Here is a 57,671-nt window from a genome sequence, read left to right as displayed (position 1 = left end):
ACGATGCTTACGCAGTAGAACGAAATTTGAAAAAAGATAAGGACGGTGCTGTCAGACAGACGTCCGCCCGTTTTATGTGCAATTCTCTGGTAGAAGCGGAAAAGGCGAAAGACGTGAACGAGGCAGTTGGAGAGCTGCTTGGTCTCTCCTCAGAGGATTTCACTAGAGCTGTCGTGCTTCCTCAGGGGAAATTTGCAGAGTTTTTATCTTTAAAGGGGCAAGACCGCAGGAAAATGCTGCAGCGATTGTTTCAGCTTGAAAGATACGGAGACGAATTGAATCGTAAAGTTTCTGCTTCCAGAAAACAAATCGATGCATCATTAAAACAGCTGGAAAGTGAAAAGGACGGACTTGGGGCGGCCGATGAGCATGCAGTAGAAGAAGCAGCCGGCGCTCTGCGTGAAGCCGAAGATGAGAAAAATCTGCTGACGAGGCTCCATAAGAAAGCAGATGAGCTCGCAGGAAAACTGGCTGATCGATGGAACAAACAGCATAAACTTGATGAAGCAAAACATGAGCTGAATCTGCTGCAACAAAAAGAAGATGAGATGCAGGAGAAGAAAGACTGGTTGGAGCGTGCCCGGCTTGCATCACGTTTAAAGCCCTTTGCTGATGAGTGGACAGAAGCGAATCAAGCACAACAGAGCATCGAGGAATTTTACAAACAAGCTGAGATCGGTTTACAGGAAGCGGAAAGAAAACGGATCGAGCTGATTACGCACGCAGAGCAAAAGAAAAAAGAGCTTGAGCAGCTGAAAAGAGAAAAAGAGACAGTCATTTTAAAACTTGAAGCTCTGCAGAATACAGACCTCGAGAAATCACAGCACGAGAAACAGCTCCGAGAGATAAACGATGAGCTCGAAGCCGGTCTTAAGCTCGAGCAGAAAGAGGAAAAGGAACTTCAGGCTGCAGATGTAAAGTTTCGGCAGGCCAAACAGCTTCAGGAACAGCTCGAACGTGACGTACAAGTATACGATGAACAGCTTAAGCCTTTAGCTGAGTTGAGAGCTGCCTGTGAAGAGGCTGAGTCAGTCAGACAGCTGGAAAAAAAAGCAAATGAAAAAGCACAAACGCTGGAGGAATCAGAAAAGAGGCGCTCTCTGACAGCCGCAGCTGCAACAGATCAGGAATCAAACCAGCTCGCAGCTCAGAACCAGCTGAAATTAACCGGGAGTCAGCTGATGGCCGCCTACAATAAGGTTTCTGAGATCGTTCATCATATTCATACACACTTTGTGAGCAGTCAGGAAAAACAATGGATCACAACTCACCGGGAGCTCGTGGAACGAGGAAGTCCATGTCCTATATGCGGACATTCGTCTCTTGCAGCCTCAAACAAAACGTCTTCACGACAAACAGAAGATTTTCCGATGCAGAAGCTCTTGAAAATCCGCTCTGATATAGAAGTAAGAATCGAGAGTTCCCCCGTCTTACTCCCGGAAACGAAATACCAGGAAGAAGAACCGGATCTTTCCCACATTGAAGAAAAAATGCAGGCCTGGCAGAGATTAATTTCTGTCTGGCAGCAGCAAATGAAGGAGCATCAGAACGTTTCCCAGGCATATCGCGATTTGATCCAGCGTCTTCAAGCTGAAGATCAATCTGTAAAAGAGGCTCAAGCAGCTTATTCGTCAGCTCGCGATGAATTTCAAATGAAGCAGAAGAAGTGGCGGCAAAACTTCCGCGAATACAGCCTGGACACTGTCGCAGAGGAATACCAGACGCTTTCTGAATTAAAAGAGAAGCGGGATTATACGGCTGAGCGTATTCGAAAAAGCTATGATATTATCTCCAGTCTGCAAACAAAAAGATGGCAGATCTCCGAAAAGAAAACAGCGTCATCGACGAAAATCCATCAGCTTCGTGACAAAGAAAGAGATCTTCATGAGCGTATAGCTGTCTGCAAAGACCGGATAAAGGCTGTGGCAGGCGATGAACCACTTCAGGATAAATTGCTGCAGGAAAAACAGGCGTTAATTAAGTACAGAAGCAAACTGGAAAAGCTTGACGAAGAAATCACCTCAGCAGCTGAAGAAGCTGAAGAGAAAAGGCTTGCGTACCACAGCGCTTTAGAGCGTAAAACAGCTTCAGAAGAAAGAATCAGAAGAGCTGAACAAGCATGGAGGGATCATGCAGGGGAGAGGGCGCCTGAGGATGTATTGCTTGCTTATGCAGAGCCTTCTGCAGTAGAAGAACAAGCCGAGGCTGTGCAGCAGTTCGAAGAAAAGATGAAGCTGATGGCAGACCGGGTAAGCAGTCTCCAAAAAGAAATTGGCACCCCGGTTACAAAAGATGCTTGGATGCTTGCAGAGGAAAGAAAAACAGCGTTAAGGTCGGATCTGCGTTATGCAGAACATGCTGAAGGAAGAGCGTATCAGTTGTATGAAGACAGAGCAAAACGATTTGAGCGTTATGCAGAGGTGGTGAAAGAAGAAAAGCGTCTCCGGCACGAAGCAGAACTTCATCAGCAGCTGGAGCAGGTGCTCAGGGGCAAGCAGTTTGTTGAATTCCTGGCAGAAGAACATCTCTATCATGTCTGCCGTGAAGCGACGGATGTTCTGAAAAAGCTGACGCGGAGCAGATATGCAATTGAAGTGGATCAGAGCGGCGGCTTTTTGATCAGAGATGACAGCAGCGGAGGGATTCGCCGGCCGGTTTCCAGTTTATCAGGAGGGGAAACATTTCTGACTTCCCTGGCACTGGCACTTGCGCTCTCGAAATCCATTCAGCTGAAAGGGCGCTACCCGCTAGAATTCTTTTTTCTTGATGAAGGATTTGGCACACTGGACAGCGGCCTGTTAGAAACTGTTATGGAGGCATTGGAAAAGCTTGAGCTTGAAGCGGGCTCGGTAGGCGTTATTTCCCACGTACCGGAGCTGCAGGAACGGCTTCAGAAAAGGCTGCGAGTGATCCCGGCAGTACCGGGCGAAACCGGAACGAAGCTTGTATTGGACACATAACGGCAGACTAGGCTCTACGGGAAGCGTAAAAAGCTGCCAGACAGGTACAAATGATTCAGCAGAACATACAAAAGCCGGCTCCAATTTTGGAGCCGGCTAAACTGGTTAGACGGTCTTAGCTTTAAGTCGTTCTTCCACATATTCTTCATAGGTGATTTCTTTGTCATACACACCGTCATCTTTCAATTCAATGATGCGGTTAGCAAGGGACTGGTTAAATTGGAAGTCGTGGCTTGCAAAAATCATAGATCCTTTAAATTCAACAAGACCATTGTTTAATGCTGTAATGGACTCTAAATCCAAATGGTTTGTCGGCTCATCAAGCACCAGCACGTTTGCACCGGAGAGCATCATTTTGGAAAGCATACAGCGGACTTTTTCGCCACCGGAAAGAACAGCCGGGCTTTTCTTCGCTTCTTCTCCAGAGAACAGCATGCGCCCGAGAAAGCCCCTTACGAACTGCTCAGACTGATCTTCAGGCGAGTATTGGCGGAGCCAGTCGATCAAATCGGATTCTTTTCCTGTGAAGTAGCTGCTGTTGTCTTTTGGAAAATAAGACTGGCTTGTCGTAATGCCCCATTTATACGAGCCTTCATCCGGTTCTATTTCACCGGTTATGATTTGCATTAACACGGTTTTAGCCTGTTCATTAGGTCCGGCAAGCGCAACCTTATCTCCAGGATTAAGTGTGAATGAAACATTTTTCAGGTACGTTACACCGTCGATTGTCTTGGAGAGGTTTTCAACAGTCAATAGATCGTTTCCGATTTCACGCTCCGGTTTAAATGCAATATAAGGATACTTACGGGAAGACGGCCGGATGTCTTCCAATTCAATTTTATCAAGCAGTTTTTTACGTGAAGTCGCCTGCTTGGATTTTGAGGCATTTGCACTGAAGCGTGCCACAAAGTTTTTCAAATCGTTAATTTTTTCTTCTTTCTTTTTGTTGCGTTCCTGAGCCATTTTCAATGCGAGCTGGCTGGATTCATACCAGAAATCGTAGTTGCCTACATAGATTTGAATTTTACTGAAATCCAGATCGGCAATATGCGTGCAGACGTTATTTAAGAAATACCGGTCGTGTGAAACAACAATAACCGTGTTTTCAAAGTTAATCAGAAATTCTTCCAGCCACTGGACTGCTTCTACGTCGAGACCGTTTGTTGGCTCGTCAAGAAGGAGAACCTCCGGACTGCCGAACAAAGCCTGTGCCAGCAGAACTTTTACTTTGTCACCCTCGCTCAGGGAGTTCATCGTGACATAATGCTTTTCTTCAGATATGCCGAGGCCCTGAAGCAGAACGGCGGCATCGGATTCCGCCTCATATCCGTTCATTTCAGCAAACTCGCCTTCAAGTTCGGCAGCGCGCATGCCGTCTTCATCCGAGAAATCAGGCTTCATGTAGATTTCGTCTTTCTCTTTGCGTACGCTGTAGAGCTGTTCATAGCCCATCATAACGACTTCCAGAACCTGATCGTCTTCGTATGCATAGTGGTCCTGCTTTAATACAGCCAACCGGGCATCTTTAGGCATGGAAACGTGACCGGACTGGGAATCGATCTCACCGGACAGCACTTTTAGAAACGTGGATTTTCCAGCACCGTTAGCACCGATCAGACCGTAGCAGTTTCCTGCTGTGAACTTAATGTTGACATCTTCGAATAATTTTTTATCTCCAAATCGGAGACTGATATCTTGAGCTTGAAGCATATTTTTTTCATCCTCTTTCCTTAGACATACTGATGAGAATTATACCATCTACCAGTGTAAATTACGACAGGGAATTAAACATGGTTTTAAAATGACATTTTTCGGCTATAGTTTTATGGTGGGTACTTTAAGGAGAAATGAGTGAACAAGATGAAGAGCATGAGTTATATACAGAGAGATCAGCTGCTCTTTTTAACAGAACAAATGGTCCACGCGGACTTAAACAGTTCGTGGCATGAATTTGCAATGCTGTGTGATCCGGAGACGTTAGCATCAGCTTCCGGAGGATTCTTTCAAAAAGAGCGTGGCTTCCAAATTTATTACCGGCACAAGCTCACATACGAAGGGAGTTTGATTTGGAAGACTTCTGAAAGCCGTGAAAAACCTGAAGAAACGTATTTGCAGGTTCGATACAATAAAATTCGCAGAGGAAACATAGAGAATTCGCTTATGAATGATTATGTGTTCAGCATCCGACTGGCAGACTGGGTGTCGGAACGGGGAACAGCGCTTGCTTTCCAACGTCTGTATGACCCTGCTGTCATGAATGAGTATAATCAGAAGCGAATAGATGTTATTCTGCAAAAATGGGGATTTTCTAAAGAATTAATTATTCCCTTTGAATCACCTGACGCAGACTTAATCGACCAATTGATCCAGAGAGTAATTTCCACATCGATACTCGTGGAAGCATGTCGAAAACAAGGTGCTGCTCAGGCTTCTATTACAGGATAATCAGCTGACACTCAGCAAAACTGCCTGCATCAGGCCATGAGCCCCGGTGCAGGCAGTTGCTGTGATTGAAGGTGTGGAGCAGCTGTTGCCCGATTAGCTCGTTAACGGGTAAACTAAATTGAAGGCAGGTGAAGAAGATGCAAAGCTTAAACGAAAAAATGATGGAAGTACTTGAGAAGAGAAGAGTTTATGATAAATGGCTTAAACATACGCTGCTGCTTTATGAGAAAAATCATAAAGTCCAGCTTCGCCAGCAAACGGCGGAACTGCTTGAAGGTGAGTCGTTCAATCTTTACGAGGCTGGCTCAAGTGCTGATCAGAACTCGAACGGCGATCAGCTTTTCAGCCGCTACACTGAGGCGCATTTGAGAGAGCTTCAGAAAGAACTGATGGCTGAATATACGATGTATAAAGACCATTTGCAGCAGGTTGAAACGGTTGAATCAGAAGAAGAACAGCTTGCAGTCATGAAAGAATCACTTATAGAAGATCAGCAGTCGTTCTGGTCAAATGAGTTGTATGAGGCTGCCGCAAAAGAAATTAAAACGATGGGCGCTATTCAAAACCTTACAGAAGCTGTTGATGCAGGAGAGCAGGCGTACTATTCACTTGAAGAAGTCATGAAAGCATTCGATAAGCAGGCAGACTGGACGCCGGCTGCCGACTATCTGGAGGGAGCAGTTCCTTCCTTTTTGAAAGGCATTCACGTTGGTAATGTGCTGCGGGCAGTTCACCGGGCAGACCGGCACCTCAGACAGTTCAGGGATGAAATCGAAAATCTGGCGGACCATAGTGCGGATGTAGATCCAAGTGTTTTTCATGATCAGGATGAAGACGTATTTGAAATGATACTTAGAATGTGGCTTCTGGAGAAGGATCCGTCAAATGCATCACTGCTCCCGGCAGAACTTCAGGACTTAGTCTCTTCGACAGTCAATCGTCTTAAAACGGACCTCATGGAAAAAGAAAAGCAGAAGCTAAAACTTTCGGAAGAACGTATCCGGCTCTTAAAAGAGGCTTAACAAGTGAAGCTTTTTGTTTACGGTACGCTGATGACAGGAGAGGGCAATCATTTCTTTTTAACGAAAGCGAGGCGGTTAGCTGACCGGGCAAGAGTAAAAGGTGATTTGTACGACACTGGGTTTGGCTATCCGGCACTTGTCAGGGGTGATGGAGACGTTTGGGGTGAGCTTTACGAGGTCACTTCGGAGCTGCTGCCGGCGATCGATGAGCTGGAAGGTTTCCGGGCCGGCCGTAATTGGAATCTGTACTACCGAACGACCACAGACGTTATAACAAACTTCGGTCTTCAGAAAGCGCTCGTTTATTATTACAACAAGCCGGTGCAATCTGGAAATAAGATCTACAGCGGCGACTGGAAAGCGCGCAGCTAATGTCAGAAACAGATGCCTCTCTGCGCGGCGTGCCGGATCAGTTACTTTTAGGAGACAGACTGAAGTGTAATGTGTATATCTTATCTCATCTTACGAGCGGACAATTATGGCAATGGTTGTCCGCTCGCTGTTTCAGATTACGGACCTGCTGTTGAAAGCAGGTGCTGCAGCAATGGTACAAATCTATTTTCAGAACGAAGCGTGACGTTATTGCATTAAGCTGAAAGATGTTAAATCGATCTTCTCAAAGCTGAAACCGAGCGTTCCACTCCGATCTCGTTCCGATCATATCGTTTCTTCCCAGCTTGGGGTAACAGATCTGATTCGTAAGGATGAGTGCGTTATAAGCTGAATAAATTCTAGCTGTATACTTTGAATGAAACCGAAGATTTCTTATGCAGCCGGAGGTCAGCTTTCGAACTGCTGAACCGGTATGGATCAGAGCATCTCTTATACATTGGTATAAATAATAAAGAGGTGGCATGTTTGCAGTATACAACAAAGCTTCCTAATATAAAAAAAGCGCAGCCCTCTTATTAATGAGGGCTGCACCAGTGACTTCTTAATGACTATAGCAAGACGAGCCGGCTGTCCGGATTTACAACTAAACGCAGCGTGTTTAAGCAGGCACTAGCAGTTATCCGCAGACCATTTGATTTGTCCTTCACGACCGGATTCGTTAAGCGTTACTGAAAATGAATGCTTCGTATAGAAGTGAACGAGTCTGTCCTGATGATCATAATCCCGCTCTTTTAACTTTCCGCGAATTTCGGGGATATTTTTTTCTTCGGCTTTTTTCTTCAAATGTTTTATCATAACGGATCCGAATCCGTAATCTGTTTCACCACGAATATCATCTATATATAAAGCATTCTGCTCATAGGATCCGTGCAGGGAAAAATCCCAATGTCCCCTGTGCGGAAAACGGCAGTCATCTGCCATAATACGAAACGTTTTTCCATCATCAGTTTCATACACAATCGTCATGATGCTGTGCTTAGTCTGTTCAACACCGCGAATATCAAAACGCTGTGCAATTGTTTCCAGGTTTTGCTGTAAACGGAGAAACTGAGTATGAAGTTCATCATAGGCATGCGCCCACTCATCTGCACGCATTTCTGAAGATGGCTGCTTTTCAAATACGGATTGCATATGAGGTACCTCCTGCATTAATTACTTTTCGTGTTAATGTTCACTCAAATATTGCATTTTACTAAACGTTTAACTGATTATCAAGTCAAATTCTTTTTCTTTTTTTTACGTTGATTTTATAATGAACGTTGAAGAAAGCAGGTGAAGCAATGAAAATCAGCATAGAAGCGCTCGAAGGCCGGGGAGACGCCTATCAGTTTGGCTTAAAGCAGGCAGACCGTTTGAAACAAACCGTGCTTTATAACAAGCATGTTCGAAGAAGAAAAAAATCGATTCGCCGGTATACGACTGATTTTCGTGAAACAAAAGCCTGGATTGAAGAAATATCGCCTGATCTCTGGGCAGAGCTTGAAGGTTTATCTGAAGGGCTCGGCTGGAGATTTGAAGATATTGTTCATGAATATGCAGGTTATCAGCAGTCGTGGATAAAAAGCGGGTGCAGTGCTCTGATGGGAAGAGGCGTTTACGGGCGAAATTATGACTATCATCCGAAAACATATGACGGACGATTTATTATGTATCAGCCTACATCCGGCTATGCATCTGTAGGGTTCGCTCAGAGGATCGTTGGCAGGATGGACGGCATGAATGAAAAAGGGCTCGCAGTCGGCTATCACTTTGTGAACAGAATATCCCCTGAGGACGGCTTTATTTGCTGCTCGATAGCAAGGCTCATTCTGGATTCATGCGCCTCGGTTCCGGAAGCTGTCAGGCTGCTTAAAGAGCTGCCGCACAGGCACTCCTTTAATTACTCGCTGGCGGATTCTGCAGGGCGAACGGCAGTGGTTGAAGCTTCTGCCAAAGGTGCGGTTGAACTTCAAAGCGATGAAGGAGCCTGCACGAATCATTTTCGGGCGCCGTCCAAGCTGTCTGAAAATCGTCATATGACAAAAGAATCCGAGCAGCGTCTAGAAAGACTTGTTGAGTTAAAGAGAGGTTCGGATTCAGCTAATGATACGTTTAACCTGTTAAATAAAACAAAGTACGGTATAGCCAAAAAAGAGTATGGAAACTGGTCCGGTACAATCCATACTGCTGTTTATGATACGGTCAGTCTGAATGTAAATGTAGGGATCGGAACAGATGCTGTTCCGGTTGGGATTTCATTTGCAGACTGGCTTAAAGGCAGCCGGTTTATCGTAAGAAAATTAAGGGGTCAAATTGATTTTGAAGATGGAATGGAACATTTAGGTGTTCAACTTCCGGAAAGGAGTGATCCACATGGCACAGCGGAGCGCTGAAGACATATTGAATTATCTTGAAAAAGCTGAAGTAGCATCGGTCGGCACCTCGAATATGGGAAAACCGCGCCAGAGAATGATGCATTTTGCTTCCGACGAACGGTTTCATATTTACCTGTCAAGTATGAAAGGGGATCCGAAAGTCATTCAGTGGAGTAATATTCCTGAAACAGCTATGCTCATTCACCAGGGCAGTTCATTCATGGAGATGGAGGAATGCGAGATAATCGGCAGGGCAGAAGTTGTTCGTTCAAACGAGGAGCGGCAACGGGCAGTTGAATTGCTTCAGCACCGGTCGCCGATTGTTGGAAGCTTCGTTGAGCAGGATGCAGTTGACAGACTCGAATTTATTAAAATCGTTCCCTCCGTGGTGAAGTATCGCTTTGTTCCGGAGATTTTGCAGGGAGAGAAGCCGACGGTGCTGGATATGGCTGACGATTCAGCTGACGGGAGCGATAAGCAGGATTTAAGGTCCCGCGCTGCCGTTTGGAAGGAGGCGCTTCGTCCGCTCTCATTAACTGCATCACTCGTGCCGGTTCTTGTCGGAGCCGCCGCAGCTTTCGGGCTTGCAGAAATGTTCAGCTGGACGCTATTTATTCTTACGCTCTTTGCAGCACTTGCAGTACAGGCTGGTACAAACATGATTAACGACTATTTAGATGCTGAAAGAGATGCGGATAATACAGGCTCCCTTCGTCCGTTTACGGGTGGATCGCGTATGATTCAGCTCGGTTTGATTCAGAAACAGGATATGGGCTTCTTTGGCATTGTGCTTACTGCAGCCGCCGCGGTAGCAGGAATCGGTTTAGCAGTTGTGTCCGGCCCACTGCTATTGCTGCTGATCGCATACGGTCTTTTAGCCGGTTTCTTTTACACTGGAAGGCAAGGGCGGTTTTCATTTATCAATGCTTCGCCGGGTATTGCGGAATTCCTTATCGCGACAACGTACGGAGTGGCAATGACAGCCGGCACCTTTTATATACAAACCGGCTTTTTTACAGCCGAAATATGGCTTTTATCTATACCTGTCGCGGCACTTGTAACGAATGTGCTGCTGATTAACCAGTTTCCGGACGCTGAAAGCGACAGCCGTACGGATAAACGCACTCTTGTTGTTCGTATTGGGCGCCGTCAGGCGAAAAACGTCGTTTTTGGTCTGTTTACCGTGGCAGTGGGGGCTGTAGTAGCACTCCCGTTAGTAACTGATGTTCCGCTCACGTTTTATTTCGTTCTGCTGGCCGTGCCGTTTTTAATTCAGGCTGTCAGATATATCGGCAAATACTATGAGAGCAGTGCAACGGACCTGATACCCGGAAACGCGCATACAGCTATTTTTCACTTGATGACCGGGCTGCTCGCTGCAATTACGCTGATCATGCCCAGCATTGGAACGTTCATCACGCTCATTCTGTTCGCAGCCGCAGGAGGATTTGTCCTGTGGGTCTGGCGTTATATTGAACGACAGCGGAAAGTGATGGCAGGCTTTAAAAAGGCTTTTTCAACGTAATCTGCTGAAAAAGTTCAGAAACGTACGAGCTTGTAAGCAATGAATTATGGTTTTCTGCCGGAGCCGTTAAGACACGGACTCCGGCTTCTTTGTGTAAAAACGTTTGCAGCGTTTGCGCAGCAATGATTTCGTCCTCGCTGCCTATCAGCACGCTGATTCTTTTCCAGGGAAATTGTTTTATCGAAGCGGGTTTTTCAACAAAACGACCCATCATGTATTCGTAGCTGATGGACTTTTTCACAACATCGGAATATGGATCATATGGAACTAGTCTGGAGGGGATGTCAATGACAGGCAGACGTTTCAGCAGATTAAGTCCTGTCCGGTCCAGTATTCCTGCAGCTGCCGCCCGCTTCATATACAATCGGTACATCCCGTCGTCTGACTCTTCGTTTCCTTTCTGATAAACCGGAAGGGCCGGATGAATAAAAGGAGCCAACAGCACAATATGCATCACCTGGCCGGGCCACCCCCGCTGTTCAATCATTCTCAGAATGGTGCCGCATCCCATGCTGTGTCCGGCAATTATCAATCGTTTTCCTTGGGCATTGAGCAGAACTGCCTCTAAATCATCTATTAAGCGGTTTCGTTCCGGAGTGTGAATCAGTCCGGAGCTGCTCTCATAGCCCCTCATGACAGGAAAAAGATGTTCCGCTTTCAAACCGCTTCTGCCAAGTTCATATGCTCCGGCTTGCATCGTATCCATGTCTGACGTGATACCGTGAACCCATATCACCTGCAGATCCGGATTGCTTTCAATCGTATATATAGTCAGGCTGCTTCCGTCAATAGATCGGATAGAGTACCTTTTCACTGTTTTCGCTCCTCGTAATGGAAAGTTTATGTTTAATTTTCGATGAAAAGGTGAATATAAATGAATGTTTCTACTATACGACCTCAGGAGGGAATAACTATTATGGCAGATAAAGTTTTTTCTACAAAGGCAACCGCTCAAGGAGGAAGAGAAGGACATGTTACGTCCGACAACAAAGTAGTAGACGTTGATTTGAAAATGCCGGATAAAAACGGAATCCCGGAAGATGCTTCCAATCCGGAGCAGCTTTTTGCTGCCGGTTACAGTGCATGCTACGATGGCGCACTTAATCTCATGGCTTCAAAGGCACAGAAGGACATATCTTCTGAAACAACCGCAGAAGTAAGCCTGCTCAAAGATTCCGAGGATAACGGATTCAAGCTTGGGGTTACGCTCCACGTCCACGTAAGCGGTGTGTCTCAGGAAGAAGCAGAAGAACTAGCTCACAGAGCTCATGATTTTTGCCCGTATTCAAAAGCTACCAGAGGCAATATTGAAGTCGATTTACAAGTTACTTCCCGCTAACAGAAGGTTAAAACCTGTTTTGTCATTAGAAACCGCAGCCGTCCAGCATATTGGGCGGCTTTTTTTGCGGCATCGCGCAGATTCTGCTGAAAAGCATTTAGTCAGTTGCAGTGAATCTGATAACAGGCTGGCAGCATTAAGATAGAACTCAAAACGTTTCAGAAGCTCATTCATGCCAGAAAGCGCAGAATGCTTTATAATTAACTTAGAGGAAAAGAGGTGACATCATGAAAAAATGGCTTACTGGCGGATTTTTACTAATTGTTGCTGTTCTTGGCTTTATCTTTATTCCTATCATGTACGATTATTTCATGAATCGTTCCTATGGCAGCGAAGCTGTAGAAGCAGATGTTGAGGGTCCATGGGAAACAGCAGTGTTTGCCGGCGGCTGTTTCTGGTGCATGGAACCACCTTTCGAAAAAATTGAAGGAGTCGACAAAGCTGTATCCGGATATACCGGCGGCCCAGAGGAAAATCCTTCTTATGAAGATGTAGCTTCCGGAGCAACCGGACATGTGGAAGCGGTGCAAGTAACGTTTGATCCGGAGCTTGTCGGTTATGAGGAGCTGCTGGAGATATACTGGAGGCAAATCGATCCGACAGATGATGAAGGACAATTCGTAGACAGAGGCTATCAGTATTCACCGCACATTTTTGTTCAGGATGACGAGCAGCGTGAAGCAGCCGAAGCTTCAAAAAACGATTTGGAAACTAGCGGAAGATTCAGCGATCCCATTGTTATGGACATTCGTGAATTGGATACGTTTTATGTAGCGGAGGACTATCATCAGGACTTTTATAAAGAGAATCCGGTGCGGTACGAATTTTACAGATCGAATTCTGGCCGTGATGAATTCATTGACGAACACTGGGGGGAAGAGGCAGAATATGAAACAGCCGGATCTTCTAACCTTCCATTCTGGCGTCAATATGAGCCGGAAACAGAAGAGGAGCTGCGTGAGAGACTGACCAATCTTCAGTATGAGGTAACTCAGGAGGATGCGACTGAACCAGCCTACCAAAATGCTTACTGGGATAATACTGATGACGGGATTTACGTAGACATCGTTTCCGGAGAACCGCTTTTCCGATCGGCAGATCAGTATGATTCCGGAACCGGCTGGCCAAGTTTTACAAAGCCGATCGCAGAGGAGTTTATCGAGACCCGCGCAGACTGGTCGATGCTGATAAAGCGTACCGAGGTGAGAAGCACCTACGCTGATTCTCATTTGGGTCACGTGTTTGAGGATGGACCCGAACCGGACGGACTCCGCTACTGTATGAACTCTGCGGCGATGAAGTTTATTCCGCTTGAAGACATGGAAGCAGAAGGATATGGAGACTACATTGAAATTGTCGAGCAATAAAACGTAAGGTGGGGTTGGATGTCAAAAATAGAATTGGCTACATTTGCAGGAGGCTGCTTTTGGTGCATGGTAAGACCTTTCGATGAAGAACCAGGTATTGAGAGCGTGGTGTCAGGGTATACGGGAGGAGATACTGCCCATCCTTCCTATGAAGAAGTGAAACAGGGCACGAGCGGTCACCGGGAAGCCGTTCAGATCGAATTTGATCCTCACGTGTTTTCTTATGAGCGGCTGCTCACTATTTACTGGCAGCAGGTTGATCCTACGGACGATGGGGGACAGTTTTTTGATCGGGGCCCCCAATACAGGACTGCCATTTACTACCATTCAGATGAGCAAAAGGCGGCCGCCGAAGCATCACGCCGTCATTTGGAAAACGACGGACCTTTCCAAAAGCCGATCGTTACAGAAATTCTTCCTGTTGAAGTATTTTATCCCGCTGAAGAAGAGCATCAGAAATTTTACAAGAAAAATCCGGAAGCGTATCAGCAGGAGCGAATTGATTCGGGACGAGAGCGGTTCATCCAGGAAACATGGGAAAAATAGCATAACTCATCCAGTATAAAGCACAGGCTTGTCCTGTGCTTTTTATCATGTTGCAGGAAGGCATCGAACATTACCAATTCTTGCAACTTGAGAAAAAGAAAGATATACTATAAAAAAGTAAGTAGAAAGAAGGTGGCAGCTATGAAGCTGATCAAAGGAATACATCATGTGTCATCACTCACAGCAGATGCTCGCAGCAACTATGCATTTTATACAGATGTATTAGGCATGCGCCTGGTAAAGAAAACGGTTAATCAGGATGATCCTGGTATGTATCATTTATTTTATGCAGACCGCTACGGTTCTCCCGGAACAGATTTTACATTTTTTGAAATTCCAATGGCGGGAAGAACGTATCGGGGATCCCAGAGCATCAGCAGCACTGGTCTGAGGGTTAAATCAGATGAAGCCATTTATTTCTGGAAAGAGAGGCTGGAAAAACAACAGGTCTCTGTCGGGGAACCTGTCATCCGGGCAGGCAGACTGACACTGGCGCTGGAGGATCATGAAGGTCAGCGCATCCGCCTTTTCTCTGATCGCCATGGGGCGGCAACCCCAGCAGGCACTGCATGGGAACATCCTGACATTCCGGAAGACGTGGCGATCGTGGGACTTGGCCCTTCAGAGCTGACAGTCAGGTCGCTTGCTAAAACGGAAAATGTGCTGATCAATGTTCTCTCGTTTATAAAAACAGGCGGGGAACAGACAGAAGAAGGACCGATGACCGTTTATTCAACGGCCTCCGGAGGCAATGGTGCGGAAGTACACGTGATCCAATCATCGGAATCGAAGGAGCGTCCGGGAAGAGGAAGTGTGCATCATCTCGCTCTGCGAGTAGAAGATGAAGAAGAGCTGAAAGAATGGAAGCAAGCAATCGATGATGCCGGCTATGATAACTCCGGTATTGTAGAGCGATACTATTTTACTTCTTTATATTTTCGAGATTCGAACGGCATCCTGTTTGAGCTGGCAACTGATGGTCCCGGGTTCGATATGGATGAGCCGATCGAACAGCTTGGTCAGAAGCTTGCTCTGCCCCCTTTTTTAGAAGAGCGCCGGGAAGAAATTGAACAGAAGCTGAAGCCGATAAAGGCTGATTGACAGCTGCCGCAGACAAGCTCTGCGGCTTTTTTGGTGCATAAAAAGACTCATTCACTCAGGAGCCGGACTGTACATCTTTTGGAAATGTACGGTAAACTTACATCAGAGCGTACGTCACTTTGATACAAACTCTGGTAGTTGACAGGAAAGGAGGCAGCCCCTCATGGATGTCATGTCTGTACTGCTTGTACTTTTGTTTTTTGCAAATATATTGTTTGCAGGCATCATTATTTTTATCGAACGAAAAGATGCAACGGCCACTTGGGCCTGGGTGCTGATCCTCTTTTTCATTCCATTTCTCGGATTTATTATTTATATTTTTCTCGGTCAGAATCTAACCCGCAGACGGCTGTTCGATTGGGAGGGAATAAGCAGAATCGGTATCAGTGATGTAATCCGGCATCAGATAGACCAGATTCGCAACCCGTCGTTTTCGTATCATAACGACAATATAGATCCTTATCGGGATATGATCTACATGCATCTTATTAACAATGATGCTATTCTGACTAAAGACAACGATATTCATATTTTTTCTGACGGCTGCGATAAATTTGAACAGCTTAAGAAGGATATACGGGAAGCGCAAGATCATATCCATATGCAGTACTACATCTTTCGAAACGATGGGCTGGGCAAAGAACTGATTCAGCTGCTTGCGGAAAAAGCAGCTGAAGGAGTGAAGGTACGTATACTCTATGATGAACTCGGCTCACGAAAGCTCCGCAGAAGGCATTTTAATCAGCTTACGAAGGCCGGAGGAGAAGTAGGGGTCTTTTTCCCGTCAAAAATTGCGCTCATTAATATACGTCTTAACTACCGGAATCATCGGAAGCTGACGATTATTGACGGATCGGTCGGATATGTAGGCGGTTTTAATGTTGGAGATGAATATTTAGGAAAGAGCAAGCGTTTCGGATACTGGAGGGATACGCATCTCAGGATAACCGGCAATGCAGTCGATCCAATGCAGACCAGGTTCATCCTGGACTGGAATCAGGCAGCGAAATCTCATGCTGTAGCTTATGAGGCTCGTTACTTTCCGATGAAGCAGAGCGAGGGAAATGCGGCAGTACAAATCGTTTCGAGCGGACCGGATTCGGAATGGGAACAAATCAAAAATGGCTATATTAAAATGATCAACAATGCGAAAGAATCCGTCTATATTCAGACGCCGTATTTTATACCCGACCAAAGCCTGCTGGATACGATTAGAATTGCCTCTTTATCAGGTAAAGATATTCGAATTATGATTCCAAGTATGCCGGACCATCCATTCATCTACTGGGCCACGCTTTCGCATATAGGTCAGCTGATGAAAAGCGGAGTCAGTGTTTATATTTATCAACGGGGCTTTATTCATTCCAAAGTCGTCGTCGTGGACCGCGCTGCTGCCTCTGTCGGAACAGCCAACATAGATATGCGCAGCTTCCGGCTTAACTTTGAAGTCAATGCATTCATATACGATCAGCCGACTGCAGAAAAACTTGCAGCTGATTTCGAACAAGATATGATGCATGCTGATAAACTGACACAAGAAAAATATGATGCCCGCTCAAAAGTAGTGCGTTTTAAAGAGTCAATTTCCCGGCTGCTTTCGCCAGTGTTGTAGCGTTTCAACTGCATTAGTAACACTGCCGGAAAATCTTCCACTTGTCTTGATTACGTAAAAATATCTTTATCGAAACGGTCATAACCATGCCGTTCATGTTTCGATTAGGCAACGAACTTTCAGGAGTCGTATCATTCCGCCGGCGTCTCTTTACAGCGATTACCCACATATATAAAAGCAACATGATATAACTAAACCAACTTTAACGACACCCTGGAGCGTTCTCTCTGAGAGCGCTTTTTTTCGTCTTTCAATTTACTATGACAACGTACCAGGGACAAAATGTATAAAAAATCATAATAACTTATAATTATTATTGCATATTAATAAATCTATAAGTATAATAATGAATTAATTCATCATTGAAAAGGACGTGACATGATTGAAAAAAGCAGCGGTTGTAGGAGGAACAGGATACGCGGCCCTTGAACTGATCCGAATTTTAGAAAATCATCCCTTTCTGGAGCTCACTACGGTGATCTCTCAGTCAGAAGAAGGAAACGATATAGCGGAGCGCTATCCGCATCTCCATACAATTCGTACCGATTCATTCAAAAATATGGAAGCTGCTGCGGCGTGCGACGTCATTTTTCTTGCAGCCCCTGCCGGCGTAGCAAGCAAACTGATTCCAGCGCTTTCAGCAAGTAAAAGCCAGATTATCGATTTATCTGGCGACTTGAGGCTTGAAGACAGTGAGACATATGAAAAGTGGTACGGGCTGGAGCCGCCGGATAAAGCGATGCAGCAACAAGCCGTTTACGGTCTTCCTGAAGTAAACCGGGAGTCTATACGCGGGGCAAAGCTCCTCTCCAATCCGGGATGTTTTGCGACTGCTGCGATTCTCGGAATGTATCCAGCGGTAAAGCAGCAGCTGATTGAGCCAGGCACGATCATGATGGATGGGAAGACAGGCGTGTCGGGTGCCGGACGTAAAATGTCTATGATGACCCACTTTTCCGAGACGAATGAAAATATAAAAGCGTATCGTACCGGAGCACACCAGCATGTACCAGAGATCGAAGAGCATCTTGGAAAAGCGGCAGGTATCAAAACACCTGTCTATCTGCAGACACATTTGATGCCGATGACGAGAGGGATTATGGTCACTTCTTACGGCCGGCTTGCTTGCTCGGCCACCGAACTGCAGGATGCATATAAAACAGCTTATGAGCATGAGCCGTTTACCCGCTATCGTATAAGCGGTCCAATGCCGCAGACAAAAGATGTATATGGAAGCAGCTACTGTGATATCGGTGTATTCGCCGATGAACGCAGCGGTACGCTGATGACGGTCGCCGTAATCGATAATTTGATGAAAGGGGCGGCAGGTCAAGCCGTTCAAAACTGTAACATAATGAATGACTGGCCTGAGCATTCAGGACTGCAGATGGTACCCCAATATCCGTAAGGAAAGGCAGGAGATTAGTATGACGCTGGTCAATATCGTTTCATCTATCAATATAAAAGGCGGCGTGACGAGCCCAAAAAGTTTTTTTTCAGGAGGCACTCATTGCGGCTTAAGACGCAAGAAGCTCGATTTTGGCTGGCTTTATTCCAGCATTCCTGCAAAGGCAGCGGCGGTATATACGCAAAATGCGTTTCAGGCAGCGCCGCTTAAAGTGACGCAGGAGTCGATTGCGAAGGAGCAAAAGCTGCAGCTGGTCGTCGTAAACTCGGCCAATGCAAACGCCTGTACCGGTAAGGAGGGGCTCGAAAACGCCCGTTTAACCCGAAAGTATGCCTCTGAAGAAGCAGGTCTGCCTGAACATCTGGTTGCTGTTCAATCAACTGGATTGATCGGCGTACAGCTTCCAATGGATAAAGTCGAAACAGGAATTCGTTCGATAAACCTTGAGTCACAGGATGCAGCTTCATTTGAACAAGCGATTTTAACGACAGATACATGTACAAAGCATGCTTCTGTCGAATGCGAAATTGAAGGCAAGCAGGTGACGATCGGAGGCGCCGCAAAAGGGTCGGGCATGATTGATCCAAACATGGCCACGATGCTCGCATATATTACGACAGATGCAGATGTATCACAGGATGCACTGAAAAGTCTTTTAAAAAAGACGACGGATAAAACCTACAATCAAATCACGGTGGACGGTGATTCATCCACAAATGATACGGTTGTCGTTTTAGCAAACGGAGCTGCTGAAACGAGTGAACTCGATGAGTTTCATCCTGAATGGGGTGCCTTCGAAGAGGCGTTTACGAAACTGTCAGAAGAACTGGCAAAAAAAATTGCCAGAGACGGTGAGGGGGCTACGAAACTGATTGAAGTTCAGGTCGAAGGGGCAGCGACAGCGGCAGATGCTGGGAAAATTGCTAAATCGATTATTTCTTCAAACTTGGTGAAAACGGCGATACATGGAGCTGATCCAAACTGGGGAAGAATTGTGTGTGCGGCTGGATACAGCGGAGCGTCAATGGAATCTGAAGCAGTGGACGTATATTTAGGTCCGATTCAGGTTGTTTCCGAAGGGCTGCCGCTTGACTTTGATGAGGCGGAAGCATCTGCTTATTTAACTCAGAGCGATATTTATATAAAAGTAAAGCTTGAGGATGGAACAGGCGCTGCTCAGGCGTGGGGATGCGATCTGTCGTATGAATACGTCCGCATCAATGCCTCGTACCGAACATGATGTAAAGGAGGTTAACAAATGGCTTATCTCGTAATCAAGCTTGGAGGCAGCACGATCGATGAGCTTCCCGGCAGCTTTTTTAAAGAAATAAACGCATTAAAGCAGGCAGGCTGCTTCCCGGTGATCGTTCATGGCGGAGGACCTGCTATCAATCGGTTGCTGCAGGATCGCGGCATTAGCGCTTCTTTTACGGATGGGCTGCGCGTTTCTACTCCGGAAGTCGTTGAATCTGCTGAAATGGTACTAAGCGGATCTGCCAATAAACATATCGTCAAACTGCTGGAACACGCAGGGGTAAAGGCAGCAGGAATCAGCGGAGTCGATGCCGGACTGTTTCGGCCAGTCCCAGTGGATGAAGTCCGATACGGACAGGTAGCCTCTGTTGAACAAGTGAATCCACATTTGATTAAGTTGTTGACAGAGGCAGGAATAACCCCGGTTATATCGCCAATTGCAGCGTCCGGAACCGTGACATATAACATTAACGCGGATGAAGCTGCCGGAGCCTGCGCATGTGCACTGGCTGCTCCGCTGTTGTTTATTACAGATGTTGAAGGCGTGATAGACGGCCGATCCGGTGATCTTTGCCGGTACCTTGATCCGAAGATGGTAGAAACACTGATTCATGACGGCATTATTTACGGCGGGATGATTCCGAAAACAAAGGCTGTCCTTCGGGCTCTTAACGAAGGAGTCTCAGAAGCAGTCATGGTTAATGGTTCGAACGGAAATGCGCTGCTGAATTATTTTCACAGAGGCGAGGCCGGTACTATTTTCCGAAAGGAGAATATCTATGCAGAACATTAAGCAAAAGTCACCGCTCATGAACACCTACGCCCGTTTCCCAATCTCTGTAGCGAAAGCAGACGGGAGTTATTTGACGGCTGATGACGGCACCGACTACTTAGACTTTACGTCGGGAATTGCGGTATGTAATCTCGGTCATCGTCCAAAGCTTGTGCAGCGTGCAGTCGAGATTCAGCTTCAGGAATATTGGCACGTATCTAATTTATTTCAGCAGGACATTCAGGAGCGTGCAGCAACTTCCCTTATAACAGGAACTCATTTGGATCAGGTCTTTTTCTGCGGAAGCGGAGCAGAAGCCAATGAAGCTGCGATTAAGCTTGCCAGAAAATACTGGTTCGACAAAGGAACGCTTCAAAAATCGGAAATTGTAACCTTTGAACAGTCGTTTCACGGCCGTACGGGCGGTGCTATGGCAGCCACAGGCCAGAATAAAATTAAACACGGATTTGCACCACTGATGCCCGGATTCACGCACTTACCGTTTAATGATAAGCAGGCCATCACGAACATAAATCCGCAAGTAACAGCTGCTGTCATGCTTGAATTGATTCAAGGTGAAGGCGGAGTCGTACCTGCTGACCAGGATTGGGTTAATGAACTCGTCCATTACTGCAGAACACACGGCATCTTGATCATTGCAGATGAGATTCAGACCGGCGCTGGACGAACCGGCTCACTATATGCGTTTGAACAGTTCAACGTAAAGCCGGAGATTGTAACGGCTGCGAAAGGCATTGGATCCGGTTTTCCGGCAGGTGCCTGTCTCGCTTCAGCAGAGGTTGCTGCTTCCTTTTCTCCAGGAACGCATGGAACAACCTTCGGCGGACATCCTGCAGCTTGTGCGGCGGTAGAGGCGACAATGGGTGTCATTCAGGAAGAAGGATTTCTGAGAGAAGTCCAGGATCGCTTTGCCATATTTCGCAAGCAGCTTGAACAGCTGGCTTCTTCGTACAGGCAAGTGAAGCAAGTACGCGGAAGCGGAGCAATGATCGGCATCGTCGTAGAAGAGGCCGCCCCATATTTGCAGAAACTTCGAAACCGGCAGATACTGGCGCTTCCGGCAGGGCCGCAGGTGATACGCGTTTTGCCGCCGCTGACAGCTTCTGCCGAAGAATTATCGACGTTTGTTCAAGTATTTGAGGAGATTTTACAAGAAGGAGAAATCAGTCATGACTAACGCTTATTTAATACTGGACACAGGAGATGTGCTGGAAGGGAAAAAAATCGGTGCTGATACGGAAAGCTCCGGGGAACTGGTCTTCAATACGGCAATGACCGGCTATCAGGAAATGATGACAGATCCCTCCTATAAAGGGCAGCTGCTGACGTTTACGTATCCGCTGATCGGAAACTATGGTTTTCAGGACAAATTTAATGAAGGCAGCGCTCCCGCTGTGGAAGCAGTCGTGACAGGTTCTACCGGTTGCGATGAGCGCGCAGAAGAGTTTGACGCCTATTTGCAGCACCACGGTATCCCTGGCTTGACTGAAGTTGATACACGCAAGCTCGTGAAGATTATTCGTACGAAAAAAACGGTGAAGGGCTTTATCTCAGTCAATCAGCCCGCTGCTCCGATTTTTCATTTTAATGAGAATCCGGTCCCGGAAGTGTCTGTTCAGGAACCGGTCGCTTTTACTGGTGAAGGCCCTCATGTTGCTGTATTGGATTACGGCTGTAAATCATCTATCGTTCACGCACTTCTGAAGGAAGGGTGTGCTGTGACGATGATGCCGCATTCGAGTTCAGCAGCTGACATTCACGCAATAAAGCCTGACGGGGTATTGCTAAGCAATGGCCCTGGCGATCCGCTTAAGCTTCAAAAGGAGCTGCCTCACATTAAAGAACTGACGAAATCTTATCCGGTTCTCGGCATCTGTCTCGGGCATCAGCTTATTGCACTAGCCTATGGAGCAGAGTCGATAAAGCTGCCGTTCGGCCACAGAGGCAGCAACCATCCGGTCAGGCATATACCGGACGGGAAAGTATACATGTCTTCGCAAAATCACGGGTATGTTGTCAGCGAGCCGTCAGACGAAGCATTTCCTTTTGAACGGCTTTTTGAAAATGTGAATGACGGCACGTGTGAAGGATTCAGGCACAGGAGTCTTCCGGTGCAGTCTGTCCAGTTTCATCCTGAGGCTCACCCTGGTCCGAGCGACACGCATTTTATTTTTAAGCAATTTATTAACAGTCTGGTTTCTGGAGGTAGCAAAGTATGTGCAGCAACGTAAACACTGTTTTAGTGATCGGGTCAGGCCCGATTATTATCGGACAGGCAGCAGAATTTGATTACGCAGGCACGCAGGCCTGTCTTGCATTAAAAGAAGCCGGCAAACGGGTGATACTCGTGAATAACAATCCGGCTACTATAATGACGGATACTGCATTTGCAGATAAAACGTATTTGGAGCCGCTGACGGTTTCTACGTTGGAATCGATTATTAAAAAGGAGCGCCCGGACGGACTGATCGGGACGCTCGGCGGCCAGACGGGCCTTAACCTGACAGCTAAGCTCTACCGTTCAGGTATTCTGGATGCATATGGAGTGAAGGTGATGGGCACGTCGGTAGAGTCAATTGAGAAAGGGGAAGACCGGGAGTTGTTTCGATCGCTCATGATCGAGATTGAGGAGCCTGTCATCGAATCTGAAATTGTTGAGTCAGTGGAAGCAGGACTTCATTTCGCAGCGTCTATCGGCTATCCAGTTATTCTTCGTCCGGCTTATACGCTAGGCGGAGCAGGCGGAGGATTCGCACACAGTGAAGAGGAAATGAAATCGATGCTTGCGTATGCACTTAAAGAAAGCCCGATCCATCAAGTACTCGTGGAAAAGAGTATCAAAGGATGGAAAGAGGTGGAATATGAAGTCATGCGCGATGCAAATGACACTTGTATCATCGTCTGTAATATGGAAAACATGGATCCGGTCGGGGTCCACACCGGCGATTCGATCGTCGTAGCACCTTCTCAAACGCTGACAGACTCACAGTATCAGATGCTGAGAGAATCATCGTTGAAGGTAATCCGTGCGCTTGATGTGGTGGGCGGCTGCAATATTCAGTTTGCGCTGCACCCTGAGACGGATGAATATGCGATTATTGAAGTGAATCCGCGTGTCAGCCGTTCATCAGCGCTGGCTTCGAAAGCGACCGGATATCCTATCGCAAGAATTGCCGCTCTTACAGCCTGCGGACAGACGCTTGACCGAATTCCCAATCCGATTACCGGTACCACGTTTGCTTCCTTTGAGCCGGCGCTCGATTATATTGTCGTGAAGCTGCCAAGGTTCCCTTTCGATAAGTTTTCCGAAGCAGACCGTTCCCTTGGCACACAAATGAAAGCAACGGGCGAAGTCATGGCTTTGGAAAGAACGTTTGAAAGTGGATTTTTAAAAGCAATGAGATCAATGGAAACCGGGAGTCACAGCCCAAGACATCACCTGCTCGCGAGCTACAGGGAGGAAAAATTGAAAGAGATGGTGATGTATCCCGGAGACCTGCGGGTTTACGCTGTTTATGAACTGCTCATCCGCGGCTGGAGTCCCCAGCAAATAACGGATTTGTCAGCCATTCACCCCTGGTTTTTAACTCGTCTCGAAAAGCTTTCCAAGCTGGAGAAAAAAGCAGCTTCCCAACAGCTTTCGACAAGCCTTTTAACAGAACTGAAGCAGGCAGGTTTTTCAGATAAGCTGATCGGTGATCTGCAGGGCGTATCAGAATCAAAAGTGCGTCAGCTGCGAAAGGACGATAATCTGAAGCCCGGGTATAAGCTGGTGGATACGTGTGCAGGAGAGTTTGAAGCGGTCACCCCGTATTATTATTCCACCTGGCATGGAGAAGACGAAGTGACGCCAACTCCTGCTCGAAAAGTCCTTGTCGTCGGCTCCGGCCCGATCCGGATCGGACAAGGCGTTGAATTCGATTACTGCTCTGTTCATGCTGCTGAAGCAGTGAAAGCACTCGGTTATGAAGCTGTCGTGATTAATAATAACCCGGAAACAGTCAGCACGGATTTTAATACCGCTGACAGGCTTTACTTTGAGCCGCTTACAGCGGAAGATGTCATTCACGTTGCTGAGAAGGAGCAGGTAGAAGCTGTCCTGCTGCAGTTTGGCGGTCAGACAGCGGTTAATCTTGCTCAGGCGCTGGAGGAGCACGGACTTCCGGTAGCCGGCACATCCGCTGACGCTATAGAACTGCTCGAGAACCGGGAATCCTTTTATCATATGCTTGACCGGTTAAATATTTCGCATATTAAAGGATCGACTGCAGAATCGAAAGAAGAGGTTTTGTTAAAAGCTGAAAAAACAGGCTATCCCATCCTTGTAAGACCTTCTTATGTGATTGGTGGACAGGCGATGTATATATGCCACAACGAAGCCAATCTTCAAGCCTATCTCGAGCGCCTGGAATGGACGACAGATGCGCGATGCTGGCCGCTGATGGTGGATGCTTTTATCGCTGGTAAAGAGTTTGAAGCTGATGTGATCAGCGACGGGACAAACTTGTTTATTCCTGGCTTTATGGAGCACGTGGAGCGGGCAGGCGTCCATTCAGGTGACAGCTTTACGATTTATCCTTCATCAACGATTCCTGAGCATGTGAAAGCTGAAGCAGCACACATATGCGAGTTAATTTGTACGGAAGCTGGCGTTTCAGGAATGATGAATATCCAGTTCGTATATGACAATGAAGTATTGTATGTCCTGGAAGTAAATCCGCGGGCCTCCAGAACGGTTCCTGTCATCAGTAAAGTTAGCGGAACGAACCTTGTCCGCGAAGCAGTGACTGCTCAGCTGCACCACAAGCTGAGTAAAACCGGACTTCTCGATGAACTCCCGCATATCACGGTGAAAGCACCCGTGTTTTCGTCGGCAAAGCTTAAGCAGGTTGATCCAATGCTCTCCCCTGAAATGAAATCAACCGGGGAAAAAATAGGTATCGCAAGCACGCTCTCAGAAGCAGCTGCTAAAGTATTGGATGCAAAGAGCCTTCAAACATGCTATATCAGCGCGGCTGACGCCTGGAAATTAGAAGCGGCGGCCCTGCCGCTTGAAGGCCTGAAACTGTTTGCTTCTAAATCAACAGCAGAAAGCCTTCGTGCCAAAAACTGGCACGTGACGGAGATGTCGCTAAATGAAGCGGAGCAAGCCGTAGCGGCAGGAGAGCTGGATGCTGTCCTAAACATCCCAACCGCAGGACGAATGGCGGAGTCAGCCGGATTTTGTTTAAGACAGGCATGTATCGCTCATGGAACGATGTTGTTTACTCACCCTGATACATTTCGATTTTATCAGACTCACGCCGGCACCGCTCATGAGCCGCTCTCTGTGCAGGATCTGTTCATAAAGGAGGAAATACGATGATTAAAACAAAGGTACAGCATCATTTAGAAGTGACAGACTTAACGGCAGACGAACTGCATCAGCTGCTGGATGAGGCAGCTGTATTAAAAAAACAGCATCATGAAAAAAAGATCAATAAAGATTTGGAAGGGCAAACCTTGGCGATGATTTTTGATAAATCTTCTACGAGGACCAGGGTTTCATTTGAAGCCGGAATGACACAGATGGGGGGACACGCTATTTTTCTTTCTCCGGAGGACACCCAAATCGGACGCGGCGAATCTGCAGCAGACACCGCCCGGGTGCTGTCAGGGTACGTAGATGCCGTCATGATCCGCACGTTTTCTCATGAAATGGTCCAGGAGTTCGCAGCCTACAGCAGCGTTCCTGTTATCAACGGTCTTACTGACATTCATCATCCAACTCAGGTACTGGCAGATCTGCTTACGATTAAAGAGCAAAAAGGAACACTTCAAGGTCTGACTGCAGCATTTACCGGGGACGGGTACAACAATATGACGCATTCTCTTATGCAGGGGATGGCACTGGCTGGAATCGACTTTCGTGTAGCATGTCCGGCAGGCTATGAGCCGGATCAGACAATTATGGAAAACGCTTCTGCATTGGCTGCAGCTCATGGCGGATCACTGATGATCACGAAGGATCCTGAAGAAGCAGTGAATGGGGCAGATATTTTGATTACTGATGTGTGGGCGAGCATGGGCATGGAAGCAGAAGCTGATACGCGCAAAAAGACGTTTATGCCGTACCAGATTAATGCAGAGCTGGCTTCACTTGCAGCCGATGATTATATATTCATGCACTGTCTGCCTGCTCATCGAGGTGAAGAAGTGACTGCCAATGTGATCGATGGCGCGCATTCCGTTGTATTCAATGAAGCAGAGAACAGGCTGCACGCACAAAAAGCACTCCTCAAAAAATTAATGATTTAATTTCTTTTTTTGTTGCATTATGCATAAAGATACGTTAGTATCTATATAAATACTAATTGAGGAGAGGTTTTACACATGAGCAAAGGAAAAGTAGTACTCGCATATTCAGGCGGACTGGATACGTCAGTCTGCATTAAATATTTGCAAGAGGAATATGGATATGAAGTAATCGCGCTAGGTCTGGAAATTGGAGAAGGGAAAAATCTTGAAGCTTTAAAAGAGAAGGCATTGAAAGTAGGAGCAGAAAAAGCAGTAATTATCGATGCCAAGGAATTGCTGGCTGAGGAATACCTGCTTCCTGCCCTCCAGTCCAACACGCTTTATGAAGGCAAATATCCGCTTTCATCTGCTTTATCCCGACCGCTTATATCCAAACTGCTCGTTGAAGTAGCAGAAGAGGAAGGAGCCGTAGCAGTGGCACACGGCTGCACAGGAAAAGGAAATGATCAGGTTCGATTTGAAGTGTCGATCCAGGCGCTTAATCCTGATCTGGAAGTGATTGCGCCAGTTAGAGAATGGGGCATGAACCGTGAAGAAGAAATCGAGTATGCGAAGAAAAAGGGCATCGACGTGCCAGTAAACGTGGAAAAGCCATACTCGATAGATGCAAATATTTGGGGAAGAGCTTGTGAAGCAGGTGTACTGGAAGATACGTGGGCAGAGGCGCCAGAGGAAGCTTTCGACTGGACAGCATCGATTGCTGATGCTCCGGACGAGCCCGAGTATGTAGAGATCGCTTTTGAAGGCGGCAAACCGGTATCACTTAATGGTGAACAGAAATCATTTGTCTCCATTATTAAAGAGCTGAACGTGATCTGCGGCAAGCATGGGGTCGGCAGAATTGATCATATCGAAAACAGGCTCGTCGGCATTAAAGCCAGAGAAGTATATGAAAACCCTGGGGCGCTCGCACTCATCAATGCTCATAAAGAATTGGAATTTCTAACGCTCACAAAAGAAGTCACGCAGTTTAAAACAACAATTGAACAGAAATTCACGCAGCTGATTTACGACGGACTGTGGTATTCCCCGCTGAAAGATGCGCTGTACGGATTCATTTCTGAAACGCAGCAGCAGGTAAACGGAAAAGTAAAGCTGAAGCTCTGGAAGGGCACACACACCGTTGTGGCAAGACATTCCGAGAACAGCCTTTATAATGAAGGGCTTGCCACGTATTCCAAAGGTGATGCCTTCGACCACCATGCTGCACTTGGTTTCATTAAACTATGGGGGCTTTCAACAAAAACCTATTCCCAGGTAAATCAGAAGAAACCGGCATTCACGACTAAATCGTAATCTTGTACCGCCGCTTCATACAGGAGCGGCGGTATTTTCCTGCCGGAAGCGGCATTGGCGTTTCATAAGAAGGACTGGTAAAGTAAATGACATCACAATGAAATGAGGGATTGATCATGTCCAAGCTCTGGGGCGGAAGATTCACTAAGGATACAAATAAACTCGTAGAAAAAGAAACAGCATCGATTCAGTTTGATCAGAAGCTGATGGCATACGACATTCAGGGAAGCATTGCACACGTAACGATGCTTGCAAAACAGGGGATCGTCTCAGAAGAAGACAAAGCCCTGATCATTGACGGGCTTCATTCCGTAAAGAAGAAAATTGAAAATAACGAACTGAATTACAGCGATGAAAACGAAGATATCCATATGAACATAGAGAAGTTTCTAATCGACGAAATCGGACCGACTGGCGGTAAACTTCATACGGGCAGAAGCAGAAATGACCAGGTTGCGACTGATATGCATTTGTATCTAAAAGATCATACGAAAGCTGTGGCTGCAATGATAACAGACGTGCAGCAGGCGCTTTTATCGCAGGCAAAACAGCACGTTGATACGATGCTTCCTGGTTATACGCACCTGCAGCGTGCGCAGCCGGTTTCATTTGCCCATCATCTTCTAGCTTATTTCTGGATGCTTGAGCGGGATAAGGGACGATTTCTCGACAGCCTGAAGCGAACGGATCTCATGCCGCTTGGAGCAGGAGCACTTGCTGGAACAACTTTTCCGATTGATCGTCATTTCACTGCTGAGCAACTCGGTTTTGACGCTGTGTATGAAAATAGTATGGATGCGGTCAGCGACCGGGATTTCATTCTGGAATTTATGGGAGCAGCCTCGACGCTGATGATGCACATCTCTAGACTGTCTGAGGAGCTGGTGATCTGGAGCAGCCAGGAATTTCAGTTTATTGAGCTGGATGACTCGTTTTGCACCGGATCTTCCATTATGCCTCAAAAGAAGAATCCGGATGTACCAGAGTTGTTAAGGGCGAAAACGGGGCGGGTTTATGGAAACCTGATGGCACTGTTAACAGTGTTGAAGGGACTCCCGCTTGCATACAATAAGGACATGCAGGAAGACAAAGAGGGGATGTTCGATACGGTAGAAACGCTTACCGCTTCCTTGCAGATGCTTGCTCCGATGATTGGGACGATGCAGGTGCGAACAGAAAATATGAAGCAGGCAGTTTCAGAAGACTTTTCAAACGCTACCGATATTGCGGATTACCTCGTCAACAAAGGGACGACCTTTCGGGAGGCCCATGAGATCATCGGCCGTATCGTTCTAACTGCCATCCAGAAAAACAAATTCCTTCTGGATCTGGACCTGGAGGAATATAAGTCGTTTTCAGATAAATTTGCAGAAGACATTTATGAAGTACTTAAACCGCAAAATGTCGTGGCAGCGAGAAGCAGCTACGGAGGAACGGGACAAAGCCAAGTGAAGGTTCAGCTGGAGCACGCTGAGAAAACACTTGCATAAAACGATATACAGCCGGTGGCACAGTTGTGCCTGCACAGATAAATCATGGAATTTTCAAACTATTTCATGTTCTTCTATCTCTTTTCGTGATACAATATACCACATTATCCGATTTTTTAAGAATGAAAGAGAGGCATGCTGACGATGGAAGCGACAGTGGCAATTACAGAAGCGAAACAAAAAAAGGGCAAGCCGGATCCGGAAACTCTCCAGTTCGGCAAAACATTTACCGATCATATGTTTACAATGGAATATGAAGAAGGGAAAGGCTGGATTAAGCCTGAAATCATTCCATATGCGCCGGTTGAAATTGATCCGGCTGCAATGGTGCTCCACTACAGCCAGAGTGTGTTTGAAGGGCTGAAAGCTTATCGCAGCCCTGATGGAGAAGCTGTGCTCTTTCGCCCGGACGAAAACTTTAAGCGATTAAATCGATCCAATAGACGATTGAGCATTCCGCCTGTGAACGAAGAGCTGCTCATGGAATATTTGCTGCAACTGCTTGAGCTTGAAAAAGACTGGATTCCGGATGCTGAGGGGACGTCGCTTTACATCCGTCCGTTTATTATCGCGACCGAACCAAGTCTGCAGGTTGCACCTGCGAAAGCATATAAGCTTTTTATCATTTTGTCTCCAGTAGGATCTTATTATCCGGAAGGCATTCATCCGGTCAGCATCATGGTGGAGGATCACTTTACGCGCGCTGCAAGAGGAGGTACCGGAACAGCTAAAACTGGAGGCAACTATTCTGCAGGCTATAACGCACAAGCTAAAGCCTCCGGAGAAGGTCATGCCCAGGTACTGTGGCTTGACGGGGTTGAGAAGAAATACGTGGAGGAAGTAGGCAGCATGAACGTTTTCTTTAAAATTAACGGAGAAGTAGTGACGCCTGAGCTTAATGACAGCATCTTACAGGGTGTGACCAGAAAATCCGTTATCGAACTGCTTCAATACTGGAAAGTTCCCGTATCAGAACGCCGTATATCAATGGAAGAAGTGCTCACTGCCTATGAAAACGGTGAACTGGAAGAAGCGTTTGGTTCTGGTACTGCTGCGGTCATCTCGCCGATCGGTGAACTGACATGGAAAGGAACGCCGATGATTATCAACGGCCGTAAAACAGGTGAGATCACTAAATCGCTGTATCAGACGTTAACAGGCATTCAGACGGGTCAGGAAAAAGATCCGTTCGGATGGACGAGAACGATTTCATAGCCTTGCTTTATAAGGGCTTACCTGATAATGGGTAAGCCCTTTTACATTGAGAAACGCAATGTAAGAACACGCCGAATTATGCTAGTATGGAAGGGCAGAGGAGAGATGGCCGATGGATATATGCATTATCCCATGTGGAAAAAAGAAGATCTGGGATGTATCGCCTCAGGCTGGGGCGGTTAAAGCATCAGAAGCATATGTCGGCACGCTTCACCGAAAGTGTCAGGCGTATGCAGAGCTTTTCACGGACAGCTACCGGATTTTATCTGCACGACACGGATTCCTGCACCCGGATGATCTCTTGTTTACTAATTATGATGAGGTATTTGGAAGTCGTTCAATGAGCGTATCCAGTGAGCGTCTTACCCGTCAATTTGCGCAGCTGCCTTCCTGTAAGCGCATTATTTTACTCACTGGTAAAAAGTATGATCAGAAACTGGAGCCGCTTTTACAGCATGAAACTGTTCTGCGTCCTTTGAGTGGTGCACGTGGAATAGGAGACATTCTGCATCAGCTCCAGGCGGCAATAAATGCCCGCACACCGCTCACAGAGAGGAACGAATAAACGATGCGAATCGAGTCAATGAAGCCGATCGTCGGTCCTGAACCAAAACTTTTAATTGTCGGCTCAATGCCGGGAGCAAAATCGCTTGCCGAACAACAGTACTATGCACATCCACGTAATCATTTCTGGATGATCATTGGTGATCTGTTCGGATATCCGCTGTATGAAGCCTCCTACCAAATGAAGCAGGAAATCATGATGGATCACCACGTTGCAGTATGGGATGTCCTTAAGCACTGTGAAAGAGAAGGGAGTCTGGATCAGGATATCCGCAGTGAAGTTCCGAACGATGTACAATCGTTTCTTGAGCGGCATCCTCATATACGGACCATCGGGTGCAATGGCAGGAAAGCATATGATTCATTAACGCGGCACGTGCCGTTACACGAAGAAGTTTACATAAGTTATTTACCGTCAACCAGCCCGGTGCCCGGCCGGAACGTAAAGACATATGAGCAGAAACGGGATGCCTGGAAAAACTTATTTAAGGAGGCTGCGATCATTGAATGAACATCTTGTGTTAATAGACGGATTTAACTTACTCAGCAGAGCCTATTTTGCGACCTCATACGGACGCGATGATCACCAATTAGAAAAAAACAGCGAGGGCCGGTATATACACGCCTTAAAAGTATTCTTCTCCAGAATCAGTAACCTGCAGGAACGGTTTCCCGGGGGGATCGTCATCGCCTGGGATGGAAAACGGGAAGATACGATTCGTAATCAGGATCACCAGTTTTATAAAGCGCAGCGCAAAGACCTTCCAGCGCCCCTTATTGAGCAATATCATACTGCAACGGAAATTTGTACTGATATGGGTATGCATCAAATGCAGGTAGCAGGATATGAAGCGGATGATATAATCGGGAGCTTTACGAAAGCACCTTTACCCGTCAGGAAAGTCATTTACAGCAATGACAAAGATTTATTTCAGCTGCTCAATGAAGACACGGACCAGCTGTTTGTGCAAAAACGAAAAGAGATCCACTATCAGCTGCATCACTTTCAGGATGATTATGGCATTCAGCCGGCTCAGTGGATCGATGTGAAGGCATTGCTTGGAGATCCTAGTGACAATATTCCAGGCTGTCCCGGAGTCGGAGCCAAGGCCGCCCTTCCATTGATTCAATTGTATGGGAGCGTTGAGGGCGTTTACAATCAATTGGAGCAATTGGATCCGGCATTTAACCGTTACAGAAAAAAGCTTGAGAACGGCCGTGAATCTGTCATGATCAGCCGTGAGCTGGTTGAAATTCACTGCGGGCTCGATGATGTTCATGCGGTTGACATGGAAACGCTGCGATCTCCATCTCAGGCACAGTATATAAACGTACTTGAACACTATGAAATCCTAAAGGACCCGTTTAAACTCTCATAATGAAGGAGGCAGATTATTGATGCGAATCGTTTCGATATGCCCAAGCAACACAGAACTGCTGCACTACTGCGGTCTTTCAGCTTACCTTTGCGGGGTAGACGACTACTCGGACTGGCCATCAAGCATCAACGGCCTTGAGCGGCTTGGACCGGACCTGTCCATAGATTTGGATAAAGTAGAGGCATTACATCCGGATCTCGTTTACGCATCCTTGTCTGTTCCGGGGATGGAAAAAAACATTGAGGGGTTGAAAGAACGCGGAATACCGTATATGACGGTAACGAACCCGGAATCGATGAGTCAGGTAGGGGAAGTTCTGCTTGAAATTTGTGCAGCAGCAGGTCTGCATGAACGGGGAGCTCGTCTAAGGCAGCAATATGATTCCTTTCTGAAGTATTACGGGTCTTTAGCCGACACTATAACGTCAAAGCGGCCTTCTCTGTATTGGGAATGGTGGCCAAAGCCTATCTTTTCTCCGGGGGGACGCAACTGGCTGACTGAAATGTCTGCGCTCGCAGGAGGCATTAACATGTTTCATCAAGACGATCGTGCAAGCGTCAAAGCAGAGTGGGAACAAATTCGCGAGCAGGACCCGGACGTTATTCTTACAGCCTGGGTAGGCGTCGAAACAGCAAAAGTAAATCCGGCTGTGATTAAAAAACGTCCGGGGTGGACAGATATGCAAGCTTTAAAAACAAATCAGCTCCACGTGATGGAAGAGCCTTTTTACTGCCGGCCATCACCAAGGCTCATGATCGGTCTGGCAAAGCTTGCCCACCTGCTCCATCCTGACGTCTATCCGAAGCCGACCGGCCGTGAGGATGAAAGACTGCTGCAGGAGATTCAATAATGGATAAATCGTGCTTTGACTTCGGAAGATGGAAGCGAGCACGATTCTTTTTTGCCAAAAATCCTGTAGCGGTTCGCAGCGATCCAATCGTATATTCGATCTGAAAAAGGCAGAAAGGGGAGAAGTCTGCCAATTGAATATATTCCGTGCAGCTGCCTGCAAATCTCGGCTGCAGCTGAAGCTTTATAATATACACGACCGTCTGAGCGAATAAAGACGATGGAGTCCACTGCTGCATCGATTTTGTATTGCTCATGGAGCTGCTTCGCTTTATCGCTCTGCAGCGAAACAAAATAAATCGTTTCTTTCGAGTTGTGTTTCAATATAACTGTAACAACGCCATCGCACAAACTGCATTCTCCGTCATAAAGCAGTAAATGTCTCAAAGTTATCACCTCGGCATTCTATTCCCCGGAGGAAATAAATATAATCATGCATCGAATCTCATTTTGTATGATAATAAGCGTTGTTGACTCTATTTGTTTAATCATTCAAAATGAGATGGTAAGTATGATTAGAAGGGGTGTGCTGCATGAGCATAAACAGGCGGTCTGAACCGCGGGAAATGGAGCCGATTAGAGATAAAGCGGACCTTGAAAGTTGGAAACGGGAACTCGCGAAGCAGAGTGATCGGGATTATATGCTCGGTATGCTTCTGTTAAATACCGGGATGAGGCTGACGGAAGCGCTCCAGCTTCGAGTGAGAGATGTGCGAGGGAGGGAAAAAGTGCGTATAAGAGCGAATCAGGAACTCGTGTACCCGCTTCATGGGGCGATTCGTAAGCTGTTAGCTGCGTATACCTCGAATATGGATCAGGACGAGTGGCTGTTTTCCTCAAGGAAGGGGGAGGGGCCTCTTCAGCGGGATCAGGCTTCTAAGCTTTTAAAGGGGTGTGCGAAAAGGGCAGGCATCTCATCTTTTGGTGTTCATTCCCTGCGGAAAACGTTTGGGTATCATTATTATAAGGCGTCAAAGGATGTAGAGTTCTTGCGGAAGTTATTCAGGCAATCCTCGCAAAGCGTCACGTTATCTTATATAGGGGTGATTGGAGAAGGGGCCGATTCGTTAGATGATACGTTCAGTTTATAGGTTCGTGCAACAGTATTTTTATGTGGTCTGTTGAGAAATGGCGGCGTAATCGTTGAAATAAAAATGAAGGGTGCCTACCTTCCGGGAATAGATGTAGCCGACCGTCGCTTTGTGTAGTTTAAAATGTATACAAATAGTAGTTAAACGTGTATGTGGATAAACAGCCAGGCTAAGACTGATTAGTTCTGCACAATTGTCAGAAAAGTGTGGATAAGTTGCGGATACAGGAATATGCTGCGCTGTTTTTAATTGCAGACTAAAAAAAGCTCCCGCTTCAAGCGGGAGCTGTGAGAGCTTTAAGAAGAGGATGACGACAACTGGTGGGCTTCCAGCGCTTCCTCGATACATTTCTCGATGATAGCAAATCCCTCATCGAGTGCCTCGAGTGGAATGTTGAGCGGTGGGAAAAGCTTAAATACTTCGTCATTACCGCCTGCTGTTTCAAGTATCATCTGATGTTTAAAAGCATATTCTGCTACTGACTCGGAAAATCCGTCTACCTCGGACGCAATTCCCTGCATGAGGCCGCGGCCCTTTCGGCGACCTTTCATTTCAGGATAGGTCTCGACCATTCTTTCCAGAAAAGCAGTCATTCGTTTGCCGCGTTCCTGTATGCTTTCTTCAAAAGCGGGGTCGCGCCAGTATTCCAGTGCTTCCGAGGCAGTAATAAATGCCAGATTATTTCCCCGGAACGTTCCATTATGCTCACCGGGCTTCCATTGATCGAGCTCTGGTTTAATAAGCGTTACGGCCAATGGAAGTCCGTAACCGCCGATTGACTTGGACAGGCAGACTACATCCGGTTCAATCCCGGCAGGTTCAAATGAAAAGAATGTACCTGTTCTACCGACACCGGCCTGAACATCGTCGATAATAAATAATATACCCCATTCGCGGCAGATTTCCTGAAGCTTTCGGATCCAGCCCATTCTTGCAGCATTGATGCCGCCTTCGCCCTGCACAGTTTCAAGGATAACCGCTGCAGGAATTGCAACACCGCTTCCGTTATCCTCTAAAAATCGCTCGAAATATTTAAGGCTGTCCTGCTCACTGCCTGTGAACTGATCGTACGGCATCGTAACGGTATGGTTTAACGGGATGCCGGCTCCTCTTCGCTTCATTGAATTTCCGGTAACGGATAAAGCACCGATCGTCATGCCGTGAAAGCCGTTCGTAAAGCTGATGATATCGGTGCGACCGGTCATTTTACGAGCGATTTTTAACGCACTTTCCACAGTGTTCGCTCCGGTAGGGCCCGGAAACATAATCCGGTAGTTCATCCCGCGCGGCTTTAATATAATATCACGAAATTTCTCCATGAAATCAACTTTGGCGTCAGTTGCCATATCGAGCGAGTGGGTGATTCCGTCGCTAGTAATGTAATCAAGCAGTTTCTGCTTCATATTTTCGTCATTATGTCCGTAATTCAGTGCTCCTGCTCCGGAAAAGAAATCAAGGTAGCGCATGCCCTCCTCGTCCCATATTTCATGGCCTTTTGCTTTCGTAAAAACCGCTGGGAAGCTTCTGACATAACTTCTGACGCTGGATTCAACATCTTCGACAAGCTTCAGTTTCTCATTCACACTATTCATCTCCTTTCAATTGGACAGACAATGGCAGGGGACCGATTCTGTACGTAAACTCTGTGCGGGCATTACCCGGCAGGATCTCTTCCGGGAACGTTTCCCGTACGGCATACGAGGTAGAGAAAGAAGTTGCCAATTTTTTAAATAACGCTTGTGAAGCTTTATTTTCAGCAGTGATCGTCGCTTCGACGTAGCGAACGTTTTTGCACTGCTCGCGCTGCAGGAGTTTTCGCAGCATCGTAAAAGCAAGCCCCTTTCCTTGCTGACCTGGATCAACACCGACCTGCCATATAAACAGAACGTCGCTCTCATCTGGCTTGATAAACCCTGTGATGAATCCAACGACTTGTTCATGCTCCACAGCTGCCACGCAAGTGTCTGCAAAATATTCTGCCATCATGATGTACTTGTAGGCCGAGTTTAAGTCCAGCGATGTTTTTTTCGCGAGCTCCCACATCCCGCTGCCGTGAGACCGGTCTGGCTTCACACAGCGAAGGGGGAGGGCGGTGGATGAATCGTCCATAAAAAGCCTCCTTTTCGAAAAGAGTCGACATGGATAGATTCCCTTTGTCAAGATAAACTAAGCCTGAATATAAGGAAGAGACGAAATCAATAAAGAATCCCCGCCGGATTTCCGGCGGGGGAGAATAGTTAATTTTTTGCTGCTAGCTTCTTACGTTTTTCTTCTCGTTCACGGAAGCTTTTATCAAGAACTTTCTTTCTAAGCCTGATTGATTCCGGTGTAATCTCACAATATTCATCCTCATTAAGAAATTCGAGTGCTTCTTCAAGAGTAAGGACCCGGGGACGCTTCATTGTGACAGTCTGCTCTTTAGTAGCGGAGCGGATATTCGTCTGAGCCTTCATCTTTGTGATATTAACGGTAAGGTCGTTATCACGATTGTGTTCTCCGACGATCATTCCTTCATAAATATCCGTACCCGGCTCCAGGAAGAGAATACCGCGGTCTTCTACCTGCAGCATGCCGTACCCGGTGGATTTACCCGTTTCCATCGATACGAGCACGCCCTGACGTCGGCCTCCAACATATCCCTTAGCTACTGGACGGTAGCTGTCAAACGAGTGGTTAATGATGCCGTAACCTTTTGTCTGGGACATAAATTCTGTTGAATAACCAATAAGCCCTCTGGAAGGAACGAGAAATTCGAGACGAACCTGGCCGTCACCTTTATTGATCATGTTGAGCATTTCGCCTTTGCGCTCGCCAAGTGATTCCATAACAGAACCTGTATATTCTTCCGGAACGTCCACTTGAACGCTTTCGAATGGCTCGCAGTCAACGCCATCAACCTCTTTAATGATAACTTCTGGCTTAGATACCTGAATTTCGTATCCTTCCCGTCGCATGTTTTCAATAAGGATAGAGAGGTGAAGCTCACCACGGCCTGATACTGTCCAGGCATCAGGAGACGAAGTTGGGTCCACACGCAGACTGACATCCGTTTCTACTTGTGTCAGGAGGCGTGCTTCGATTTTACGGGAAGTGACATAATCACCTTCACGACCAGCAAAAGGACTGTTATTTACGAGAAACGTCATCTGCAAGGTAGGTTCATCGATACGAACGACGTCAAGACGTTCTGGATGCTCAGGAGGGCAGATCGTATCACCGACCATAATGTCCTCAATACCAGCTAGAGCCACAAGGTCGCCGGCTTCAGCAGACTGGATTTCTTCTTTTTTCAAGCCAAAAAAGCCGAACATCTTAGTAATGCGGAATGATTTTTCCGATCCGTCCTGCTTCAACAGCTTCGCCTGATCACCGACCTTCATCGTACCGCGGAACACACGTCCGACGCCGATTCGGCCAAGGTAGTCATTATAATCAAGCATCGTTACCTGGAATTGGAACGGTTCACTCGTGTTATCAACAGGAGCTGGTACGTGCTCTGTGATCGCATGAAAAACAGAGTCCATGCTTGGCTGCTGATCTTCGGGAGTCATGCTGGATGTTCCGTTAACAGCGGACGTATAGACGACTGGAAATTCCAGCTGATCCTCATCTGCGTCGAGCTCGATAAATAAGTCGAGCACTTCGTCCACTACTTCTTCCGGACGAGCCATCGGCCGGTCGATTTTGTTCACAACAACTACAGGAGTCAGCTTCTGTTCCAGCGCTTTTTTCAGAACGAAACGAGTCTGGGGCATACAGCCTTCAAATGCATCTACGACTAAAAGAACGCCGTCCACCATTTTCAATATCCGTTCAACTTCTCCGCCAAAATCAGCATGTCCAGGCGTATCAAGAATGTTAATACGCTTATCCTCAAACTTCACCGCTGTGTTTTTAGCGAGAATGGTGATGCCTCGTTCTTTTTCAATGTCATTGTTGTCCATTGCCCGTTCAGATACCTTTTCGTGATCGCCAAATGTGCCTGACTGCTTAAGCAGTTCATCAACCAGTGTTGTTTTCCCGTGGTCGACGTGTGCAATAATGGCGATGTTCCGTAAATCGTTTCGTACTTTCATGCTTCGCATACGCTCCTGTCTTCGATAAGTTTACATCTGTATAAGTATAGCATAAACGATGCAAAAGATCACGGTCTACTTTAAGAGCAGGGAAAAGAGATATGCATTTAGTATGGAAGCGTGCCTTTGCACTGACCGCTGCCTTCAACCAGATATTTAACGGTCGTTAACGCCTGGAGCCCCATTGGACCGCGTGCATGAAGCTTTTGTGTGCTTATGCCGACTTCTGCACCAAATCCAAATTCAAAGCCGTCTGTAAATCTGGTGGAGGCGTTGTGATAAAGCGTACTGGCATCAACAGATTGAAAAAAGGTCAATTTTGCTTTTTCACTTTCTGTAATGATAGCCTCGGAATGTTTTGTACCCCATTGATTGATATGAGTACACGCTTCCCTGACATCTGAAACAATTTTAACCGCGGCCGTCAGATTTAAATATTCAGCCTCCCAGTCTTCTTTCTGTGCAGGAGATACTCTGTTATCTATAGCCGCCGTTTTCTCACATCCTCTGAGGGAGACACCGTGGTTTAGAAGAGAATCAATAAGGGCAGGGAGGTGATCTTCAGCCCAGGATGCCTCCACGAGTATTGTTTCGCAAGCATTGCATACAGAAGGACGCTGTACTTTGGCGTCGACTGCTATTTTACGCGCCAGCTCCGGATCTGCATCTTTGTCGATGTAAACGTGGCAGTTTCCTGCTCCGGTTTCAATCACCGGCACGTGAGATTCACGCACCACTTTATTAATCAGTTCTTTACCGCCTCTTGGAATCAGAACGTCTACCCAATCTGAAGCTTCCATTAATTCAGTTGTCGCTGAACGGTCCGGTGATTCGATCAGCTGTACTGCTTCTCTAGGAAAGGAAGCAGCCTGCAGCCCGTCCTGCAGGGCAGCAGTAATCGCTTTGTTTGTATGAATGGCTGATCTGCTGCCCCGTAAAAGAACGGCATTGCCGGTGCGTAGAGCAAGGGCACTGATGTCGGCTGTAACGTTTGGACGTGCTTCAAATACGGCCGCAATCACTCCTATAGGCACGGACACTTCACGAATAAATAAACCATTTGGACGCGTCCAGCTCCGAATAGTCGTTCCGAGCGGATCATCTAATTTTGAAACGGAAGCGACGGCCTCTGCCAGTTCAGCAAGCCTCTCCTTATTTATCTCGAGCCTGTCCAAGTAGGCATCCTCTCGCCCGGCATCTTTTGCTGCCTGGAGATCCTGCTCATTTGCGTCCAGAATCTTGTTTTCATGCTGTAGCAGCTGCGAGGATATCGATTTCAGCAATTCCTTCCGCTCCTGATCGGACGCTGTACTTAAATGCACGGCTGCCTGTTTTGCAGCTGGGGCTTTCCATTCGACTTCTGTCATGTTTTATCTCTCCTTTATCGTATTAACATGCATGATTCCAGCCATTGCGTCAGTTGAGAGAAACCCATTCGTCCCTGTGAACGGCAATCGAGGACTCAACAATCGCACCGGACAATTCGGTATGATCAACCAGGACACGGCCTCTTCCGATTTTGTGAGCCCCGGCATAAACATCTACAATATCGCCTCTGAAAAAAGTCCCTTCTGTTTTGCTGATTCCGACTGTTAGGAGACTGGCCCCCCGGTTTAAAACCGCTTCTTTTGCACCGTCATCGATAAATAGCACGCCTGAAGCAGAAGCATGATAGGCAATCCACTGCCGGCGCGTTCTCATGACGCGGCCGGATTGGGTGCGAATATACGTCCCTGACCCTGATCCTTCGCACGCTTGAAGTAAGTCTTCTGTACTGGAAAGTGTTCCGATATATGCTTCTACGCCAGTGTCGGCAGCTGCCCGGCTGGCAAGCAGCTTCGTGCCAATTCCGCCAGTACCAAGCGTCGACCGCGACGGTGCCTGAAGAAGCTCTTCCGGAATTGTGTGGAGCTCCTTGTATTTCACAGCCTCGGGATCTTCACGAGGATCTGCTGAATAAACGCCGTCTGCGTCTGTAAGAAGCATCAGCAAATCTGCATGAAGAGCACCGCCGACAAGAGCGCTCAGCATATCATTATCACCGAACGTCAGCTCATCAACAGCAGTCGAGTCATTTTCGTTAATGATCGGAAGAATTTTCCGGCTGAGCAGTTCTTCAATAGCGGCGTGTAAATTTTGAAAGTGCTTTTCCTCTGAAAAATCGGACCTTGTCACAAGCAGTTGTGCCGGGATAATCCTGTAGTGCTGCAGCTGAAACCGGTAATGCTGCATTAAGAGCGCCTGTCCAGCTGCTGCGGCAGCCTGCCTGGCTCTGACGGTTGTCGGTCTGGCAGCATAACCGATGTCCCGGAAGCCGGCGGCTACGGCTCCGGAGGAAACGATGAGCAGCTCATGTCCTTTCTGCCGAAGTCCGGCTATGGCATGGCAGAAGGCAGCCATTTTAACAGGTGAGAGAGTACCATCTTCTTCTGTTAGTGAACTGGAACCAATTTTTATGACGATACGTTTTCGCTTCATGCTATCTGACACCCTTTCTAAAATAACGAGCATGAACCCCCGTCCTGAAAAGGACGGGGGTTCCCGCGGTACCACCTTTATTGGCCTGATACGGCCCTGCTTTCCTGACATTATAATGTTTTACGCACCGAGCAGGTTCAGGTTCATCGCACCACGCACTTTTTTCAGCTGTTAAAGTGCTCTCTGAAGAGGGGAGTGGAACCTTACTAATCTCGGACGGGATTGATTACCGTATATTATTCAGAAAAATTGAACACCTGTCAATATTCTGTTCGCAAATGAATCAATTAATTAATAAGAGACTGCAGCGGAGCCGGAATCCGGCCGCCGCGCTGCATCATCTTATCCGATTTATATGGATTCAGCCCCATCACCGGAGCCCGGCCAAGGAGGCCGCCGAATTCAATCATATCTCCTTCATTAGCACCCGGCACAGGGATAACCCTTACAGCAGTCGTTTTTTTATTAATCATGCCGATTGCCATTTCATCTGCGATCAGACCGGAAAGAGAGGCGGCTTCGACATGCCCTGGAACTGCAATCATATCCAGTCCGACCGAGCAGACGCTCGTCATTCCTTCAAGTTTATCAAGGGAGAGGGCACCATCCTGCACGCCTTTAATCATGCCGTTATCCTCAGAAACCGGAATGAAGGCTCCGGAAAGGCCTCCGACATAGGAGCTTGCCATTGCGCCGCCTTTTTTAACAGCGTCGTTCATCATCGCCAGTGCTGCGATCGTTCCATGTGTGCCGACCCGTTCTAAGCCGATCTCTTCCAGAATTTCAGCAACGGAATCGTTTGCAGCATTTGTAGGAGCGAGGGAGAGGTCCATGATTCCAAACGGCACGTTTAGTCTGTCGGCGGCTTCTCGTGCCATCAGTTCACCGGCTCTTGTGATTTTGAACGCTGTCCGTTTAATGATATCTGACACTTCTCCGAGGTCAGCGTCTGGATGGCGCTTTAGCGCGTGCAGAACGACACCGGGCCCGCTGACACCGACGTTGAGTACTTTATCTGCCTCGCCCGTGCCGTGGAAGGCACCGGCCATAAACGGATTGTCTTCAACCGGGTTGCAGAACACGACAAATTTGGCATTGGCTAGACCGTTGTTATCTGCGGTCAGCTCTGCTGCCCGTTTAATAATATGGCCCAGCCGTGAGACGGCGTCCATATTAATACCTGCTTTTGTCGTCGCTGCTGAGACAGAAGCACATACTCTTTCCGTCATACTCAGCGCTTCCGGGAGCGCTTCAAGCAGTATGGCATCTCCGCTTGATATACCTTTGTGGACCATCGCCGAAAACCCGCCGATAAAATCAACTCCGGTATCACGAGCTGCCGCGTCCAATGTTTCAGCAAGCTTGATCGCATCTTCTTTTGTGGCGCCGCCAAGCAGCAGCGAGCACGGTGTGACAGAGATGCGTTTATTCGCAATCGGAATGCCGTATTCCTGAGAAATGTCTTCAGCTGTTTGCGTAAGTGTGGCAGCTGAGCTTGTAATCTTGTTATATACCTTGGTACGCATAGCTTCCTGCGTATCTCCTGCACAGTCCATCAAGTTAATTCCAAGAGTTATCGTGCGGATGTCAAGCTCTTCCATGCGCACCATCCGGATCGTTTCCTGTATCTCATTAAAGCCTATATTCATGCCGGGTTCCTCCTTAAATTCGGTGCATATGCTTGAACAGATCTTCTCGCTGAATATGAATCGTCAGGCCAAGATTTGCTGCGGTCTGTTCCAGAGCAGCTTCAATTTCCTGCATGGATGCTGTCCGGGACAGGTCAACGAGCATCATCATCGTAAAAAAATCCTGCAAAATCGTTTGAGAAATATCGAGTACATTAATCTGATGCTCTTTTAAAACAGCAGTCACGTCTGCAATAATCCCAACCTGGTCTTTGCCTACAACGCTTATAACGGCGCGGTTTGATTCCATGTTAAACATCCTCTCCAGTTAGTTATATGCATAAAAAAAGCCGGCTCGATGCCGGCACAAACATACAGACCGCTTCACAGCAGCTGTATCTTCTGTCCGGGTGCCTGAGATTGTGAACCCTTCGGCGCTGCCATAAGGCAGTCTCTCCAGAAGCTGCTCCAGCTGTAGTGGTCCCACAGCCTTCGTTGCAACGTATTAACAGATGATAATAAACCTATCAGGCCCCCGTTCATTCGTCAAGGAGTGCGTATTCTGGTATATTAAATGAATACGATGTCAGGCAGAGGAATGATAGGCTTGTTCAATCAGATAATTGCCGCTCTCACGATCATCATCGCTGTATTGGTGGGATTATTTATGTACGTATATTATTCAATCGAAGAAGGATCTGAATCAACTTGGGAGTACCATGAATCTGCAGACGACGCAGGATTCAGCAGAGAAGCGCTTGACCAGGCGAGAATTTATTATGATTCGATAAACAGCACCTCGCTGATGGTCATCTCCGAAGGAAAAGTGCTGCTCAGCTGGGGCGATGTCACTAAAAACACGAACGCACATTCGGTGCGAAAGAGCTTTCTCTCCGCCTTATTCGGCATAGAGATAGACAGAGGAAATGCCGGGCTCAGTGACACACTTGAACAGCTTGAGATTGATGATCAGCCGCCGCTTACAACGATCGAAAAACAGGCCCAGCTCTCGCACCTCATGTCCTCAAGCTCAGGAGTTTACCTGCCGGCAGGAGAAGAATCCTGGGGAATGCGGGTTGCAAGGCCGTCGAGAGGCAGTCATCTGCCAGGAGAGTTTTATTATTACAATAATTGGGATTTTAACGTTCTGGGAACGATCTATAACGACATTCCTGAGCGGGACGTATTCGTTGATTTTAACGATCGGATTGCCGAGCCGCTTGGCATGGAAGATTTTGATCTGGCCAACACAAATTACAAATACGAGAACAGACGGTCCAGGCATCCGTCTTATTTATTTCAGCTATCAGCGCGTGATATGGCCAGATTTGGCCAGCTATACTTACAGAAGGGAGAGTGGAATGGCGAACAGATTGTTCCGGAATGGTGGATAGAGGAGAGCACATCTGTCCAAAAAGAAGTGCCGTCAAATACGGTGTTCGATTACGGTTATTTATGGTGGGCAGCCTCCGTTCCTCCTTACAGTGATTACAATATGTACTCAGCAGTAGGACGGTACGGTCAGTCAATTGATATCATCCCGGAGCTGGATCTTGTTTTCGTGCATCGGGTTGACAGCAACAGACTTGCGTTTCAATTGACCCGAAGTGCCGTCAACGACCTTCAGCGCCTGCAGCTGCTTCAGCTCGTACTGGACGCCAGACGATCGTAAAGTAGTGCCCCGGATAACAGAATCCCTTCAGACTGCTGACGGAGCCTGAAGGGATTTTTTAATGTGGTGATTTATACGGAGCACCGATCTGGCCGATAATCATGTAACCATACTTCCATTTGTTGACAACGATAATTGTTGCGATCGAAGCTGTAAGGCTGAAAATAAAAAGAACAATAATATAGAAAAAGCCGATCGGCAGCGGATAGAGCTGAAACAGAGCGTCAAGCAGGAAAATATAAAAATAGTGGAGCAGGTAAATTCCGAATGAATACCGGCTGATAAATTCCAGGAACGGCGGCAGAGACTTCAGCGAGGATGTTATATAGAACAAAAAGAAGCTGCACATCAGCGTATGAATTAAAATATCTGTCCGTTTTGAGCTGTGCACCGTTAATATACCGGAATGATAGAGAAATAACAGCATTGCGCTTGTGAGCACCGGTCCGATAATAAACAGCACTCTCCAGGAACGAATAAATTTGGAGAAGCTTTCAAAGTACATACCGGCATAATAGCCCACTGCAAAATAAAATACCCAGCCAAACATCGGGACCCAGTAAAAACGTTCCCAGATGTATTCTCCGTAGGTTAACCATTCGGGAGGAGCCGAATAATTGAAGAAAAGCAGGTAAGCTGCGTTGATGATAAACGCGATCGGAAGGACAACAGAAGGCCTCCACTGCTTCAACTTTTTATGCAGCAGCACATGAACCAGGTAAAACTGAAAAATAATTAAAATAAAGTATCCGTGATAATCACCTACAAAAATGTTCAGGGCGATCTTTGTAAAGCCAGTTTGAACCCCTTGTGCAAAGAAGGGAATCGCATAAAAAATGCCCATGATTAGAAATGGAATCAGAATAAACCGAAGCCGCTTTTTCAAAAAATAATCCGGGAGCTCCCGGTTTCGGTACGAATATGCAATTAAAAACTCGGATATAAAAATGAACATCGGCGTTCCATAATATAAAATCATCTGAATGGAATCAAAAAAGATGGCAGACAGTTCTCCCATTTCACGGATCGTCATAGAGTCAATGCCGATAAAAATACTATGAAGAAGAACGATGCTTAAACAACCGATGCTCCGCAGCACGAAGATTTCCTTAATCATGTCTGCGGGCCCCTTTCCTGCGAACGTCATATATCAGCTTATAACATATCATATTTATTCCGGCAGCGTCATCCGCTCTGCCGGCTGAAAGTTGGAGGTACTGATGAAGAAAAATTATTCTGTCTACGGAACGTTAATGTTTGTGATGGTCGTATGGGGCCTTAATGTTGTGGCTGTAAAATACCTGGTAGAAGCGATGCATCCTGTGCAGATGCAGGGGGTCCGTATCGGGGCGGCCGGAATTGCCGCTCTCGCTATTTTATACGTGCTGAAAGAACTGAAAAGACCAAATCGAAACGAAGTGGTTCTCATCGGCGCTGCAGCTTTGTTTGGTCAAGTCCTGCATCATTCTTTGCTGGCTTGGGGGCTGTTAAACACGACAGCTGGTAACGCTTCACTGATTTTAGGACTGATTCCGGTTACGACGGCGGTTTTTGCAGCTGTTTTGCTGAGGGAGCGCCTGAACCTACTGCGTGTGTTCGGTATCTTAATTGGCTTCTCCGGGGTCATGCTGATCATCATCCCGTCAAATGAGGCGTTAAGTGCTGCGGCAGGCGGCGATCTGCTTATCTTTTTATCCATGATTTCACAGGCGTTTTCGTTTATTCTGATCCGTAAAGCATCGACGTCACTTCCGGCAGGAGCCATGACGGCGTATATGCTGCTCGCAGGCTCCATTGTCCTGATTGGCCTCAGCTTTGTAACCGGCGGGGGAGAAACCGTCTTTCAAGGGCATACGTCCACAGTCTGGGCTGTGTTCTTCAGTTCAGCTCTGCTTGCTACCGGAGCCGGTCACATCCTGTTCAATAGTGCCATTCAGAAAATCGGACCTTCCCAGACTGCAGTGTTTAACAATTTTGTCCCGTTTTTTGCTCTTGGAGGTTCGTGGCTGTTTTTAGGAGAAACGATAACTGTTTATCAGGCTGCAAGTTTTATGTTAATCGTAATCGGCGTTCTGCTTGGAACAGGCTATGCAGAATACCAGTATAAAAAGTATAAATATGCGAATTAACCGGATGTTGAACAGAGAACGCTTACATGAACACAGGGCGTACGTTTACGGCTTAATCGCGGATAAACGTACGTGAAATACCATGTTATATTATCTGACAATTTCGTTGTGTCAGATAATTCCGGCGCTATACTGAGGTACATAGCTGTTGGCACATTAGCTGACAGAAATAAACTCAGGGAGTGTGAATGGGATGGACGAAATGTTTCTCATGAATAATGTATGGATTATCGTATGCTTTGCTCTAGTCCTGCTGATGCAGGGGGGATTCATACTCCTCGAGGCCGGATCAACGAGAATGAAAAACGCAGGGCATATTGCCGGTAAAACGATTTTTACAGTAGGGATTGCATCACTTGTTTTCTGGGCAGTCGGGTACGGTTTTATTTACGGGGAAGGCAACCTGTTTATCGGAATGTCCGATTTCTTCTATGGTGATTTTGAATCTACCGTAGATGGTCTTGCCGGATCTGTTGACTTTATCTTTCAGCTGGCATTCGCTGCCATCGCGCTGACGATCGCATTTGGCGGATTTGCAGAACGTGCGAAATTATCTGTTTATATCTTATTTGCCATCGCATTTTCCGCATTTATTTACCCGGTCGTTGCACACTGGATCTGGGGCGATGGATGGCTCGCAGGTTTAGGTAAACAGGACTTCGCAGGATCCACCGTTGTGCACTTAACTGGTGCAATGGCAGCACTGGCTGCAACGATTATTTTAAAGCCTCGTATCGGTAAATTTAACAGCGACGGCACTTCAAATAATCTGGCTGGGCATAACCAGGTATATACAGCTCTCGGTGTGTTAATTCTCTGGGTAGGCTGGTTTGGCTTTAACGGCGGATCCACGCTCGGCGTCGACGGTGCATTCTTCGGTTACGTTGCGCTGACTACTCAGCTTGCAGCAGCAGCTGGTGCGATTGCAGCAATGTTTATCGTCTCCGCTATGACAGGAAGAAACGATATTCCGACTATGCTGAACGGTGCGCTGGCAGGCCTCGTAGCGATTACAGCTTCGACAGCTTTTGTCGCACCCTGGGCCGCAGTTATCATTGGTGTTATTGCCGGCCTGATCGTACATTTCAGCATGGTGTTCTTCGATAAAGCGAAAATTGATGACCCTATCTTCGCCCTTTCCGTTCACGGTGTTGCCGGAATCTGGGGCACTTTATCCACCGGATTTTTTGCTACTCCGGACCTTGCGGCGATGAACGGCGGCCTTCCAGGTCTATTCTACGGCGGCGGATTAACGCAGCTGGGCGTTCAGTTCACAGGTGTTGCTGTATCAGGGTTGTACGCATTTGCAGTCGCCTTCATTATTCTGAAGGTACTCGACAAAGTACTGGGCGGTCTGCGAGTATCTGAGGAAGAAGAGCTTGTCGGTCTCGATATGAGTGAGCACGGCAGCTACGGCTATCCTGAAAACATGGAAAAAGCAGCAGACAGTGTGAAGAAGCACGGTGCATGATGCAGCAGATAACTGCTTCAGACGACCAGTTCCTGCAGGGATTATCCCTGCAGGATCCTTCCGTTTCCTGGGAAAAAGTGAATGAGTTGCACGATTGGAAAGTAGAAAAGCTGTATAAAGAGCAGCTGATACAATTTGAAGAAGAGAATGGTCCGCTCCCGTCCCCGTGCTCTTTTTACGTCATGGGAAGTGCCGGGAGAAGTGAACAAGCTGCATTTAGCGATCAGGATCACGGTCTTTTGTATGACGGAAGTACGGAAAGCGATGCTTATCTGAGGCTTGGTGAAAACATTTCAGAAGCACTAAATAAAGCCGGATATCCTTACTGTGAAGGAAATGTTATGAGCAGCAATCCGCTCTGGTGCAGGAGTACGGCATCAATGGAGGAACAGCTGTCTGACTGGCTCCAGAACCCTGACTGGGAAGCTGTGCGTTATTTAATGATTTTTATGGATGCAAGAACGCTCAGCGGATTCGGTCACGCAGAAAAGCTGAAGCAGATTATCACCGATTCCGTTCGCTTCAGACCGGAGCTGCAGCAGCGCCTCATCGACAATACGAGTTTCCGACGAAAGCGTCGAAACGTTTTCGGTCAGATTTTGACTGATTCCAAAGGTAAGATGAATTACAAGGAATCTATTCTGTTTCCGTTCGTCCATGCAGCTCGTATTGGCGCCGTGATGGAAAACGTCAAGCACCAGCATACGCCTGACAGGCTTCGCGCATTGCCGAAGGACGCTGGCGGAGAACGGGCTGCCGGCGTATTTGAAGAGGCACTTACGTTTCGTCAGCAGCACGTGTCAAAAAAAGATTCCTACGATACGATTCATTTGCTCAAAGTCAACGAATTGAGCAGGGATGAGACCGATCATGTAAAGCATTTTATGAAAGAAGGAAAACGAATCTATAAGGAGATAACCACATACTACAGGAAGCGTGATCGCACATGAACATGTTGGACAGATGGAAGCGGTCGCTCGGTGCATTCGCGGGCGGGGCTGTTTACGATCATAAAGGGGGGAGCAGCGCAGGAGCTGCTGCATATGCACGACAGCTTGAACGGGACCGGCGTGATCAAAAGGAATTGACGATTCCGCTGCAGGACCTTCCGGTGACCGTAATTGATTTTGAGACGACGGGCTTCTCACCGGCCAAAGGCGATAAAATACTTTCCATCGGAGCGGTCAGAATAGAAAACGGGAAAAGAGAAATGTTCTATTCCCCGATCTTTACCGAGCAGCCGCCTGAAGCGGTGCTGGAACTGACGGGTCTGACAAAGCAGGAACTGCTGGATGCAGAACCTGCTTCCGAGGTCGTCAAGGACTTTCTGGCCTTCTCATCCAACAGCACGCTGGTAGCACATCACTCTGCTCATGAGAAGGCATTTTTAAACGCTACGCTCTGGAAACTTTACCGAATGAAGCTTTCACGAAGAGTAGTGGATACGAAGTTTGCCGTCATGCATATAACGGAGCTTGAAAAGGCTGCGTCCCTGGAGGAATTCTGCCGTTATTTTCAGATTGAGCCTGAGGGGCGTCACCATGCTTTGCATGATGCAAAATCGACAGCTGATATCTGGACATCGGCATGTAACTCCTGTGCGCGCAACGGTATTTACACACTGGCCGACATGTATAAGCAAGCGGCCGAAAAAGCATAAGGAGTATGGAGAGCTTACAAAGCAATGAAAACGAGTGCTGACAGCAGCCGGTAATCCGTTTAATTCGGAGGACCGGCTGTTTGTTTTATTACTATAATAGTGCAGCAACACAAACGGAGGCATGTTCGCTTTCATGAACCGGAACGATACTAGTGAATCTTACATGATTTTCAAAATACAAGGAGATTAAAACGGCAGACAGCGCTTACATTTCGAATTGTTTTAAATTGTTGTAACGACGCTGTTTTCTCCAGCCTCTACCTGTGATAAGATTAGTCATAATATTTTGAACGAAGAGGAGTTTCTGCCATGGAAAAGACCGAACAGAGCGTACAGGTGAGAGATATTCTGGTTGCGCATCAAGCGCTGAAAGATGTAGTCGTGAAAACGCCTCTTCAGCGGGATGCTATCCTCTCGGATAAATATGAAGCCGATGTTTATTTGAAGCGGGAGGATCTTCAAGTCGTCCGGTCGTTCAAACTGCGTGGAGCATATAATTTGATGCAGGGACTTTCTGAGCAGGAGCTGCAGCGTGGCGTTGTTTGTGCAAGTGCAGGCAATCATGCTCAGGGGGTGGCTTATTCCTGTAAAGCATTAGGTGTCCGCGGTAAAATCTTTATGCCTTCAACTACCCCGCGCCAGAAGGTTTCGAGAGTGGAATTTTTCGGTGAACCGTTTGTGGAAGTCGTGCTTACAGGAGACACGTTTGACGATGCCTATGAAGCTGCGGATAAGCTTAGAGCAGAAGAAGACATGACGTTCATTCATCCGTTCGATGATGCACGGACGATTGCCGGTCAAGGCACGGTAGGCATGGAAATTTTAGAGGATATCGATGTTCCGGTTTCTCACGTCTTCATGGGGATCGGTGGAGGCGGACTCGTTTCTGGTGTGGGAACTTACTTCAAGGAAATTTCACCTGGAACTAAAATTATCGGTGTGGAGCCCGCCGGAGCCCCTGGCATGAAGACGTCGTTAGAACGCGGAGCGGTGACGTCGCTTGCGAAAATCAATAAGTTTGTAGACGGCGCAGCTGTAAAGACTGTCGGATCAGTCACGTACGAAATTTCAAAGCGCATTCTGGATGGCATCACGCTAGTTGAAGAAGGGCATGTCTGCTCGACGATGCTTAATTTGTATAATGAAAATGCGATTGTGGCAGAGCCTGCGGGTGCACTTTCGATCGCGGCATTGGATGAGTACCGCGATGAAATTCGTGGTAAAACGGTCGTGTGCGTCGTAAGTGGCGGAAACAACGATATTGACCGCATGCAGGAAGTGAAAGAGCGCTCGATGATTCATCAAGGTCTGAAGCATTATTTTATTGTTAACTTTCCTCAGCGTGCCGGAGCACTGCGTGAATTTTTGATCGATGTGTTAGGACCGACGGATGATATTACCCGTTTTGAGTACACGAAGAAAAATAATCGCGATAAAGGACCGGTGCTGTGCGGCATCGAGTTAAAATTCCGGGAAGATTACAGCTCGCTTATTGACAGAATGGACAAAAAAGGGTTTGCTTATATAGAAATCAATAAAGATGAAGATCTGTTTAATCTGCTTATTTAACTGGAGCGTCAGGAAAGAGCCGGTACTTCCGCGATGGTAGGTCGCGAAAAAAGGCTCTTTTCTTTTTGCGTTCAGGCAGTACTCAGACATTACAGGAGGTCAATCATGAATCAGCAGCCTATATCCGGATCCATTTATGATGCGGTGTTTGTGCGACATACAAAACAAGGGGTTTTCGTCTCTGCTGCAGATCAGGAGTTTCTGCTTCCGGAAGCAGAGATTACCGGTCCGGTCGGAAAAGACGTGCGCATTTTTGTTTATGAAACAAAAGCAGGTAAACTTCAGGCTACGATGAATATTCCATCGATTACGACAGAAGCCTACGACTGGGCATACGTCGTGTCCTCAATTGATGCAGGCGTGTTCGTACACATTGGACTGGAAAAAGATATTCTCGTTTCCAAAGACGACTTGCCAGAGGATAAAACCCGCTGGCCCGCTAAGGGAGATAAGCTGTTTGTCTGCCTTGGACACGATCGCATGGGGCGCTTAAAAGCACTGCCTGTCTATGAAGCTGTTATTGACGCAGAGCGAGATAAAGCCGACCGCAAGTGGTACGGTACAACCGTTAAGGGACACGTCTATTCTATTAAGGAAGCAGGCTGTGCCATGGTTACTGAAGAAGGCGTACGTGCGTTCATACACGACAGCCAGCTTGTTTTTGACCCGCGGCTCGGTCAGCTGCTCGAAGCCCGTGTCATCGATGTAAAGGAAGACGGAACGATCAACGTGACGCTTCGGGATGAGCGGACGGCTGCCCAGGCAAAGGATGCCGAAAAAATCATGGAAATTCTGGAGGAGCGCGGCGGGAAAATGCCGTTTACAGATAAGTCAACTCCTGCAGAAATTGAAGCTGCGTTTGGTATGAGTAAAGCTGCCTTTAAGCGGGGGCTTGGAAAACTGATGAAAGAAGAACGGATCAGACAAATGCCGGGAGTGACTGAAAAACGATCAGATTCATAATCTTGCGCAAGCTGCCGCTTCCCGGTATACTGATATCAAACGTACGTTCGGGAGGCGCTTATGTATCTCATTATTGCAGAGAAGCCGGATCAGGCTTCCAAGCTTGCTGCACCGTTTCATCCAGTACGACAAAAAGACCATCTGCTGCTGCCTCCCTCTTCGGATTTTCCGGAGGGGGCAGCTGTCGTATGGGCCATCGGGCACCTCGTGGAACCGATTCCGCCCGATGGGTATCGAAGCGACTGGAAACGCTGGTCACTTCAAACGCTCCCTATAATCCCGGATCGTTTTGAATATAAAGTGAAGCGGTTCAAAGAATTCAGGGTGATTGAACGATTCGTGGTCCGATCGGATGTATCGCTCATCATACACGCAGGGGATGCGGAGCGGGAAGGAGAAGCAATCATCCGATTAATCCTCGATCAAATTAACGTGAAAAAGCCGTTAAAGCGACTTTGGGTGCAATCCCTTACTCCAGCTTCAGTGAGGCAGGCGTTTCAGCAGTTAATAAAGGATGAGGATACGTACCCGCTTTATGAAGAGGCAGTCAGCCGTGCGTATGCGGACTGGCTCGTCGGCATGAATGCCTCCAGACTCTACACGCTTCTGTTTCAGCAATCCGGTTCATCTGACGTCTTTTCGCTCGGACGGGTGCAGACACCTGTCCTCTGCATGATTGATAATCGCGAACGGGAAATGGAATCGTTTCAGCAGGAGACTTACTGGGAAGTAGAAGCTTTGTTCAAAGCGGAACGAGGCTCCTACCGCGGCCGGCTCATAACCGAAGATAACAACTATGCCTTTTCGGATAAACAAAAAGCTGACGTTGCAGCGAAAGCTGACTGTGGAAGGGACGGCAAGGTTACCAAGCTCGACGAAAAAAAGAAGCGCATTCCGCATCCTTTACTGTACACCCTGTCTTCCCTTCAGGCAGAGGCGAATAAAGCAAGTAAGTTCGCGCCGAAAAAGACACTGGATACCGCCCAGCGTCTCTACACGAAAGGGTATATTTCTTACCCGAGGACGGATTCCCCTTATCTGCCGGCTGAAGAGGCTGATACGGTGCAGAAGGCGGTAGCTTTACTGGGAAAAAAACAGCAGTACACTGCTTATTTCCCGCTCCCGCTAACAAACCTGCGCCAGAATAAGCGATGCGTTCAACCAGAAAAAGTGACCGATCATTATGCTATCATTCCAACGGAAGAAGTTCCGAATCTTGATAAGCTTCCTCCAGACGAGCGAAAGCTGTATGACATGATAGTGAAACGTGTGTTAGCGGCCCATTATCCTCCAAGAGTGTCGGATACGAAAAAAGTGGAAACAACCGTTTCGGATGAAGCTGTTTACGCTTCAAGTTTTGAATCTGTGACTGACGAAGGCTGGCGGAAGGTTCTGCCTGTTAAAGCACAGGATCGAAGCGGTCCGCCGCTTCAAAAAGGAGAAGAGGTACATGTCAGCAAAACCGACGTACTCGAAAAGCAGACCCAGCCTCCTAAGCGCTATACAGAGGGTGATTTGATTACCCTGATGAAAACGTGCGGAAAACTGCTTAGCGCGGAAGATGCTTCTGTGTTAAAAGAAACGGAAGGCATCGGGACAGAAGCAACGAGAGCGGGTATCATTCAGACGCTGAAGCAGCGAGGCTATATTCAAGTAAGCCAGAACAGCGTATATATAGAGGAAAAAGGCCGCGCACTCGCAGCTGCAGTGGAAGGTACGCTGTTAGCATCTCCTGAAATGACGGCAAAGTGGGAAAAACGACTGAAAGAAATCGGGGCAGCTGAAAAAGGATCTGCCTACTTTATTGAGCAAGTTACTTCCTTCGTTCAGCATTTAGTGAAAACAGTTCCGGAACAGGCGCAAAAAAAGCCGTTTCCAAAAACGGCTTCCGTTCAGACGAAGAAAAAGGCAGCAAAAAGACCAGCTTCGGCAGGGAAATGTCCGCTCTGCAGCGGAACCGCACTCGATTATGGTACGTTTGTCGGCTGTTCAAACTATAAAAAGAAAAACTGCGGATTTTCGATTTCAAAAAAAATACTAACCAAATCGATCTCCCGTGCACAGATTAAAAAACTTCTATCAGAGGGCAGCACCGATCTTATTAAAGGATTTAAACGAGGAGAAACAACGTTTCAAGCCCGACTCGTGTGGAATAAAGAGAAGCAGAAAATTCAATTTGATACTGCTTCAGATAAACAGATGTGAGCGGATTTTCATTTTCGGCACATTAATAGGTGAAATAAAAGCTCGTTTCTGATTTAATAGAAACTGGAAAAGGTTTATAACGTTTTGACAGAAAGGATGACACGATGAAGCACCTTACACTGGAAGGCGGAAGGATTTTTACAGAAGCACGGCTTAAAGTAGCAGGCGAATACAGGACGATTCAGGTAATGATTGATACCGGTTCTGCCAAGACGATACTCAATGAAGCCATTACAGATAACCCGGTGCTGGATGCTTTTAGTATTGGACCGTTAAAAGTGAGCGATTACAGGGCTGAACTCCAGCCGATGGAAGCTGACGGGATCATCGGACTGGACTTTCTTTCTAAGACCGGAGCAAAGCTGAACTTTGATGCGATGACGATTTCAAGCTCCCGAACGTAAACTGGTTGATTTTCAGTTCAATAGCAGGTATTATTTGCAATGATTACTGTCACGCAGGAAAGGGGAAAGCAGCATGTCGGAAGAACAGCAGGAAGTATTAGTGCAGTCAGGCGACCAGGTGCTCGTTACTGCAGGAGAATATAAAGGAGAGCTTGCAAAGGTCATCTCTCCTTACACAAAATCTATTTCGATTGAGCTTGAAAAACGGGATGCAGACGGTGCTAAGCCTAGAACCGTGCTGCGTCATACGGAATACGAACTCGTTGAAAAAGCGTGAGCATGAAAAAGGGCTGTCTCCTGGAATAGTGGAGACAGCCCTTTTAGTTTTACAAAAGTCCAAACGCATGGAATGAATAGAGAAGTAAGCCGGAGGCAATGGCACTAGCTGTAACGAAGGCTGCGTTCTGCCTCGAGAGCTCGATCGGACGCACACCGATCAATCTGGCTGTCATGAGCATCTGACCAGAGAACGGCGATACTTGGGTAGCGCACGTCCAGCTTAACACAAGCAACATCGCCGCATACTCTGCGCTTATCCCAGCAGCCTCATAGTTAAGCGATCCTCCGACACCGATTATAATGACAACAGGGTGAATACCGATCATGGCGAGCACTGCAGTGGCACCCATAATCATAAAGCTTAAGAGCAGGACGGAGCCGCCTGTCAGCTCAAGCAGTATATCTGTAACAATCGCTCCGGCTGCGGTAAAAGACAGGGCCGTTCCGAAAAATCCGGCTGCAATAAACACAGCAATTTCATTTTTTAGTCTTGAAAACGCGCTTGTGATGTAGCCGGCTGACTCGCGAAAGAAGCCCGGGAGCTCTCCCTTGATACCAGCATAGCTTATCGGCACAAGCAGCCCGAGCCAGCTGACGATTGCGATCATTGACTGTTCTGCGAGACCGTACCAAGTCAGAGAGAGGATGACAAAGACAGCTGCGAAGCGGAGCAGTGGCAGCAGGCTTGCTTTACGGCCAGCTTCCGCCTGATTGACAGCCGGCGGGTCATCCGAGAACGAGAGAACTTTTAAAAAAAGGCCGGCTGCAATGCTGTAAACGACTGCAAGACTCAATCCCGCCCACCCAATGGAAAACCAGGACACGTGAAAGATCGACAGCACGAGACCGATATTAACGAAATACGGTGACCAGAGCATACAAGCTGCGAAACCTCTCATCAAGTGAACAGTCAGTTTTTTTGGATAAAACGACTGAAAGCTTTCGTCGGCAATTTGTCTGATCAAGGAAATCGCTCCGAAGTTAAGCAGCATACCGGTAGTCAGCATGAGAAAAAAACTGGTCCGGTACGGTTTTGATCCCTTTTCCCGCGCCCGCTTGACGATCACTTGCTTTAAATCTTCCAAATACCCGGTATAGCTCATATACCAGCCGATAATTGGAACGAACAAAAACAGGCCGAGAATGTTAACATTAGCCGAGAAGCTTTCAATCCAGACAGCTGCCGGCAGGGACAGCTGGATGTGAAGAACGATCCCGGTTGCGAGCAGCAGTCCTATAATGATCCTTCCAGGCATCGTGATGTAGATCATGCTGATTAACAGCAGCAAAGCAGCGGGAATACCGTATAAAACATACAGCTCGACGGGCGTAATACTGTCGATTAAGTATAGCAGTACCATCAGGTAAGCAGCAGGACCTGTTAATTTATGTATGATATCCGGCATAGCGACGGTCCTTTCCTTTTAGACTGATACCTATTTTAGCATGAGGAAGGAGAAGATGTAGGATGAAGCAGAAAACGATACTGATTACCGGCTGTTCATCTGGAATAGGCCGCTTTACCGCGATGAAACTGGCTGAGGAAAATAACGTGTATGCAACTGTACGCAACGTTGCTGACAAGCTGGAGCTGGAAAAAGCCGGAATGTCGGTTCTGATTGGAGATATCACATCGGTTTCAGACAGAAAAAAATGGTTTGAATCGATTGAGAACAACGCCGGAAAGCTTAATATGCTGATTCATAATGCCGGCATTTGTGAGGGTGGCGTGCTCGCATCCATTTCGGAAGAGCGCATGGAGCAGCAGTTTCAAGTAAACGTGACTGCTGCCGCGGCCTTATCAACGGTGATGCTGCCGCTGCTCAGACAAGCTGCACCTTCGGCGATTGTCCATATCGGAAGCATCAGCGGCAGAACCTCCTTTCCGGGCATTGCTGTATACGGGGCATCGAAAGCAGCGCTTTACAGTTTGAGCCGCAGTCTTCATATCGAATTAGCCCCTCAGCAGATTGCTTCTGTTTACGTGGAGCTTGACAGTATGGAATCCCGCATTTGGCAGAAAGGCAGGCAAAAAGCGGTGCTGCTCGGAGGACCATACAAAAAGCTCGAGCAGAAACTGTCGGCTAGCGCTTCAGAAATTCGCAAAAGCCCGGAGAAGTCCGGGCTGTTGACGTGTATAATGAATATAGACCGGCGTGCAAATCCGAAGCCGTTATACATATGCGGACGAAAATCTGTTTTTCTGCACATGATAAACAGATTGTTCGGTGAAGACAATATTACCCGGATGATGAGCCGGATATTCCGGTGAAACAGGATGGAAGGAGTGGCATGATTTGGAACAATCGACGCTAGAACTGACGGCCCTGGAGAAGGAACGTCTGCAAAAAATAGAACAAAAACAGAAAAATGGTATATTTGAACTGGCTTTCTGCGGACATTTTTCCGCCGGTAAATCAACGCTGCTGAATGGCCTGCTTGGTGCTGAGGTTTTACCGACCAGCCCGATTCCGACGAGCGCCAATATCATTAAAATTGCAAAAGGGGAAACAGCGCTTGAACTGTCCGGTCCGGACGGCGCTGTTTTGAAGCGGTTTGAAAAGGAGCTTCCATGGGACAGGCTTGGTGAATGGGGCAGAGACGGGGAAACGATCGAGCACATCCGTATTCAAGCGCCGATTTCCTTTTTATCTGCAAACGGCGTTATCGTGGATACCCCGGGCGTTGACTCCACGGATCCGACACATGCTGCTGTTACGATGGAACAGCTTTACTCAACGGATGCTGTTTGTTACGTCATGGATTATAATCACGTGCAGTCAGAAACGAACCTGCATTTTCTGAAACAGCTGACACAAGCAGCAAAGCCGGTCATT

51 protein-coding genes and 1 riboswitch (2 of these 52 cut by a window edge) are annotated in these 57,671 nt (G+C 47.2%); of the genes, 38 read left to right on the top strand and 13 right to left on the bottom strand.

Going from position 1 to position 57,671, the window contains the following annotated elements:
• Positions 1 to 2,960, top strand: the 3' portion of a protein-coding gene (locus HCN83_RS06955) for an AAA family ATPase (RefSeq protein WP_168005774.1). The gene continues 247 nt to the left of window position 1, outside the view; 2,960 of the gene's 3,207 nt are visible here — the last part of the coding sequence; its start codon lies off the left edge, out of view; it ends in the stop codon at positions 2,958 to 2,960.
• Positions 2,961 to 3,065: 105 nt separating this feature from the next.
• Here HCN83_RS06955 and HCN83_RS06950 read toward each other — a convergent pair whose 3' ends face one another.
• Positions 3,066 to 4,670: an ABC-F family ATP-binding cassette domain-containing protein gene (locus HCN83_RS06950; protein WP_168005772.1), complete on the bottom strand. Its 1,605-nt coding sequence runs from the start codon at positions 4,668 to 4,670 to the stop codon at positions 3,066 to 3,068.
• A 159-nt stretch (positions 4,671 to 4,829) separates the two neighbouring features.
• On the opposite strand from HCN83_RS06950, the gene HCN83_RS06945 reads away from it, so the two are divergent.
• The 3 genes from HCN83_RS06945 (at position 4,830) to HCN83_RS06935 (ending at position 6,799) form a co-directional block, all read left to right on the top strand.
• Complete coding sequence (locus tag HCN83_RS06945) at positions 4,830 to 5,405, top strand: hypothetical protein (protein ID WP_168005770.1); 576 nt, start codon at positions 4,830 to 4,832, stop codon at positions 5,403 to 5,405.
• 137 nt (positions 5,406 to 5,542) lie between these two features.
• Positions 5,543 to 6,427 carry a hypothetical protein gene (locus HCN83_RS06940; RefSeq protein ID WP_168005768.1) on the top strand — a complete coding sequence of 295 codons (885 nt, stop codon included), beginning with the start codon at positions 5,543 to 5,545 and terminating at the stop codon, positions 6,425 to 6,427.
• 3 nt (positions 6,428 to 6,430) lie between these two features.
• Positions 6,431 to 6,799, top strand: coding sequence for a gamma-glutamylcyclotransferase (locus HCN83_RS06935; RefSeq protein WP_168005766.1), 369 nt, complete (start codon positions 6,431 to 6,433; stop codon positions 6,797 to 6,799).
• Positions 6,800 to 7,429: 630 nt separating this feature from the next.
• On the opposite strand, the gene HCN83_RS06930 is transcribed toward HCN83_RS06935, so the two are convergent.
• Complete coding sequence (locus HCN83_RS06930) at positions 7,430 to 7,951, bottom strand: hypothetical protein (protein ID WP_168005764.1); 522 nt, start codon at positions 7,949 to 7,951, stop codon at positions 7,430 to 7,432.
• 149 nt (positions 7,952 to 8,100) lie between these two features.
• Between HCN83_RS06930 and HCN83_RS06925 the strand changes: the two genes are divergently transcribed.
• Both HCN83_RS06925 and menA read left to right on the top strand, forming a co-directional pair.
• Complete coding sequence (locus tag HCN83_RS06925; protein ID WP_168005762.1) at positions 8,101 to 9,192, top strand: C45 family autoproteolytic acyltransferase/hydolase; 1,092 nt, start codon at positions 8,101 to 8,103, stop codon at positions 9,190 to 9,192.
• Positions 9,173 to 10,699 carry a 1,4-dihydroxy-2-naphthoate octaprenyltransferase gene (menA, locus tag HCN83_RS06920; protein ID WP_168005760.1) on the top strand — a complete coding sequence of 509 codons (1,527 nt, stop codon included), beginning with the start codon at positions 9,173 to 9,175 and terminating at the stop codon, positions 10,697 to 10,699. Before HCN83_RS06925 ends, menA begins: the two co-directional genes overlap by 20 nt.
• On the opposite strand, the gene HCN83_RS06915 is transcribed toward menA, so the two are convergent.
• Positions 10,677 to 11,513 (bottom strand): alpha/beta fold hydrolase, encoded by an 837-nt coding sequence (locus tag HCN83_RS06915; protein WP_168005758.1) that lies wholly within the window; start codon positions 11,511 to 11,513, stop codon positions 10,677 to 10,679. The genes menA and HCN83_RS06915 overlap by 23 nt on opposite strands.
• A 102-nt stretch (positions 11,514 to 11,615) precedes the next feature.
• Here HCN83_RS06915 and HCN83_RS06910 point away from each other — a divergent pair, with 102 nt between their 5' ends.
• The 19 genes from HCN83_RS06910 to HCN83_RS06820 all read left to right on the top strand — a co-directional run bounded on the left by HCN83_RS06910 (position 11,616) and on the right by HCN83_RS06820 (position 33,210).
• Positions 11,616 to 12,038: an organic hydroperoxide resistance protein gene (locus tag HCN83_RS06910; protein ID WP_168005756.1), complete on the top strand. Its 423-nt coding sequence runs from the start codon at positions 11,616 to 11,618 to the stop codon at positions 12,036 to 12,038.
• Positions 12,039 to 12,265: 227 nt separating this feature from the next.
• Positions 12,266 to 13,405, top strand: a complete 1,140-nt coding sequence (gene msrB / locus HCN83_RS06905) for a peptide-methionine (R)-S-oxide reductase MsrB (protein ID WP_168005754.1) — start codon at positions 12,266 to 12,268, stop codon at positions 13,403 to 13,405.
• A gap of 18 nt (positions 13,406 to 13,423) precedes the next feature.
• On the top strand, positions 13,424 to 13,951 hold the full coding sequence (gene msrA, locus HCN83_RS06900) for a peptide-methionine (S)-S-oxide reductase MsrA (RefSeq protein ID WP_205774530.1): 528 nt from the start codon (positions 13,424 to 13,426) through the stop codon (positions 13,949 to 13,951).
• A 141-nt stretch (positions 13,952 to 14,092) separates the two neighbouring features.
• The gene (locus tag HCN83_RS06895; RefSeq protein ID WP_168005752.1) at positions 14,093 to 15,052 is read left to right on the top strand and encodes a ring-cleaving dioxygenase; all 960 of its coding nucleotides are present in this window, start codon (positions 14,093 to 14,095) and stop codon (positions 15,050 to 15,052) included.
• 163 nt (positions 15,053 to 15,215) lie between these two features.
• Complete coding sequence (cls, locus tag HCN83_RS06890) at positions 15,216 to 16,664, top strand: cardiolipin synthase (RefSeq protein WP_168005750.1); 1,449 nt, start codon at positions 15,216 to 15,218, stop codon at positions 16,662 to 16,664.
• A gap of 382 nt (positions 16,665 to 17,046) precedes the next feature.
• Positions 17,047 to 18,072 carry an N-acetyl-gamma-glutamyl-phosphate reductase gene (argC, locus tag HCN83_RS06885; protein ID WP_168005748.1) on the top strand — a complete coding sequence of 342 codons (1,026 nt, stop codon included), beginning with the start codon at positions 17,047 to 17,049 and terminating at the stop codon, positions 18,070 to 18,072.
• A gap of 13 nt (positions 18,073 to 18,085) precedes the next feature.
• The gene (argJ, locus tag HCN83_RS06880) at positions 18,086 to 19,312 is read left to right on the top strand and encodes a bifunctional glutamate N-acetyltransferase/amino-acid acetyltransferase ArgJ (protein ID WP_425483595.1); all 1,227 of its coding nucleotides are present in this window, start codon (positions 18,086 to 18,088) and stop codon (positions 19,310 to 19,312) included.
• Between the two features lie 18 nt (positions 19,313 to 19,330).
• Positions 19,331 to 20,119 (top strand): acetylglutamate kinase, encoded by a 789-nt coding sequence (gene argB, locus HCN83_RS06875; RefSeq protein WP_168005744.1) that lies wholly within the window; start codon positions 19,331 to 19,333, stop codon positions 20,117 to 20,119.
• Positions 20,106 to 21,296 carry an aspartate aminotransferase family protein gene (locus HCN83_RS06870; protein ID WP_168005742.1) on the top strand — a complete coding sequence of 397 codons (1,191 nt, stop codon included), beginning with the start codon at positions 20,106 to 20,108 and terminating at the stop codon, positions 21,294 to 21,296. The genes argB and HCN83_RS06870 overlap by 14 nt, the downstream gene beginning before the upstream one ends.
• Positions 21,289 to 22,350 (top strand): carbamoyl phosphate synthase small subunit, encoded by a 1,062-nt coding sequence (locus tag HCN83_RS06865; protein ID WP_168005740.1) that lies wholly within the window; start codon positions 21,289 to 21,291, stop codon positions 22,348 to 22,350. Before HCN83_RS06870 ends, HCN83_RS06865 begins: the two co-directional genes overlap by 8 nt.
• A complete protein-coding gene (gene carB / locus HCN83_RS06860) occupies positions 22,335 to 25,484 on the top strand; it encodes a carbamoyl-phosphate synthase (glutamine-hydrolyzing) large subunit (protein WP_168005738.1) in 3,150 nt (1,049 codons plus the stop codon). The genes HCN83_RS06865 and carB overlap by 16 nt, the downstream gene beginning before the upstream one ends.
• Complete coding sequence (argF, locus tag HCN83_RS06855) at positions 25,481 to 26,416, top strand: ornithine carbamoyltransferase (protein ID WP_168005736.1); 936 nt, start codon at positions 25,481 to 25,483, stop codon at positions 26,414 to 26,416. The genes carB and argF overlap by 4 nt, the downstream gene beginning before the upstream one ends.
• Before the next feature lie 75 nt (positions 26,417 to 26,491).
• Positions 26,492 to 27,712: an argininosuccinate synthase gene (locus HCN83_RS06850; protein ID WP_168005734.1), complete on the top strand. Its 1,221-nt coding sequence runs from the start codon at positions 26,492 to 26,494 to the stop codon at positions 27,710 to 27,712.
• A 116-nt stretch (positions 27,713 to 27,828) separates the two neighbouring features.
• The gene (argH, locus tag HCN83_RS06845) at positions 27,829 to 29,202 is read left to right on the top strand and encodes an argininosuccinate lyase (RefSeq protein ID WP_168005732.1); all 1,374 of its coding nucleotides are present in this window, start codon (positions 27,829 to 27,831) and stop codon (positions 29,200 to 29,202) included.
• Positions 29,203 to 29,346: 144 nt separating this feature from the next.
• Entirely contained in the window at positions 29,347 to 30,417 is a 1,071-nt protein-coding gene (locus HCN83_RS06840; RefSeq protein ID WP_168005836.1) for a branched-chain amino acid aminotransferase, read from the top strand.
• 112 nt (positions 30,418 to 30,529) lie between these two features.
• Positions 30,530 to 30,982, top strand: a complete 453-nt coding sequence (locus HCN83_RS06835) for a DUF6884 domain-containing protein (protein ID WP_168005730.1) — start codon at positions 30,530 to 30,532, stop codon at positions 30,980 to 30,982.
• 3 nt (positions 30,983 to 30,985) lie between these two features.
• Positions 30,986 to 31,492 carry a DNA-deoxyinosine glycosylase gene (locus tag HCN83_RS06830; RefSeq protein ID WP_168005728.1) on the top strand — a complete coding sequence of 169 codons (507 nt, stop codon included), beginning with the start codon at positions 30,986 to 30,988 and terminating at the stop codon, positions 31,490 to 31,492.
• A complete protein-coding gene (locus HCN83_RS06825) occupies positions 31,485 to 32,360 on the top strand; it encodes a 5'-3' exonuclease (protein WP_246238124.1) in 876 nt (291 codons plus the stop codon). Before HCN83_RS06830 ends, HCN83_RS06825 begins: the two co-directional genes overlap by 8 nt.
• Before the next feature lie 19 nt (positions 32,361 to 32,379).
• Positions 32,380 to 33,210: a cobalamin-binding protein gene (locus tag HCN83_RS06820; RefSeq protein WP_168005724.1), complete on the top strand. Its 831-nt coding sequence runs from the start codon at positions 32,380 to 32,382 to the stop codon at positions 33,208 to 33,210.
• Here HCN83_RS06820 and HCN83_RS06815 read toward each other — a convergent pair.
• Entirely contained in the window at positions 33,204 to 33,605 is a 402-nt protein-coding gene (locus HCN83_RS06815) for a thiol-disulfide oxidoreductase DCC family protein (RefSeq protein ID WP_343033664.1), read from the bottom strand. The two genes, HCN83_RS06820 and HCN83_RS06815, sit on opposite strands and share 7 nt — an antisense overlap.
• A 137-nt stretch (positions 33,606 to 33,742) precedes the next feature.
• Here HCN83_RS06815 and HCN83_RS06810 point away from each other — a divergent pair, with 137 nt between their 5' ends.
• On the top strand, positions 33,743 to 34,300 hold the full coding sequence (locus tag HCN83_RS06810) for a tyrosine-type recombinase/integrase (RefSeq protein ID WP_168005720.1): 558 nt from the start codon (positions 33,743 to 33,745) through the stop codon (positions 34,298 to 34,300).
• A gap of 296 nt (positions 34,301 to 34,596) precedes the next feature.
• Here the strand turns inward: HCN83_RS06810 and ectB are convergent, their stop codons facing one another.
• The 7 genes from ectB to HCN83_RS06775 form a co-directional block, all read right to left on the bottom strand.
• Entirely contained in the window at positions 34,597 to 35,892 is a 1,296-nt protein-coding gene (ectB, locus tag HCN83_RS06805) for a diaminobutyrate--2-oxoglutarate transaminase (RefSeq protein WP_205774528.1), read from the bottom strand.
• Complete coding sequence (gene ectA, locus HCN83_RS06800; RefSeq protein ID WP_168005716.1) at positions 35,885 to 36,409, bottom strand: diaminobutyrate acetyltransferase; 525 nt, start codon at positions 36,407 to 36,409, stop codon at positions 35,885 to 35,887. Before ectA ends, ectB begins: the two co-directional genes overlap by 8 nt.
• Positions 36,410 to 36,537: 128 nt before the next feature.
• A complete protein-coding gene (gene typA / locus HCN83_RS06795) occupies positions 36,538 to 38,376 on the bottom strand; it encodes a translational GTPase TypA (protein WP_168005714.1) in 1,839 nt (612 codons plus the stop codon).
• A gap of 107 nt (positions 38,377 to 38,483) precedes the next feature.
• Positions 38,484 to 39,743 (bottom strand): glutamate-5-semialdehyde dehydrogenase, encoded by a 1,260-nt coding sequence (locus HCN83_RS06790; RefSeq protein WP_168005712.1) that lies wholly within the window; start codon positions 39,741 to 39,743, stop codon positions 38,484 to 38,486.
• 49 nt (positions 39,744 to 39,792) lie between these two features.
• On the bottom strand, positions 39,793 to 40,854 hold the full coding sequence (proB, locus tag HCN83_RS06785; RefSeq protein ID WP_168005710.1) for a glutamate 5-kinase: 1,062 nt from the start codon (positions 40,852 to 40,854) through the stop codon (positions 39,793 to 39,795).
• Positions 40,855 to 41,141: 287 nt separating this feature from the next.
• Complete coding sequence (locus HCN83_RS06780) at positions 41,142 to 42,503, bottom strand: PFL family protein (protein WP_168005708.1); 1,362 nt, start codon at positions 42,501 to 42,503, stop codon at positions 41,142 to 41,144.
• 13 nt (positions 42,504 to 42,516) lie between these two features.
• Positions 42,517 to 42,792, bottom strand: a complete 276-nt coding sequence (locus tag HCN83_RS06775) for an ACT domain-containing protein (RefSeq protein WP_168005705.1) — start codon at positions 42,790 to 42,792, stop codon at positions 42,517 to 42,519.
• A gap of 82 nt (positions 42,793 to 42,874) precedes the next feature.
• Positions 42,875 to 42,952, bottom strand: a riboswitch (glycine riboswitch).
• Positions 42,953 to 43,056: 104 nt separating this feature from the next.
• Between HCN83_RS06775 and HCN83_RS06770 the strand changes: the two genes are divergently transcribed.
• A complete protein-coding gene (locus HCN83_RS06770) occupies positions 43,057 to 44,154 on the top strand; it encodes a serine hydrolase domain-containing protein (protein ID WP_246238122.1) in 1,098 nt (365 codons plus the stop codon).
• A 58-nt stretch (positions 44,155 to 44,212) separates the two neighbouring features.
• Here the strand turns inward: HCN83_RS06770 and HCN83_RS06765 are convergent, their stop codons facing one another.
• Positions 44,213 to 45,271 (bottom strand): acyltransferase family protein, encoded by a 1,059-nt coding sequence (locus tag HCN83_RS06765; protein WP_168005703.1) that lies wholly within the window; start codon positions 45,269 to 45,271, stop codon positions 44,213 to 44,215.
• A gap of 103 nt (positions 45,272 to 45,374) precedes the next feature.
• On the opposite strand from HCN83_RS06765, the gene HCN83_RS06760 reads away from it, so the two are divergent.
• The 9 genes from HCN83_RS06760 to HCN83_RS06720 all read left to right on the top strand — a co-directional run bounded on the left by HCN83_RS06760 (position 45,375) and on the right by HCN83_RS06720 (position 54,832).
• Entirely contained in the window at positions 45,375 to 46,283 is a 909-nt protein-coding gene (locus tag HCN83_RS06760; protein WP_246238121.1) for a DMT family transporter, read from the top strand.
• A gap of 193 nt (positions 46,284 to 46,476) precedes the next feature.
• Positions 46,477 to 47,754, top strand: a complete 1,278-nt coding sequence (locus HCN83_RS06755; protein ID WP_168005701.1) for an ammonium transporter — start codon at positions 46,477 to 46,479, stop codon at positions 47,752 to 47,754.
• Complete coding sequence (locus tag HCN83_RS06750; RefSeq protein WP_168005699.1) at positions 47,754 to 48,704, top strand: DUF294 nucleotidyltransferase-like domain-containing protein; 951 nt, start codon at positions 47,754 to 47,756, stop codon at positions 48,702 to 48,704. The genes HCN83_RS06755 and HCN83_RS06750 overlap by 1 nt, the downstream gene beginning before the upstream one ends.
• Positions 48,701 to 49,414 carry an exonuclease domain-containing protein gene (locus tag HCN83_RS06745; RefSeq protein ID WP_168005697.1) on the top strand — a complete coding sequence of 238 codons (714 nt, stop codon included), beginning with the start codon at positions 48,701 to 48,703 and terminating at the stop codon, positions 49,412 to 49,414. Before HCN83_RS06750 ends, HCN83_RS06745 begins: the two co-directional genes overlap by 4 nt.
• 309 nt (positions 49,415 to 49,723) lie before the next feature.
• Positions 49,724 to 50,983 (top strand): threonine ammonia-lyase IlvA, encoded by a 1,260-nt coding sequence (ilvA, locus tag HCN83_RS06740; protein ID WP_168005695.1) that lies wholly within the window; start codon positions 49,724 to 49,726, stop codon positions 50,981 to 50,983.
• Positions 50,984 to 51,088: 105 nt separating this feature from the next.
• Positions 51,089 to 51,946, top strand: coding sequence for a CvfB family protein (locus HCN83_RS06735; RefSeq protein WP_168005694.1), 858 nt, complete (start codon positions 51,089 to 51,091; stop codon positions 51,944 to 51,946).
• Between the two features lie 60 nt (positions 51,947 to 52,006).
• The gene (locus tag HCN83_RS06730) at positions 52,007 to 54,151 is read left to right on the top strand and encodes a type IA DNA topoisomerase (protein ID WP_168005693.1); all 2,145 of its coding nucleotides are present in this window, start codon (positions 52,007 to 52,009) and stop codon (positions 54,149 to 54,151) included.
• Positions 54,152 to 54,255: 104 nt separating this feature from the next.
• Entirely contained in the window at positions 54,256 to 54,555 is a 300-nt protein-coding gene (locus tag HCN83_RS06725; protein ID WP_168005692.1) for a hypothetical protein, read from the top strand.
• A gap of 73 nt (positions 54,556 to 54,628) precedes the next feature.
• Entirely contained in the window at positions 54,629 to 54,832 is a 204-nt protein-coding gene (locus HCN83_RS06720; RefSeq protein WP_168005691.1) for a KOW motif-containing protein, read from the top strand.
• Positions 54,833 to 54,881: 49 nt separating this feature from the next.
• On the opposite strand, the gene HCN83_RS06715 is transcribed toward HCN83_RS06720, so the two are convergent.
• The gene (locus HCN83_RS06715; protein ID WP_168005690.1) at positions 54,882 to 56,240 is read right to left on the bottom strand and encodes a hypothetical protein; all 1,359 of its coding nucleotides are present in this window, start codon (positions 56,238 to 56,240) and stop codon (positions 54,882 to 54,884) included.
• Between the two features lie 62 nt (positions 56,241 to 56,302).
• Here HCN83_RS06715 and HCN83_RS06710 point away from each other — a divergent pair, with 62 nt between their 5' ends.
• Both HCN83_RS06710 and HCN83_RS06705 read left to right on the top strand, forming a co-directional pair.
• Positions 56,303 to 57,106, top strand: a complete 804-nt coding sequence (locus HCN83_RS06710) for an SDR family NAD(P)-dependent oxidoreductase (protein ID WP_168005689.1) — start codon at positions 56,303 to 56,305, stop codon at positions 57,104 to 57,106.
• Positions 57,107 to 57,131: 25 nt separating this feature from the next.
• Positions 57,132 to 57,671: the beginning of a dynamin family protein gene (locus HCN83_RS06705; RefSeq protein ID WP_168005688.1), read on the top strand. 3,015 nt of this gene lie beyond the right edge of the window; only the first 540 of its 3,555 coding nucleotides appear in the window; the start codon lies at positions 57,132 to 57,134; its stop codon lies off the right edge, out of view.

This window comes from Alkalicoccus luteus, from assembly GCF_012034335.1.
In the GTDB taxonomy this organism is placed as follows: domain Bacteria; phylum Bacillota; class Bacilli; order Bacillales; family Salisediminibacteriaceae; genus Alkalicoccus; species Alkalicoccus luteus_A.
Note: the sequence above shows the minus strand (reverse complement) of the source record. Positions and strands in the feature narration are given on the sequence as shown.

Coding starts and splice junctions, on each gene's coding strand:
- HCN83_RS06840 (WP_168005836.1), top strand. CDS start 29,347: ATGGAAGCGACAGTGGCAATTACAGAAGCGAAACAAAAAAAGGGCAAG.
- HCN83_RS06720 (WP_168005691.1), top strand. CDS start 54,629: ATGTCGGAAGAACAGCAGGAAGTATTAGTGCAGTCAGGCGACCAGGTG.
- HCN83_RS06820 (WP_168005724.1), top strand. CDS start 32,380: ATGCGAATCGTTTCGATATGCCCAAGCAACACAGAACTGCTGCACTAC.
- HCN83_RS06945 (WP_168005770.1), top strand. CDS start 4,830: ATGAGTTATATACAGAGAGATCAGCTGCTCTTTTTAACAGAACAAATG.
- ilvA (WP_168005695.1), top strand. CDS start 49,724: ATGGAAAAGACCGAACAGAGCGTACAGGTGAGAGATATTCTGGTTGCG.
- HCN83_RS06715 (WP_168005690.1), bottom strand. CDS start 56,240: ATGCCGGATATCATACATAAATTAACAGGTCCTGCTGCTTACCTGATG.
- cls (WP_168005750.1), top strand. CDS start 15,216: ATGGATGTCATGTCTGTACTGCTTGTACTTTTGTTTTTTGCAAATATA.
- HCN83_RS06870 (WP_168005742.1), top strand. CDS start 20,106: ATGCAGAACATTAAGCAAAAGTCACCGCTCATGAACACCTACGCCCGT.
- HCN83_RS06865 (WP_168005740.1), top strand. CDS start 21,289: ATGACTAACGCTTATTTAATACTGGACACAGGAGATGTGCTGGAAGGG.
- HCN83_RS06760 (WP_246238121.1), top strand. CDS start 45,375: ATGAAGAAAAATTATTCTGTCTACGGAACGTTAATGTTTGTGATGGTC.
- HCN83_RS06925 (WP_168005762.1), top strand. CDS start 8,101: ATGAAAATCAGCATAGAAGCGCTCGAAGGCCGGGGAGACGCCTATCAG.
- ectA (WP_168005716.1), bottom strand. CDS start 36,409: ATGGACGATTCATCCACCGCCCTCCCCCTTCGCTGTGTGAAGCCAGAC.
- HCN83_RS06835 (WP_168005730.1), top strand. CDS start 30,530: ATGGATATATGCATTATCCCATGTGGAAAAAAGAAGATCTGGGATGTA.
- HCN83_RS06745 (WP_168005697.1), top strand. CDS start 48,701: ATGAACATGTTGGACAGATGGAAGCGGTCGCTCGGTGCATTCGCGGGC.
- HCN83_RS06770 (WP_246238122.1), top strand. CDS start 43,057: ATGAATACGATGTCAGGCAGAGGAATGATAGGCTTGTTCAATCAGATA.
- HCN83_RS06830 (WP_168005728.1), top strand. CDS start 30,986: ATGCGAATCGAGTCAATGAAGCCGATCGTCGGTCCTGAACCAAAACTT.
- HCN83_RS06755 (WP_168005701.1), top strand. CDS start 46,477: ATGGACGAAATGTTTCTCATGAATAATGTATGGATTATCGTATGCTTT.
- msrB (WP_168005754.1), top strand. CDS start 12,266: ATGAAAAAATGGCTTACTGGCGGATTTTTACTAATTGTTGCTGTTCTT.
- HCN83_RS06730 (WP_168005693.1), top strand. CDS start 52,007: ATGTATCTCATTATTGCAGAGAAGCCGGATCAGGCTTCCAAGCTTGCT.
- HCN83_RS06950 (WP_168005772.1), bottom strand. CDS start 4,670: ATGCTTCAAGCTCAAGATATCAGTCTCCGATTTGGAGATAAAAAATTA.
- HCN83_RS06775 (WP_168005705.1), bottom strand. CDS start 42,792: ATGGAATCAAACCGCGCCGTTATAAGCGTTGTAGGCAAAGACCAGGTT.
- argF (WP_168005736.1), top strand. CDS start 25,481: ATGATTAAAACAAAGGTACAGCATCATTTAGAAGTGACAGACTTAACG.
- HCN83_RS06780 (WP_168005708.1), bottom strand. CDS start 42,503: ATGAATATAGGCTTTAATGAGATACAGGAAACGATCCGGATGGTGCGC.
- msrA (WP_205774530.1), top strand. CDS start 13,424: ATGTCAAAAATAGAATTGGCTACATTTGCAGGAGGCTGCTTTTGGTGC.
- carB (WP_168005738.1), top strand. CDS start 22,335: ATGTGCAGCAACGTAAACACTGTTTTAGTGATCGGGTCAGGCCCGATT.
- ectB (WP_205774528.1), bottom strand. CDS start 35,892: ATGAATAGTGTGAATGAGAAACTGAAGCTTGTCGAAGATGTTGAATCC.
- HCN83_RS06790 (WP_168005712.1), bottom strand. CDS start 39,743: ATGACAGAAGTCGAATGGAAAGCCCCAGCTGCAAAACAGGCAGCCGTG.
- argB (WP_168005744.1), top strand. CDS start 19,331: ATGGCTTATCTCGTAATCAAGCTTGGAGGCAGCACGATCGATGAGCTT.
- HCN83_RS06940 (WP_168005768.1), top strand. CDS start 5,543: ATGCAAAGCTTAAACGAAAAAATGATGGAAGTACTTGAGAAGAGAAGA.
- HCN83_RS06710 (WP_168005689.1), top strand. CDS start 56,303: ATGAAGCAGAAAACGATACTGATTACCGGCTGTTCATCTGGAATAGGC.
- HCN83_RS06725 (WP_168005692.1), top strand. CDS start 54,256: ATGAAGCACCTTACACTGGAAGGCGGAAGGATTTTTACAGAAGCACGG.
- HCN83_RS06930 (WP_168005764.1), bottom strand. CDS start 7,951: ATGCAATCCGTATTTGAAAAGCAGCCATCTTCAGAAATGCGTGCAGAT.
- HCN83_RS06765 (WP_168005703.1), bottom strand. CDS start 45,271: ATGATTAAGGAAATCTTCGTGCTGCGGAGCATCGGTTGTTTAAGCATC.
- HCN83_RS06910 (WP_168005756.1), top strand. CDS start 11,616: ATGGCAGATAAAGTTTTTTCTACAAAGGCAACCGCTCAAGGAGGAAGA.
- HCN83_RS06895 (WP_168005752.1), top strand. CDS start 14,093: ATGAAGCTGATCAAAGGAATACATCATGTGTCATCACTCACAGCAGAT.
- HCN83_RS06850 (WP_168005734.1), top strand. CDS start 26,492: ATGAGCAAAGGAAAAGTAGTACTCGCATATTCAGGCGGACTGGATACG.
- HCN83_RS06810 (WP_168005720.1), top strand. CDS start 33,743: ATGAGCATAAACAGGCGGTCTGAACCGCGGGAAATGGAGCCGATTAGA.
- HCN83_RS06735 (WP_168005694.1), top strand. CDS start 51,089: ATGAATCAGCAGCCTATATCCGGATCCATTTATGATGCGGTGTTTGTG.
- proB (WP_168005710.1), bottom strand. CDS start 40,854: ATGAAGCGAAAACGTATCGTCATAAAAATTGGTTCCAGTTCACTAACA.
- typA (WP_168005714.1), bottom strand. CDS start 38,376: ATGAAAGTACGAAACGATTTACGGAACATCGCCATTATTGCACACGTC.
- menA (WP_168005760.1), top strand. CDS start 9,173: ATGGCACAGCGGAGCGCTGAAGACATATTGAATTATCTTGAAAAAGCT.
- argH (WP_168005732.1), top strand. CDS start 27,829: ATGTCCAAGCTCTGGGGCGGAAGATTCACTAAGGATACAAATAAACTC.
- HCN83_RS06750 (WP_168005699.1), top strand. CDS start 47,754: ATGCAGCAGATAACTGCTTCAGACGACCAGTTCCTGCAGGGATTATCC.